40 protein-coding genes and 1 pseudogene are annotated in these 52,180 nt (G+C 43.2%); 9 read left to right on the forward strand and 32 right to left on the reverse strand.

What is annotated here, in order from left to right:
• Window positions 1-231 precede the first annotated feature (231 nt).
• Window positions 232-2,190: a DNA topoisomerase (ATP-hydrolyzing) subunit B gene (gene gyrB, locus LPH68_RS14805; protein WP_004315406.1), complete on the forward strand. Its 1,959-nt coding sequence runs from the start codon at window positions 232-234 to the stop codon at window positions 2,188-2,190.
• A 418-nt stretch (window positions 2,191-2,608) separates the two neighbouring features.
• Here gyrB and LPH68_RS14810 read toward each other — a convergent pair whose 3' ends face one another.
• Both LPH68_RS14810 and gpmI read right to left on the reverse strand, forming a co-directional pair.
• Window positions 2,609-3,190, reverse strand: coding sequence for a DUF3109 family protein (locus LPH68_RS14810; protein ID WP_074706947.1), 582 nt, complete (start codon window positions 3,188-3,190; stop codon window positions 2,609-2,611).
• A 66-nt stretch (window positions 3,191-3,256) separates the two neighbouring features.
• On the reverse strand, window positions 3,257-4,771 hold the full coding sequence (gene gpmI / locus LPH68_RS14815; RefSeq protein WP_151921094.1) for a 2,3-bisphosphoglycerate-independent phosphoglycerate mutase: 1,515 nt from the start codon (window positions 4,769-4,771) through the stop codon (window positions 3,257-3,259).
• A 347-nt stretch (window positions 4,772-5,118) separates the two neighbouring features.
• Here gpmI and LPH68_RS14820 point away from each other — a divergent pair, with 347 nt between their 5' ends.
• Window positions 5,119-6,048 carry a magnesium transporter CorA family protein gene (locus tag LPH68_RS14820; protein WP_008770430.1) on the forward strand — a complete coding sequence of 310 codons (930 nt, stop codon included), beginning with the start codon at window positions 5,119-5,121 and terminating at the stop codon, window positions 6,046-6,048.
• Window positions 6,049-6,187: 139 nt separating this feature from the next.
• Here LPH68_RS14820 and LPH68_RS14825 read toward each other — a convergent pair whose 3' ends face one another.
• The 4 genes from LPH68_RS14825 to LPH68_RS14840 form a co-directional block, all read right to left on the reverse strand.
• Window positions 6,188-7,753 carry a DUF5723 family protein gene (locus LPH68_RS14825; protein ID WP_117809336.1) on the reverse strand — a complete coding sequence of 522 codons (1,566 nt, stop codon included), beginning with the start codon at window positions 7,751-7,753 and terminating at the stop codon, window positions 6,188-6,190.
• Between the two features lie 180 nt (window positions 7,754-7,933).
• The gene (locus LPH68_RS14830) at window positions 7,934-8,536 is read right to left on the reverse strand and encodes a ribonuclease HII (protein WP_151923432.1); all 603 of its coding nucleotides are present in this window, start codon (window positions 8,534-8,536) and stop codon (window positions 7,934-7,936) included.
• Between the two features lie 90 nt (window positions 8,537-8,626).
• A complete protein-coding gene (locus LPH68_RS14835) occupies window positions 8,627-10,831 on the reverse strand; it encodes a sodium-translocating pyrophosphatase (RefSeq protein ID WP_128858812.1) in 2,205 nt (734 codons plus the stop codon).
• 616 nt (window positions 10,832-11,447) lie between these two features.
• Window positions 11,448-11,648 carry a helix-turn-helix domain-containing protein gene (locus LPH68_RS14840; protein ID WP_004309462.1) on the reverse strand — a complete coding sequence of 67 codons (201 nt, stop codon included), beginning with the start codon at window positions 11,646-11,648 and terminating at the stop codon, window positions 11,448-11,450.
• Between LPH68_RS14840 and LPH68_RS14845 the strand changes: the two are divergent.
• Window positions 11,635-12,012: pseudogene (locus LPH68_RS14845) on the forward strand (TonB-dependent receptor); the annotation flags it as partial. The gene LPH68_RS14840 and the pseudogene LPH68_RS14845 overlap by 14 nt on opposite strands.
• A gap of 82 nt (window positions 12,013-12,094) precedes the next feature.
• Window positions 12,095-14,284, forward strand: coding sequence for an alpha-galactosidase (locus LPH68_RS14850; protein ID WP_151923433.1), 2,190 nt, complete (start codon window positions 12,095-12,097; stop codon window positions 14,282-14,284).
• Between the two features lie 107 nt (window positions 14,285-14,391).
• On the opposite strand, the gene LPH68_RS14855 is transcribed toward LPH68_RS14850, so the two are convergent.
• From LPH68_RS14855 to rimP, 9 genes are all read right to left on the reverse strand, one after another.
• On the reverse strand, window positions 14,392-14,718 hold the full coding sequence (locus LPH68_RS14855; RefSeq protein ID WP_004315412.1) for a heavy metal-binding domain-containing protein: 327 nt from the start codon (window positions 14,716-14,718) through the stop codon (window positions 14,392-14,394).
• Window positions 14,719-15,009: 291 nt separating this feature from the next.
• On the reverse strand, window positions 15,010-16,221 hold the full coding sequence (locus LPH68_RS14860) for an aminotransferase class V-fold PLP-dependent enzyme (protein WP_004309460.1): 1,212 nt from the start codon (window positions 16,219-16,221) through the stop codon (window positions 15,010-15,012).
• A 19-nt stretch (window positions 16,222-16,240) separates the two neighbouring features.
• A complete protein-coding gene (gene sufD / locus LPH68_RS14865) occupies window positions 16,241-17,584 on the reverse strand; it encodes a Fe-S cluster assembly protein SufD (protein WP_004309459.1) in 1,344 nt (447 codons plus the stop codon).
• Between the two features lie 13 nt (window positions 17,585-17,597).
• A complete protein-coding gene (gene sufC / locus LPH68_RS14870; protein WP_004307398.1) occupies window positions 17,598-18,350 on the reverse strand; it encodes a Fe-S cluster assembly ATPase SufC in 753 nt (250 codons plus the stop codon).
• Window positions 18,351-18,465: 115 nt separating this feature from the next.
• Window positions 18,466-19,968, reverse strand: a complete 1,503-nt coding sequence (sufB, locus tag LPH68_RS14875; RefSeq protein ID WP_370638802.1) for a Fe-S cluster assembly protein SufB — start codon at window positions 19,966-19,968, stop codon at window positions 18,466-18,468.
• Window positions 19,946-20,476 carry a CvpA family protein gene (locus LPH68_RS14880; protein WP_004315413.1) on the reverse strand — a complete coding sequence of 177 codons (531 nt, stop codon included), beginning with the start codon at window positions 20,474-20,476 and terminating at the stop codon, window positions 19,946-19,948. Before LPH68_RS14880 ends, sufB begins: the two co-directional genes overlap by 23 nt.
• A 203-nt stretch (window positions 20,477-20,679) precedes the next feature.
• Entirely contained in the window at window positions 20,680-23,775 is a 3,096-nt protein-coding gene (gene infB, locus LPH68_RS14885) for a translation initiation factor IF-2 (RefSeq protein WP_008642742.1), read from the reverse strand.
• Between the two features lie 98 nt (window positions 23,776-23,873).
• Window positions 23,874-25,148: a transcription termination factor NusA gene (nusA, locus tag LPH68_RS14890; RefSeq protein WP_118195439.1), complete on the reverse strand. Its 1,275-nt coding sequence runs from the start codon at window positions 25,146-25,148 to the stop codon at window positions 23,874-23,876.
• A gap of 2 nt (window positions 25,149-25,150) precedes the next feature.
• Window positions 25,151-25,618: a ribosome assembly cofactor RimP gene (gene rimP, locus LPH68_RS14895; protein WP_008642741.1), complete on the reverse strand. Its 468-nt coding sequence runs from the start codon at window positions 25,616-25,618 to the stop codon at window positions 25,151-25,153.
• A gap of 172 nt (window positions 25,619-25,790) precedes the next feature.
• On the opposite strand from rimP, the gene LPH68_RS14900 reads away from it, so the two are divergent.
• A complete protein-coding gene (locus LPH68_RS14900) occupies window positions 25,791-26,186 on the forward strand; it encodes a hypothetical protein (RefSeq protein ID WP_008024082.1) in 396 nt (131 codons plus the stop codon).
• Window positions 26,187-26,344: 158 nt separating this feature from the next.
• On the opposite strand, the gene LPH68_RS14905 is transcribed toward LPH68_RS14900, so the two are convergent.
• Window positions 26,345-27,043: a SprT family zinc-dependent metalloprotease gene (locus LPH68_RS14905; RefSeq protein ID WP_008024081.1), complete on the reverse strand. Its 699-nt coding sequence runs from the start codon at window positions 27,041-27,043 to the stop codon at window positions 26,345-26,347.
• A 129-nt stretch (window positions 27,044-27,172) separates the two neighbouring features.
• Here LPH68_RS14905 and LPH68_RS14910 point away from each other — a divergent pair, with 129 nt between their 5' ends.
• Window positions 27,173-27,955, forward strand: coding sequence for a head GIN domain-containing protein (locus LPH68_RS14910; RefSeq protein ID WP_151923434.1), 783 nt, complete (start codon window positions 27,173-27,175; stop codon window positions 27,953-27,955).
• Between the two features lie 182 nt (window positions 27,956-28,137).
• On the opposite strand, the gene LPH68_RS14915 is transcribed toward LPH68_RS14910, so the two are convergent.
• The 9 genes from LPH68_RS14915 to LPH68_RS14955 form a co-directional block, all read right to left on the reverse strand.
• Window positions 28,138-28,617 (reverse strand): hypothetical protein, encoded by a 480-nt coding sequence (locus LPH68_RS14915; protein ID WP_004315419.1) that lies wholly within the window; start codon window positions 28,615-28,617, stop codon window positions 28,138-28,140.
• Entirely contained in the window at window positions 28,607-29,116 is a 510-nt protein-coding gene (locus tag LPH68_RS14920; protein WP_121960365.1) for an RNA polymerase sigma factor, read from the reverse strand. The genes LPH68_RS14915 and LPH68_RS14920 overlap by 11 nt, the downstream gene beginning before the upstream one ends.
• Window positions 29,117-29,177: 61 nt before the next feature.
• Window positions 29,178-29,951: an acetylglutamate kinase gene (gene argB / locus LPH68_RS14925; RefSeq protein ID WP_044129844.1), complete on the reverse strand. Its 774-nt coding sequence runs from the start codon at window positions 29,949-29,951 to the stop codon at window positions 29,178-29,180.
• A gap of 56 nt (window positions 29,952-30,007) precedes the next feature.
• The gene (gene speA / locus LPH68_RS14930) at window positions 30,008-31,900 is read right to left on the reverse strand and encodes a biosynthetic arginine decarboxylase (RefSeq protein ID WP_008024078.1); all 1,893 of its coding nucleotides are present in this window, start codon (window positions 31,898-31,900) and stop codon (window positions 30,008-30,010) included.
• A gap of 69 nt (window positions 31,901-31,969) precedes the next feature.
• Window positions 31,970-33,040, reverse strand: a complete 1,071-nt coding sequence (locus tag LPH68_RS14935; RefSeq protein WP_009039149.1) for a hypothetical protein — start codon at window positions 33,038-33,040, stop codon at window positions 31,970-31,972.
• A gap of 9 nt (window positions 33,041-33,049) precedes the next feature.
• Entirely contained in the window at window positions 33,050-34,816 is a 1,767-nt protein-coding gene (locus LPH68_RS14940) for an HSP90 family protein (RefSeq protein ID WP_004314500.1), read from the reverse strand.
• Window positions 34,817-34,825: 9 nt separating this feature from the next.
• Window positions 34,826-37,324, reverse strand: a complete 2,499-nt coding sequence (locus LPH68_RS14945) for a tetratricopeptide repeat protein (protein ID WP_151923435.1) — start codon at window positions 37,322-37,324, stop codon at window positions 34,826-34,828.
• Between the two features lie 136 nt (window positions 37,325-37,460).
• Window positions 37,461-37,988: a shikimate kinase gene (locus tag LPH68_RS14950; RefSeq protein WP_008642722.1), complete on the reverse strand. Its 528-nt coding sequence runs from the start codon at window positions 37,986-37,988 to the stop codon at window positions 37,461-37,463.
• 115 nt (window positions 37,989-38,103) lie between these two features.
• On the reverse strand, window positions 38,104-38,706 hold the full coding sequence (locus LPH68_RS14955; RefSeq protein ID WP_230296968.1) for a nitroreductase family protein: 603 nt from the start codon (window positions 38,704-38,706) through the stop codon (window positions 38,104-38,106).
• A 139-nt stretch (window positions 38,707-38,845) separates the two neighbouring features.
• Between LPH68_RS14955 and LPH68_RS14960 the strand changes: the two genes are divergently transcribed.
• Together LPH68_RS14960 and LPH68_RS14965 are read left to right on the forward strand one after the other, a co-directional pair.
• A complete protein-coding gene (locus tag LPH68_RS14960) occupies window positions 38,846-39,481 on the forward strand; it encodes a viroplasmin family protein (protein WP_008024073.1) in 636 nt (211 codons plus the stop codon).
• Window positions 39,482-39,510: 29 nt separating this feature from the next.
• The gene (locus LPH68_RS14965; protein WP_009039144.1) at window positions 39,511-41,283 is read left to right on the forward strand and encodes a glycosyltransferase family 39 protein; all 1,773 of its coding nucleotides are present in this window, start codon (window positions 39,511-39,513) and stop codon (window positions 41,281-41,283) included.
• Here LPH68_RS14965 and LPH68_RS14970 read toward each other — a convergent pair.
• From LPH68_RS14970 to LPH68_RS15000, 7 genes are all read right to left on the reverse strand, one after another.
• A complete protein-coding gene (locus LPH68_RS14970) occupies window positions 41,270-43,249 on the reverse strand; it encodes an LTA synthase family protein (RefSeq protein WP_151923436.1) in 1,980 nt (659 codons plus the stop codon). The genes LPH68_RS14965 and LPH68_RS14970 overlap by 14 nt on opposite strands.
• A 46-nt stretch (window positions 43,250-43,295) precedes the next feature.
• On the reverse strand, window positions 43,296-43,715 hold the full coding sequence (locus LPH68_RS14975) for a GtrA family protein (protein ID WP_004314482.1): 420 nt from the start codon (window positions 43,713-43,715) through the stop codon (window positions 43,296-43,298).
• On the reverse strand, window positions 43,699-44,655 hold the full coding sequence (locus tag LPH68_RS14980) for a glycosyltransferase family 2 protein (RefSeq protein ID WP_004314479.1): 957 nt from the start codon (window positions 44,653-44,655) through the stop codon (window positions 43,699-43,701). The genes LPH68_RS14975 and LPH68_RS14980 overlap by 17 nt, the downstream gene beginning before the upstream one ends.
• The gene (locus LPH68_RS14985; protein ID WP_004314478.1) at window positions 44,652-45,455 is read right to left on the reverse strand and encodes a polysaccharide deacetylase family protein; all 804 of its coding nucleotides are present in this window, start codon (window positions 45,453-45,455) and stop codon (window positions 44,652-44,654) included. Before LPH68_RS14985 ends, LPH68_RS14980 begins: the two co-directional genes overlap by 4 nt.
• A 29-nt stretch (window positions 45,456-45,484) precedes the next feature.
• Entirely contained in the window at window positions 45,485-47,320 is a 1,836-nt protein-coding gene (locus LPH68_RS14990) for an ABC transporter ATP-binding protein (protein WP_008770437.1), read from the reverse strand.
• 120 nt (window positions 47,321-47,440) lie between these two features.
• Complete coding sequence (locus LPH68_RS14995; protein ID WP_008770438.1) at window positions 47,441-48,565, reverse strand: ATP-binding protein; 1,125 nt, start codon at window positions 48,563-48,565, stop codon at window positions 47,441-47,443.
• Window positions 48,566-48,646: 81 nt separating this feature from the next.
• Window positions 48,647-50,731, reverse strand: coding sequence for a BT4734/BF3469 family protein (locus LPH68_RS15000; RefSeq protein WP_004314475.1), 2,085 nt, complete (start codon window positions 50,729-50,731; stop codon window positions 48,647-48,649).
• Between the two features lie 603 nt (window positions 50,732-51,334).
• On the opposite strand from LPH68_RS15000, the gene LPH68_RS15005 reads away from it, so the two are divergent.
• Entirely contained in the window at window positions 51,335-51,946 is a 612-nt protein-coding gene (locus tag LPH68_RS15005; RefSeq protein ID WP_004314474.1) for an HU family DNA-binding protein, read from the forward strand.
• Window positions 51,947-52,180: the final 234 nt, after the last annotated feature.

Genomic DNA, 52,180 nt, shown 5'->3' on the forward strand with positions numbered 1-52,180 from the left:
ATTCCTGAAGGCAAGAACAAGCTTAAAGAAGCAACAGGATCAATCGTTTGGGAAGAGGATGTTTTCATGATGCAAAAATAAGAATTTTAACGCAATCCCCCAAGGTTTCAGACTGAGCCCTATCAAGAATACAGAGAAACCGCCCGCATTCTTTATTTTTCACTGATTATTCTTCGTCAAGTCGACAATTTTCACTATATTTGCTCTGTTATTAAAGTTAGAAAGGCAATTATGAGCGAAGAACAAATCACTCCCAATAACGGGTCTTATTCTGCGGATAGTATCCAAGTATTGGAAGGTCTTGAAGCAGTAAGAAAACGCCCTGCGATGTACATTGGTGACATCAGCGTCAAGGGACTTCACCACTTGGTATACGAAATCGTTGACAACTCTATCGACGAAGCATTGGCCGGCTATTGCGACCATATCGAAGTAACAATCAACGAAGACAATTCAATCACAGTACAGGACAACGGACGCGGTATTCCGGTTGACTATCATGAGAAAGAAAAGAAGTCGGCACTGGAAGTAGCCATGACCGTATTGCACGCCGGAGGTAAATTCGACAAGGGTTCTTACAAAGTATCCGGAGGTTTGCACGGTGTAGGTATGTCTTGCGTAAACGCGCTGTCTACCCACATGACTACACAAGTATTCCGTAATGGTAAAATCTATCAGCAGGAATACGAGATCGGTAAACCGCTTTATTCTGTAAAGGAAGTCGGTACAGCCGACATTACGGGAACCCGCCAGCAATTCTGGCCGGATGGTACCATCTTTACTGAAACGGTATACGACTACAAGATTCTGGCTTCACGTCTGCGCGAATTGGCTTATCTGAACGCCGGTCTTCGCATCTCTCTGACTGACCGTCGGGTGGTGAACGAAGATGGAAGTTTCAAGAGCGAGCAGTTCTATTCAGAAGAAGGTTTGAGAGAGTTCGTACGTTTTATCGAGTCTTCACGCGAGCACTTGATTAACGATGTGATCTATCTGAACTCCGAAAAGCAGGGAATTCCTATTGAAGTGGCTATCATGTACAATACCGGATTCTCCGAAAACGTTCACTCATACGTCAACAATATCAACACCATTGAAGGTGGTACACACTTGGCAGGTTTCCGCCGTGCGCTGACTCGTACGTTGAAAAAATACGCCGAAGACAGCAAAATGCTGGAAAAGGTAAAAGTTGAAATTTCGGGAGATGACTTCCGCGAAGGTTTGACTGCCGTTATTTCTGTAAAAGTAGCTGAACCACAGTTTGAAGGACAGACTAAAACGAAGTTGGGTAACAACGAAGTGATGGGTGCTGTTGACCAGGCAGTGGGCGAAGTATTAGCATATTATCTGGAAGAACATCCGAAGGAAGCCAAAACAATTGTCGACAAAGTGATTCTTGCCGCTACTGCACGTCACGCTGCAAGAAAAGCCCGTGAAATGGTACAACGCAAGTCACCGATGTCGGGTGGCGGTCTGCCGGGTAAATTGGCCGACTGTTCGGATAAGGATCCTTCTAAATGTGAATTGTTCCTTGTCGAGGGAGACTCGGCAGGTGGTACTGCCAAGCAGGGACGTAACCGTATGTTCCAGGCGATCCTCCCATTACGCGGTAAGATTCTGAACGTAGAAAAAGCCATGTATCACAAGGCTTTGGAAAGTGATGAAATCCGCAATATCTACACAGCTCTCGGTGTGACTATCGGAACTGACGAAGACAGCAAGGAAGCAAACATACAGAAGCTGCGCTATCACAAGATTATCATCATGACCGATGCCGACGTCGATGGTTCTCACATCGACACACTTATCATGACGTTCTTCTTCCGTTATATGCCGCAAGTTATCCAGAACGGTTATCTGTACATCGCTACTCCCCCGCTCTACCTCTGCAAAAAGGGTAAAGTAGAAGAGTATTGCTGGACAGATGCACAACGCCAAAAGTTTATTGACACTTACGGCGGTGGTTCAGAAAATGCGATTCATACACAACGCTACAAAGGTTTGGGTGAGATGAACGCCCAGCAGTTGTGGGAAACAACTATGGACCCTGAAAACCGTATGCTGAAACAAGTAAATATTGACAACGCCGCAGAAGCTGATTATATCTTCTCTATGTTGATGGGTGAAGATGTAGGGCCACGCCGCGAGTTTATTGAAGAGAATGCAACGTATGCAAATATCGATGCATAATTTTAATATTACGTTTTTATAAACCAACCTCACATCTTACAACGAGGAAACGCCGATGGCGAAGGAACATCCTTCGATCGGCGTTTTTCTTTTATCTGAAGGGGCTTTCATGTTCGAATCGTTCAACCGCCCATCTCTTAATAAAACCTAACAGCAGAAACGTTTTCCATACAAAATCACTATCTTGCATAAAAAGCAAAGAAAACATAACTATGAAAATGAAAACTACTGCGCCCAATCCGTTATTTGCAAAGATCAGGTTGTTTCTTATTGTACTGACTTCCTGCGTGATCGCGACTTGTATCTTCTTGATTATTATCCATCCGGAAGCATGGGTTATGCCGGCATGCGGAATCATAATCGCATTGTGCATTTTGCTCTATCAGCTATATTGCATACGCAAGAATCGGAAGAGAATTTAAATATATTGTTGCTTTTTCAGCTCTTCAGCAACAGTAACCAGCTCTTTGTACCATTCTTCACCGAACTTACGGATTAAAGGCTCTTTCAAAAACTGATATACGGGAAGATTCTCTTTTTTCCCCAGCAAAACTGCTGCTTTGCATACGTCCCAACGATTATAATTCACCGCTTTATAGGGCCCGTAATCGCCGATCCGGATAGGATAAAGATGACAGGACACCGGTTTATAGAAGTCTGTTTTCCCCTCCCGATAAGCCTTCTCAATAGCACAGTAGCAACAGCCTTTCTCATCGTAGCAGGTAAACACACAGTCTTTATTATTAACAATAGAAGTCACTAGATCACCTTCCTCATCCGTATATACTACTCCTTGCTTTTCAATCACCGCACGTGCTTCCGGAGCCAGTTCATCCCAAATAATCGGCAAAACTTCTTCCAACTCCATCACCTCGTCCAGCTCTACCGGAGCACCGGCATCACCTTCAATACAACAAGCCCCCTTGCAGGCGCCCAAATCGCAAAGGAACTTCTCCTGAAATACATCAAGAGACACTACTACATCACCTATTTGTATCATTTTAAACCTTATGTGAGACAAAAAGGGCGGAGTAGAACTCCGCCCTCCCAATTATAGAAATCTAAATTACTTAATCAAAACGTTTCCGTCCATTTCAGCCGGAGCAGCCAGCCCCATAATCTTCAGAATTGTTGGAGCAACATCTGCCAAACGACCATCTTCTACTTTCGCAGCCTTGTTCTCTGTCACGTAAACACAAGGAACAGGGTTCAAAGAGTGAGCAGTGTTCGGAGTACCGTCTTCGTTCAAAGCATGGTCAGCATTACCATGATCGGCAATGATAATTGCTTCGTAATCTTGTGCTTTAGCGGCTTCGATTACATCTTTCACACAAGCATCTACAGCAACAACCGCTTTCTCGATTGCTTCGTAAATACCGGTATGGCCAACCATGTCACCATTAGCGAAGTTCACTACGATGAAATCATATTTGTTCTCGTTGATGGCAGCTACCAGTTTATCTTTTACTTCAAAAGCGCTCATTTCCGGCTTCAAGTCATAAGTAGCAACTTTTGGAGAAGGAACAAGGATACGTTCTTCTTTATCGAATGGAGTTTCACGTCCACCGTTGAAGAAGAATGTTACGTGAGCATACTTTTCTGTTTCAGCGATATGAAGTTGGCTCAAGCCTTTGGAAGCAAGATATTCGCCCAATGTGTTGGACACGTTTTCTTTGTCGAACAAGATATGAACGCCCTTGAAAGATGCATCATACGGAGTCATACAGTAATATTGCAGCCCCGGGATAGTATGCATGCCAACTTCCGGCATATCTTGTTGAGTCAGTACGACAGTCAACTCTTTGGCACGGTCGTTACGGTAGTTGAAGAAGATCACTACATCACCCTCTTTGATTGTTCCGTCGCAGTTAGCGTTTACAATCGGTTTGATGAATTCGTCTGTCACGCCTTCGTCGTAAGATTCCTGCATTGCCTGAACCATATCAGTAGCTTTCTTGCCTACACCGTTTACGAGCAGGTCGTATGCTTCTTTTACACGTTCCCAACGCTTGTCACGGTCCATTGCATAATAACGGCCGATGATAGAAGCAATCTTTCCTGCTGATTTCTCGCAGTGTGCAGAAAGTTCTTCGATAAAGCCTTTACCACTCTTCGGGTCAGTATCACGGCCATCCATGAAGCAGTGGATAAATGCATTGTTGATGTTGTATTCTTTTGCGATATCGCAAAGTTTGAAGAGATGAACGAGTGAGCTGTGTACACCACCGTTAGAAGTCAGCCCCATAAAGTGAATATTCTTTCCATTTTCTTTTGCATAAGAGAAAGCAGAAACAATTTCAGGATTTTTCATGATGCTATTGTCCGCACATGCACGATTGATTTTCACCAAGTCCTGATAAACCACGCGTCCGGCACCGATATTCAAGTGACCTACTTCCGAGTTACCCATCTGTCCGTCGGGCAAACCTACGTTTTCACCGCTTGCCTGAAGTTGAGAGTGAGGATAAGTACTCATCAGATAATCCCAATAAGGAGTGGGAGTGTTGAAGATTACGTCGTCTTTCTTTTGGTCACCTAATCCCCAACCATCGAGGATCATTAAAAGGGCTTTCTTACTCATAATATTTTAATATTTAAATTATCACACTGATTTTCGGGCGCAAAGGTACAAAAAAGATGGTTACATAAACGTTTAATCTATGTTAAGTTACAGGGCAGAAGTATATCAGGCTATGGGTCTTTTTCTTACTTTGTAAAATTGCTTTCAATATGTTTATCGAAAAACAGGATACAAAAGGCGGAACTTACTTCATTTTTCCGTACCTTTGCATCGCTTTTAAATTAAAATCATAGAAATATGGACGATTCAAACCCGCGAACGTGCACAACTAGTATTAATTAAAGCGAACAGAGCCATTGAAGACTGATGCCTCTGCTCGTGTCAAACAAACGAAAGGAGGCAATAAGATGAGAACGTATCTTTATTGTGAGGCTGGCTTTGTGGAAAAAGCACAATGGCTTCCCAACAGCTGGGTAAATGTAGTATGCCCAAACAATGATGACTTTGAATTTCTAACTCAAACTCTCAACGTACCCGAATCATTTCTGAATGATATAGCCGACACGGACGAACGTCCGCGTACGGATACGGAAGGCAACTGGTTGTTGACGATTCTTCGTATCCCGGTAGTGAACAAACAGAATGGCAGTCTGCCTTTCGACACTGTACCGATTGGAATTATTACTAATAACGAGATTATTGTGTCCGTCTGTTATCACAACACGGATTTATTACCGGATTTCATAGAGCATACCCGTCGAAAAGGGATCGTTGTACGCAACAAGCTGGATCTGATTTTCCGGTTAATCTATTCTTCTGCCGTGTGGTTCCTGAAATATCTAAAGCAGATAAACATAGACATCAGTGCCGCAGAAAAGGAACTGGAACGAAGCATCCGTAACGAAGACCTGCTTCGCTTGATGAGACTGCAGAAAACACTTGTCTACTTCAATACTTCCATCCGTGGAAATGAAGTGATGATCGGTAAGTTAAGGACTATTTTTCAGGATACGGATTATCTGGACACTGAATTAGTGGAAGATGTAATTATCGAGCTGAAACAGGCGCTCAATACGGTGAATATTTACAGTGATATCCTCACAGGGACAATGGATGCTTTTGCGTCTATTATCTCCAATAATGTGAATACGATCATGAAACGTATGACAAGTCTGTCCATCGTCCTGATGCTTCCGACATTGATTGCCAGTTTCTATGGCATGAATGTGGATATTCACCTGGAAGAAGTGCCCTTTGCTTTCTCTTTGATCGTGCTTTTTTCCATCGGATTGTCAACGCTTGCGTTTGTGATATTCCGGAAGATTAAGTGGTTCTAAAAGGAGGAACATAAAAAAACAGCTTACCATCTATGATCCTTTATAAGGATTCTTTATGACGGTAAGCTGTAATTATACGTTTTTTATTCTATAGAGAATTAATTAAAAGAGAATGTTTAGAGAGAGAAATTAAAATATTTTATCCTTCTTTATTTGCTTTTCTTCCACCCAACGGAATAGATACCCCAACGAATCCATTAACAGAGTTAGAGTTCTTTCCTAAGAACATATAGTCAGTTCCGACAAACAGAGGACCTAACTTCAGACCCAAACCGAAAGATTTACCAGCTGACTGGATAGCTGAATAGCTAAGCGCTACATTGAACCAGCTTTTCGGACGGTAGTTTGCGGAGAATGTTAATTCTGTAAGAGCATCAGGCTGTACAAAACGAGTTGTTGACAATACACCGACTGCTAATTTATTATTGAAGAATCCGTATTCTGCACCTAATACCAAGGTAGAAGCAAGACGAGATTTACGAGATTTATCAGCATCTTTCGCTTCCATTTGCAACATATCATAGTCAATAATATCCCCATTACTTCCTGCACGATTATAATACTTTTCAGCTTCAGTTTGCAATTTCGTCATCGCATCCGTAATCTTCCCTAAGTCATTTGATGTCAAGTCATCAACATTTATATCTTTTGTATAATCACTAACATTTATATTAATATCAGGAGAAGTAGCATTAGCTATTTTGGTAGCACCCTTTTTCCAAGAAATAAATCCCAAATCTAAAATAGATGCTGATACTGTCAAATTATCTAATATTTTATAAGAAGCACCTAAATCAATACCAAAACCATAGCCAGCAATTCCTATTTTTCCAGCATCAAAATCAATATCATCTATATATTTTTTATCAGGTTCTTCACCATTTACTAATTCTAAACCCTTAAAAGAACTTTCTAATGTAGCCGATATTCCCAAACTAGCATGGTACTTATTAATTTCGTTCAATAATTCCTGTGCTTTATTAGTTGTATTATAATTAGCTGCTAAATAAGCGGGGTCTTGTAATTGTGCAAGACGTGCATCACTTGGGATATCTGCAGACATCGTAACTTTATTAAACTTTAAATCCATGTTACCAATGCCTAATAAGACCTTCACCTTACCACCAACACTCAAGCGACTATTTATTTGACGCGAAAGTCCCAAGCCAACCTCGGTATAGGCTTGTATATTCATCTTTTGACCACTCAAATTATAATTACTCGTCCGCCAGTTTTCTTCAAAGCCTTCACCATCCATCTGATTCAAGAAAGTAAATAAATTCTTAGTAACATTCGCACCAATATCTGTACGAAGACCGATATTAAATGACCAAAAGTTCTTACCTTTATACCATCCTGCAGAAAGAATTTCTGTACTGAAGTTTACATTCAGCTTATTTTTATCTTTCAGACGATTCATAAAATCAGTGCTTTTATAAAAATCGTCACCATCATCAATAATATCGATGATATCCTGATAGCCTAATGAAGTAGAACCAACAGTTGCATTAACTGCACCAATTACCGGAAGGTTGAAATAACCTTTCGTCGGTGTTAAAGCCGGATTTAGTTGTTGACGATAATGAGTACCTTCCATGAAATAAGAAGTACGTAAAAACTGTGCATTTGCAGAAAGAGTGCAAACCAACATCATAAAAAATACCCCAATAATTTTAGAAGACCACAATAGTTTGTTCGTTGCCATGATTTTAAACTTTTTAATTCTTATTATTGTTTGCAAAGATATAGTATTTCAATAACAAATAAAAGCACTAGGCAACACTTTTTCAGCCTAAACAGAACAATTTTAGGGTTATCCGTAACAAAATCGTGCTTATTTTGCAAAAAAATGTAGAATGTTTGTGCAAAATGAAACAAAGTGACTTTAGAAGTTCAAAGTTAGCTGTCCATCTCCTAATAGATTGAACGTCATTCGATGGTAAGGAGTGGTTCCACGTTCGGCAATGGCGGCGCGATGTTTTTTAGTTGGGTAGCCTTTATTGTGATCCCAGTCATAATAAGGAAACTCTTCGTGGAGACGGTTCATATAATCATCTCTGTATGTCTTGGCTAAAATAGAAGCCGCAGCTATTGAAAGAAATTTCCCGTCGCCTTTCACTACCGTGGTATGGGGGATGCCGGGATATTTAGTGAAACGGTTTCCGTCGATTAGTAAATGCTGTGGGCGGGTAGTCAGTTGGTCCACTGCACGATGCATAGCTAAGAAAGAAGCCCGCAGGATATTTATTTCATCAATTTCTTCCGGTGACACGACGCCAACCGCCCAGGCTATCGCTTCCTTCTCTATTACCTCACGTAGTGCATAACGTTGCTTTTCCGACAGTTGCTTGGAATCATTCAACAGTTCATTCTTAAAATCTTTCGGAAGAATAACCGCAGCAGCGTATACTGCTCCCGCCAAACATCCACGACCGGCCTCATCACATCCGGCTTCAATCAGATTCTCGTTCAAATAAGGTAATAACATATTTATCGCTTCTATTTTGACACAAAGGTAATTCAAATTAAAAAAGGAGACTTGTTTTGCCTCCTTTTTCTTACTTCTTTCCTGCTTTTTTTAGAATAAACTCCAAGCAACAGTAAGCCCTGCCATTACAATGGCTACCATGCTCATTAGCTTTATTAAGATATTCAAGCTCGGCCCGGATGTATCTTTAAACGGATCGCCCACGGTATCTCCTACTACGGTTGCTTTATGAACTTCACCGCCTTTTCCTCCAAAGTTTCCTTCTTCTACATATTTCTTTGCATTATCCCATGCACCACCGGCATTAGCCATAAAGATTGCCAGTACGAAGCCACTGCTCAAGCCACCAATCAGCAAACCGAGCACACCGGGAACACCGAAAATAAGACCTGTAAGGATAGGGGCAATAATAGCGATTAAGGAAGGCACAACCATTTCACGTTGCGCACCTTTTGTTGATATTGCAACACAACGTTCGTAATCCGGCTCCGCTTCTCCTGTCAAAATACCCTTTATTTCACGGAATTGGCGACGTACTTCATCTACCATGTGCCCTGCTGCACGTCCTACGGCATTCATTGTCAATCCACAGAACAGGAAAGCCATCATGGAACCGAGGAACATACCCGAAAGAACTTTCGGATTCATCAGATGTACTTCATAATAATCCATGAAGTCGATAAAAGTAGCATTCGCCACACTGATGGAACTACCATCCGCAAAGGTCAAATCTACATTACCAAGCCGTGTCAGGCCGATTCGGATTTCTTCAATATAAGAAGCCAGCAAAGCCAACCCTGTCAATGCAGCGGAACCGATTGCAAAACCTTTTCCGGTGGCAGCAGTCGTATTCCCCAATGAATCGAGCGCATCGGTACGTTTGCGGACTTCGGCACCCAAGCCGGACATTTCTGCGTTACCTCCTGCATTATCCGCAATCGGGCCGTAAGCATCCGTTGCCAGAGTGATACCTAAAGTAGAAAGCATGCCGACAGCCGCAATACCGATTCCATACAGTCCCATACCGACATTGGCAAAATCGCCGGCGGAAGCCAACAGATAGGAAGCAATGATACCAATCACGACTGCAATTACCGGAATAGCCGTAGAAAGCATACCTAAACCGATACCGGAGATAATTACGGTGGCGGGTCCGGTCTTACCGCTTTCACTTAGTTTCTGGGTAGGGCGATAGGATTGGGAAGTATAATATTCCGTAGAACGTCCGATGATAATACCTACCACCAGTCCGACTACTACGGCACAAGAAATCCAAATCCAGTTATCAAGTTGCAGAAGCCACAGAATAAGGAATGTAGCAGCAACAATTAATACGGAACTAAGATTCGTGCCGAAAGCCAACGAACCGAGCAGGTCCTTCATAGTCGCATTCTCCTTGGTACGGACAGCAAATATACCTATAATAGAAAGGATAATACCAACAGCCGCGATCAGCATCGGGGCGATCACTGCCTTGAATTGCATCACTGTATCTGCCGAATGGATAAAAGCAGCAGCACCCAGTGCGGCTGTTGCCAGAATCGAGCCACAGTAAGATTCGTATAAATCGGCTCCCATACCGGCCACGTCGCCTACATTATCGCCCACATTATCGGCAATAGTGGCAGGATTACGAGGGTCATCTTCCGGGATTCCGGCTTCTACTTTGCCTACCAAGTCGGCTCCGACATCGGCTGCCTTTGTATAGATACCACCGCCTACACGAGCAAAGAGCGCCTGGGTAGAAGCTCCCATACCAAATGTCAGCATGGTGGTAGTGATTACACAGAGTTTATGAGTAGGTGTCAGTGCATCAGCAGGAATCACTGCATTCAGCAACAGATACCAAAAAGATATATCGAGCAGTCCCAGGCCAACGACCACCAGTCCCATCACGGCACCACTTCGGAAAGCAATTCTTAATCCTGCATTCAGAGAAGTACGGGCAGCATTAGCGGTACGAGCGGACGCGTATGTTGCCGTCTTCATCCCCAAAAATCCGGAAAGCCCGGAGAAGAATCCACCTGTAAGGAAAGCAATGGGAACCCAGGCATTCTGTACATGAAAGCCGTATGCCATAATTGAAAACAAAATAACCAGCCCCAAGAATACCCAACCTACTATTTTGTATTGTTGCTTTAGATAAGACATAGCTCCTTTGCGCACAGCAGCAGCTATTTTTATCATTTGGGGTGTACCTTCACCCTCTTTCATCATTTGCTTATGAAAGTAATAAGCAAAGCAGAGGGCTAACACGGAAGCGACTGGAACGAGCCAGAAAAGAATGTTGTCCATAGGGTCAATTTTTAAAGGATTACGGAGGCTAAAAGTATGGAAATCAATCGAAATAAGCAAGTAAAAAAGAAAGAATTTACAGAGTTGAATCATTCTATTTTTTATACGTCTCTTTGGACAAATGAGCAGATGGTAGTTCTTTTTAGACATAAGAACAAAAGAACATAAAAGCTGCGCTTTGAAAATTATTTCTGTTGCTTATTGAACTGCTATTTTATTTTTTTGTTCTTATGTTCTTCTGTCTGAATTAAATTCCCATTTAACCAGAAATTGCCTAGTTTGGGATCAATTGCCACTAATGATTTTATTAGTTATTTTTAAGCAAGCGTTTACCTATTAATAGTTATTTCATTGCCTAACAAATTTTCGTTTGACTATAGTCAAGCGATAGTTCAACATATGTCAAGCGTTCGTTCAACTATAGTCAAACGAAAACTCCTTAGGCAATTGAAAAAATAATATAAGCAAGAGAAAGAAATAAAAGCTGCATACTGACGAGTTATTGCCAGCAATAGTATTGGGAGTTATTTCCGTATAGAAATGAACTAATTTCAGTTCAAATTCAAACAAAGAGATAACGAACAATAGTCAATAACAACTAACTATATGCCATTCTCTACTTATTCTGCTGGGCAAACTCCGTAGAAGTAACTTTAAACTGTTTCTGAAATACTTTGGCGAAGTAAGAAGGTGACTGAAATTCTACCCTGTCACAAATTTCATTGGTGCGCAGTTCTCCCTCCTGCAACAATTCCGCAGCATGTTTTAGCCGGATGATACGGATAAAATCGAGTGAGGAAAGGTCGGTCAATGCCAACGGAATGATCGTAAAAGAGATCCCGCAGATACTTGTCGAACTCGACCCAAGCTACAACATCACGAAAGACTTACGCCTCTAGCTTAGTTTCCGCTATTTCGGCAAGACGTACGCCAATCTTCAGGAAGCGCTCTACTTCAACGGGCGCTGGGAAACGTTCGGAGGAATCAACTGAAACGTAAACAAGCACCTGTCTCTGGGGGCAACAGTCATCAACTTCCTGAATCAGAAAGGAGCCAGCGGAACCATCAACGGTTCGGAACTGATTACGAAAGAAGAAGCTGTCCAATACGCCGGAAATTATATGAGTGGAAACTATTTACGCCCATTCACCGTAGAATTTAGCGCAAGCATCAAATTCTAGTTCATACCAAACGAATTATAACTATCTTTGTGGCATTATATGCCCACAAACTAACTAATACCTAATTAATTATTAAAAAACCATGAAGAAACTTTTCGTATTACTTACGGCATTGTTTACCCTGGCACAAATGGACGCCCAGGAAAAGAACGTTATCCGCATCGCAACGGACAACACAGACTTAATTCTCCAAGTAGCTCCCAACGGACGACTTTATCAGGCTTATCTGGGCGATAAGTTACTGAACGAGAAAGACATCAACAACTTTTCTCCATACGTGAAAGGTGGAAGTGACGGAAGCGTATCTACCCGTGGATGGGAAGTATATCCGGGCTCCGGCGCCGAGGATTATTTTGAACCGGCTGTAGCAATCACGCACAATGATGGAAACCCGAGCACGATTCTCCGTTATGTATCTTCCGAACAAAAAGCAGTGGCAGGCGGCACGGAGACAGTCATCCAACTGAAAGACGATCAGTACCCGGTGGAAGTCACGCTGCATTACATCGCTTATCCGAAAGAAAACGTCATCAAGACGTGGAGTGAAATCAAACATGCTGAAAAGAAACCTGTCACCATCTGGCGTTATGCTTCGACGATGCTTTATTTCTCCGGAAACGAGTATTATCTGACTGAATTCAGCAGCGACTGGGCTAAAGAAGCACAAATGAGCACACAACCTCTATTGTTCGGCAAAAAGGTGATCGACACCAAACTGGGAAGCCGTGCCGCCATGCATACCCACCCGTTCTTCGAACTTGGTTTTGAGCAACCGGCACAGGAAACACAAGGACGTGCCATGCTAGGGACTATCGGATGGACAGGCAACTTCCAGTTTACCTTTGAAGTGGACAACGTAGGCAACCTCCGCGTCATCCCCGCCATCAACCCGTATGCATCTGATTATGAACTAAAACCGAACGAAGTATTTACCACTCCCGAATTCATCTTTACTTTCAGCAACAACGGTACGGGCGAAGCCAGCCGCAACCTCCACGCATGGGCACGCAACTACCAACTGAAAGACGGACAAGGCGACCGCATGACTTTATTGAATAACTGGGAAAATACGTACTTCAAATTCGATGAGAAACTGCTTGCCGAACTGATGAAAGAAGCCAAACATCTGGGTGTAGATATGTTCTTGTTGGATGATGGCTGGTTCGGCAACAAGCATCCTCGCAACAGCGACAATGCCGGACTGGGTGACTGGGAAGTGATGAAATCCAAACTGCCGGGCGGTATTCCCGCACTCGTGAAATCGGCCAAAGAAGCCGAAGTAAAATTCGGTATCTGGATCGAACCGGAGATGATAAACCCCAAAAGTGAATTGTTCGAGAAGCATCCTGACTGGGCAATCACTCTGCCCAATCGGGAAACATACTATTACCGTAACCAACTGGTGCTCGATCTTAGCAACCCGAAAGTACAGGATTTTGTGTTTGGCGTAGTGGATAACATCCTGACAGCGAACCCGGAAGTGGCTTTCTTTAAATGGGACTGCAACTCTCCCATCACAAATATTTATTCTCCCTATTTGAAGAATAAACAAGGACAACTTTATATCGACCATGTACGTGGTATATATAATGTATTGGAACGTATCAAAGACAAATATCCGAACGTACCGATGATGCTTTGCTCCGGCGGTGGCGCCCGTTGCGACTACGAAGCATTGAAATACTTCACAGAATTCTGGTGCAGTGACAATACAGACCCGATAGAGCGCCTGTTTATCCAATGGGGATTCTCACAAATCTTCCCTGCAAAAGCAATGGATGCACACGTAACCAGCTGGAACAAGAAGACAAGCGTGAAATTCCGTACCGATGTAGCAAGTATGTGCAAACTGGGCTTCGACCTCGGACTGAAAGAGCTGAATGCGGACGAACAGACTTTTTGCCAAAACGCAGTTGCCAACTGGACGCGTCTGAAGAAAGTGATTCTGGATGGTGACCAGTACAGACTGGTTTCTCCATACGATGGTAATCACATGTCTGTCATGTACGCCGCACCGGATAAGAACAAAGCAGTGCTTTATACCTACGATATCCACCCACGTTTCGGTGAGAAGCTGCTCCCGGTTAAACTTCAGGGATTGGATGCGAAGAAAATGTATAAGGTGAAAGAAATCAACCTGATGCCGAACTCTAAATCGAATCTTGCTGCCAATGAGAAGACTTATTCAGGAGATTATCTGATGAAAGTAGGAATCAATGCTTTCACTACCAATCAGGCTTTCAGCCGTGTGATTGAGCTGACTGCCGAATAATATTCACCACAGAAGTACGGAGGACACAGTGTTTTATACCATTGATACTAAACAAAGTATATGCGTTGCGTCTTCCGTGTTCTCTGTAGTAAAAAAACAATAATCAATTAATCCTCTTCAATCTTTACGGCTGTACCGTTAGCAGTCACCATCAGCATACTGCCACTACCTCCAACTGTCTCATAATCCAAATCAACACCTATCACGGCATTAGCTCCCATTTGAGCTGCTTGTGCCTCCATTTCCTTCAACGCTGTATCTTTTGCCATACGCAGCACTTCTTCATAAGAACCGGAACGACCACCCACAATATCCCGAATACTTGCAAACAAGTCGCGGAATACATTGGCACCTATGATTGTCTCTCCGGAAACTATTCCATAATATTTCACTATTCGTTTTCCCTCAATGATGGGAGTGGTTGTCATCAGCATAGTTTTTTCTTTATTAGTTATCTGTAAGTTATATGTATTTAGTTAGACGCAAGTCCCCCTAAAAAAGTTGCAGCTACACCGTAATTTCTTACGATATAGCTGCGATTAATGTTAAAGAGAGAGAATTTATATAATATGAGCATGGTCTCACGACCCTCCTAATATTCAATGAACATTTTGTTTCTTTACCTATTAGACGCACAAAAGCTCAAATCACTGCACTTGAAGGCATCTTTTTTTAGTTAAAGAATAAAAAAAGCCGCCATCCCACAGGAATAGCGGCTTATATTGTTAGAACATCTTGCTGACGCGTTCAATTCCCGCCACCAATGTATCTATTTCCGATTTCGTATTGTACATGGCAAACGAAGCCCGTACAGTTCCTTCTATACCAAGACGTTGCATGAGAGGTTGTGCACAATGATGTCCCGTCCTCACGGCAATACCCAAACGATCCAGCAACGTTCCGAGGTCGAAATGATGGATATCTCCTACCAGGAAGGAGATGACTGCTCCCCGTTCGGCTGCTTCACCGAATATACGCATCTGGGGAATCTCTTTCAGCCGTTGCAAAGCGTAAGTTGTCAGTTCATGCTCATGGGCGGCTATCTGCTCAAGTCCATGTCCATTCACGTAATCAAGAGCTTTTGCCAGTCCGGTAGTTCCGATGTAGTCGGGCGTACCGGCTTCAAACTTGAAAGGAAGTTCGTTGAAAGTAGTCTTCTCAAAAGAGACATGCTGAATCATCTCTCCTCCTCCCTGATAAGGCGGAAGGCGGTCTAACCACTCTTCTTTTCCATAAAGCACTCCGACACCTGTCGGACCGTATATTTTATGGGCAGAGAACACCAGAAAATCAGCATCCAACTCCTGTACGTCCACTTTCATGTGAGGGATAGACTGTGCAGCGTCTATCAGACAAGGTACGCCATGCGCATGAGCCGTTGCAATCATTTCTTTCACCGGATTCACCGTACCCAGCACATTTGAAACATGAACCACGCTGACTATTTTCGTTCGTTCGGAAAATAGTTTTTCGTATTCATCCAGCAAGAGTTCGCCTTTGTCATTCATTGGAATCACTTTGATGGCAATTCCCTTGCGGGCAGCCAACAGTTGCCAAGGAACGATGTTACTATGATGTTCCATCACGGAAAGAATCACTTCATCCCCCTCTTCCATAAATTCGTCACCAAAGCTGGAAACAAGCAGGTTGATGCTTTCCGTCGTTCCGCGGGTGAAGACAACTTCGTTCGTGCTACGGGCGTTGATAAACTGACGCACCGTTTCACGGGAAGCCTCATGCAATTCCGTAGCTTGTTGCGAAAGATAATGCACACCGCGATGCACATTGGCATTAACGGAATAATATTCATCCACCAACGCATCAACTACCAGACGGGGTTTCTGCGTCGTCGCACCGTTGTCGAAATAAACCAAAGGTTTACCGTAAACCGTACGGCTCAATATCGGAAAATCCTCACGTATCTTTTGAATATCCACGTTTATTAATTATTAGTGGTTACTTACAAATGGCACAGCCCTGACATCTATTCAGCTCGCCACGGAAACGTTTCTCTACCAATAGATGCAGGCGATCTTTCAGTGCCTCCAAACGAATGGTATCAATCACTTCATTGACAAATGCGAACATCAATAACAAACGGGCTTCTTTCTCTGCAATACCTCGTGAACGCATATAGAATAATGCACCCTCATCCAACTGGCCTACCGTTGCTCCATGCGAACATTTCACATCATCCGCGTAAATCTCCAATTGAGGTTGTGTGTACATTCTCGCATCACGCGTAGCACAAAGATTCCGGTTAGTCTGCTGGGAGTTCGTATGTTGCGCATCGGGACGCACCAGTACCAGTCCGGCAAACGCGCCTACCGACTGATCGTCGAGTACGTACTTGAACAGCTCATTGCTGGTGCAGTTCGGTACGGCATGGTCAATGCTTGTATGATTGTCTACGTGCTGGTTCTTATCGGCAATTGCCATGCCACAGAGGTTTATCTCGGCTCCTTCTCCTGCCAACAATACTTCAGTGGTGTTGCGGGTAGTACCATTATGCAAGGTCATTCCATTCAACAATACATTGCTGTTTGCCTCCTGCTTTACATACAGGTTACTGATACGAACGGTGCTTGTATGTGTTTCTTCCAGTTCATACATATCGAATACCGTGTTCTCACCTGCAAATACTTCAATCACTTGTGTTGCCAGGAAGTTCACGTTATCCATTGCATGGTCACAAATCAGCAGACGGGCTTGCGCGCCATCCTCCAGGATGATTAGTACGCGGCGGTTCACCATGAAGTTGACATCTGCACGCAGGATATTTACCAGCTGGATCGGTTTTTCTACTACTACATTCTTCGGCACATAAAATACAACACCATCTTGTGCAAAAGCTGTATTGAAAGCAGTCACCCCATCTTTGGAAGTATCTGCCAACTGACCGTAATACTTCTTCACCAATTCCGGATGCTGTCCGGCCACTTCTTTCAAGCTGCCGAAAATCACACCTTCCGGCAGATTGACTTTAGGAAGTGCTCTATTATAAAATGCGTCATTTACCACAAAATACAGGGCGGTACTCATATTCGGCACATCGCACTTAAACACTTCATACGGATTGACCGGAATAGCCAGACGATTCAAGTTTAAACCATAATCCGGTTCAAAATACTTGCTCACATCCGTATATTTGTACTTCTCCATCTTACGAGTCGGAAATCCGAGGCGTTCAAAATCGGCAAATGCAGCTGCACGAGGCGCATTCAGCACTTCGGCGCTATGCTTGCAGATCATTGCTTCCGTCTGTGAGAAGAGGTCTATATATTGTTGTTCAACTATCATAACTTATTATTTGTTATTCTCCTACTTCTTTCTTGATCCAATCATATCCTTTTTCTTCCAGTTCCAGCGCAAGTTCCGGTCCGGCAGTTTTTACGATACGACCTTTATAAAGGACATGTACAATATCAGGTTTGATATAATCAAGCAAACGTTGGTAGTGAGTAATAACGATCGTGCTTGTTTCAGGAGTTTTCAGTTTGTTCACTCCTTCCGCAACAATACGGAGCGCATCAATATCCAAACCGGAGTCCGTTTCATCAAGAATGCTCAACCGCGGTTCCAACATGGCCATCTGGAAAATCTCATTCCGTTTCTTTTCACCACCCGAAAAGCCTTCATTCACCGAACGGTTAGCCAACTTATTATCCAGCTCTACCACCGCACGTTTCTCACGCATCAGTTTCAGAAACTCACTGGCTGTCAGCGCAGGCAGACCTTTATATTTGCGTTGCTCATTCACAGCAGCACGCATAAAGTTGACCATGCTCACACCCGGAATCTCTACCGGATACTGGAAACTAAGAAAGATCCCTTCATGGCTACGATCTTCAGGACTCAACTCCAACAGGTTCTTTCCATAAAACGTGACCGAACCTTTTGTTACCTCAAAAGCCGGATTTCCCACCAATACGGAAGAAAGCGTACTTTTACCGGAGCCATTCGGCCCCATAATAGCGTGCACCTCACCGGGATTCACCGTCAGGTTAATACCCTTCAATATCTCTTTGCCATTAATGCTGGCATGCAGGTCTTTTATTTCTAACATGATTATATGTACTATTTTTCCATTTACTATTTACTATTAAAAACCTATACTACCGACAATTTACCTCCTACAAGCGCGCAGCCAAATAGTAAATCGTAAATTGCCAACTAGTAAATCACCCCACGCTTCCTTCCAATGAGATAGTAAGCAACTTCTGTGCTTCTACCGCAAATTCCATCGGAAGTTTATTCAATACTTCTTTTGCATATCCGTTCACAATAAGCCCGATAGCGTCTTCTGTCGGAATACCACGCTGGTTGCAATAGAATATTTGGTCTTCACTGATCTTGCTCGTTGTGGCTTCATGTTCCACCACTGCCGTTTCATTGTGAATATCCATATAAGGGAAAGTATGCGCACCACATTTATCTCCCAGCAACAGAGAGTCACACTGGCTATAATTGCGGGCATTATTCGCTTTCTCGGCCACACGTACCAACCCACGATAGGAGTTCTCACTATGTCCGGCGGAGATACCTTTACTTACAATCGTACTGCGGGTGTTCTTGCCCAGATGAATCATTTTCGTTCCGGTATCAGCCTGCTGATAGTTGTTCGTTACAGCTACGGAATAGAATTCAGCGGTCGAGTTATCGCCTGTCAGAATACAGGAAGGGTATTTCCAAGTGATGGCCGAACCGGTTTCCACTTGTGTCCAGGATAGTTTACTATCCACTCCCTTGCAGTTACCACGTTTAGTCACAAAGTTGTATACACCGCCCTTACCTTCCGCATCGCCCGGATACCAGTTCTGAACAGTACTATATTTTACCTCTGCGCGGTCGTGCACGATTATCTCAACGATAGCGGCATGCAACTGATTTTCATCCCGCATCGGCGCTGTACATCCTTCCAGATAAGAAACGTATGAATCGTCGTCCGCCACAATCAGCGTACGTTCAAACTGCCCCGTGTTACGGGCATTGATACGGAAATAGGTGGAAAGTTCCATCGGACAACGTACTCCTTTCGGAATATACACAAAAGAGCCGTCAGAAAAGACAGCGGAGTTCAACGCGGCAAAGAAATTATCCCGGTAACCTACCACCGAGCCCATATATTTCTTCACCAAATCAGGATGTTCCCGCACGGCTTCACTGAACGAGCAGAAGATAATTCCTTTCTCCATCAGCGTTTCCTTGAAGGTAGTCTTTACGGAAACAGAGTCCATAACGGCATCCACCGCCATTCCGCTAAGAGCCATCTGTTCCTCCAAAGGAATACCCAGTTTATTAAACGTCTTTATCAATTCAGGATCGACTTCCTCCATGCTCTTCGGTCCTTCTTTCTTCTTCGTCGGATCGGCATAATAAGAAATCGACTGATAGTCAATTTCAGGGATACGGAGATGTGCCCAAGTCGGCATCTCCAGCGTCAGCCAGTGGCGGTACGCTTTCAGGCGAAACTCCAGCAACCACTCCGGTTCGTCTTTTTTCGATGAAATCAGACGAATGACATCTTCATTAAGTCCACGCTCAATGATGTCTGTATGCACCTCTGTGGTGAAGCCGTATTTATATTTCTCCTCCGCAAATTTCCGGACAAACTCATTATCAGTCTTCTTTTCGAGTTCGTCTTTCTGATTGGGTTTCATTTTATTGGGTTCTTCTTGTTGCATCTTTATTCTCTAATATATATTGTTGCGTCATATTCTTCGCAGCAGGGAAAAAGATCCCCGCAAACGTTTCCATCGGATAATATAACAAAGATTCTTCCTTTTTTGTTGCACTAATTAACTTATTATCGCTGTCCACAAACTCTATCGCACCGATCACTACACTCGTTAACAACAGAAACTTAAGTGCTCCCAGCCCACTCCCTAACCAGCGGTTCAGCCAGTTCAGCGAAATTGCCTGCATTGCTTTTGTCAATAACGAAGCTATCAGTACAAAAATCAACGGCACGGCAATCCAAATCATGATAAAAGCCAACACCTGCGCAACTGTCATCGAATCCGTCACTGTCGGGCAAAGTTTCTCCGCCAAAGAGGCATATAAAGTTTTCGCCGCCAACAGCCCGACTATTAACCCCAAAATAGAAGCCAACTGGCGGATAAAGCCTTTTACAAAGCCTACCACCGCTCCGGCGCCTATTACAATAAGGATAATGATATCAATCGTTGCCACGTTGTGATTTATGATTTGTGATTTATGATTTATGTTTCTATGATTATGATCTGTGATTTATATTTCTGTCAGGTGATAAAACAATAAAGTGGTAAGGTGGTGTCCCATATAAAATAGTACCACATTACCACCCATCTATTGTTGCAACCATTACTTCGCGAATGGCCTTATACCCTTATAATTCATAAATCATAACTCATAAATCATAAAGTCTGTTTCACTTCTATTTCTTCGAATGTCTCGATCATATCGCCTACCTTCATGTCGTTGCAGTTCACCAGACTGATACCACACTCGAAGTTTGTACCTACTTCCTTCACATCGTCCTTGAAGCGCTTCAACGCGTTGATGTTTCCGGTAAAGATTACGATACCATCGCGGATCAAACGAGCCTTGTCGCTTCGTTTCACCTTTCCGGTCTTCACCATTGCACCGGCTACCAAACCCACCTTCGTAATGTTGAATACTTCGCGGATTTCGATAGTTGCCGTGATTTGTTCCTTCAGTTCCGGAGCCAACATACCTTCCATAGCAGCCTTCACCTCTTCGATTGCATCGTAGATGACAGAGTACTTACGGATGTCGACACCTTCCTGTTCAGCCATCTTAGCGGCAGCACCCGAAGGACGTACCTGGAATCCGACGATAATCGCATCCGAAGCGGCAGCCAGAGAAACATCCGACTCGGAAATTGCTCCCACACCCTTATGGATGACATTTACCTGGATTTGTTCCGTAGACAACTTGATTAACGAGTCGCTCAATGCCTCAACAGAACCGTCCACGTCACCCTTAACGATGATGTTCAATTCCTGGAAGTTACCCAAAGCAATACGACGGCCCAACTCATCCAACGTAAGGATCTTCTGCGTACGCAAGCCCTGTTCACGAGCCAACTGTTCACGTTTGTTGGTGATTTCACGAGCTTCCTGATCGCTTTCAACAACATGGAATGTATCACCTGCAGCAGGTGCACCGTTCAATCCCAATACCAAAGCCGGTTCGGAAGGTCCTGCTTCTTTGATGCGTTGGTTACGTTCGTTGAACATAGCCTTCACACGTCCGTAGCTGGTTCCTGCCAGTACGATGTCTCCCACTTTCAGAGTACCGTTAGATACCAATACAGTAGCTACATATCCACGTCCCTTATCCAGTGAAGATTCGATGATGGAACCCGTAGCATTACGGTCCGGATTTGCTTTCAGGTCGAGCATTTCTGCTTCGAGCAATACTTTTTCCAGCAAATCTTCCACACCCATACCTTTCTTGGCAGAGATATCTTGTGACTGATACTTACCACCCCATTCTTCAACAAGGTAATTCATTGCAGCCAGTTCTTCTTTAATCTTATCCGGATTCGCAGTCGGTTTATCTACCTTATTGATTGCAAATACAATAGGTACACCGGCAGCCATCGCGTGATTGATTGCTTCCTTCGTCTGCGGCATCACGTTATCATCGGCAGCCACAATAATGATAGCAATATCCGTTACTTTCGCACCACGTGCACGCATAGCGGTAAACGCTTCGTGACCCGGAGTATCGAGGAACGTAATACGGCGACCGTCTTCCAGTTGCACGTTATATGCACCGATATGCTGTGTAATACCTCCGGCTTCACCGGCAATTACGTTCGCCTTACGGATATAGTCGAGCAAAGAGGTCTTACCGTGGTCAACGTGTCCCATCACTGTAACAATCGGAGCGCGCGGTTGCAAATCTTCCGGTGCATCTTCTTCTTCAACGATAGCTTGTGCCACTTCCGCACTTACATATTCTGTCTTGAATCCGAACTCTTCTGCCACCAAATTGATTGTTTCCGCATCCAGACGCTGGTTGATGGAAACCATGATACCAATGCTCATACAAGTAGCGATAACCTGATTGACAGATACATCCATCATCGTTGCCAGTTCGTTAGCCGTAACAAACTCGGTCAACTTCAATACCTTGCTGTCTGCCATTTCCTGATCTTCCAATTCCTGCATACGGTTGGAAGCCATTTCACGCTTTTCTTTACGGTATTTGGACGTCTTGTTCTTACCTTTGGTTGTCAGACGTGCAAGAGTTTCTTTTACCTGTTTTGCTACGTCTTCCTCGCTCACTTCCTGTTTGATAACCGGCTTCTTGAAGCGATCCTTATTATTGTTGTTATTTCTTCTGTTATTATTTCCTTGTCCGCCCTGACCGTTGTTATTGCCATTACCATTGCCGCCTTTACCTTGTATATTAGGTCTCGGCGCAGCAAAGTTGGAAGTCGCAACGTTATTAACGTCTACCTTTTCTTTATTGATACGGTTGCGTTTTTTCTTAGCAGCATCTGCGCTTTCTTTCGGACCGTTCTTCACCACTTTAGAATCATCCTTACGGATTTCTTTGATGATGGCTTCCTTCATCAGTTTCTTCTGGTCCTGACGGATTTTCTCTTTCTCTTCACGTTCGCGACGCTTCTCCTCCTTCGATTTTTTCTTCGGACGAGTAGACTGGTTCAATGCAGCCAAGTCGATCTGACCGATCACATTGATCTTCGCGCCTAATTCCGGTTGACGGATTTTGAAAACACCATCATCCTCCGGAGCTTTTTCTGCTACCGGGGTTACTTCAGCCTGTGCAGTTTCCACCTTTTTTTCTTCTTTATGTTCTTCCGCCTTCACAGGTGCAGTTTCTACTACCTTCGGCTCTTCTTTTTTCACTTCTTCTACTACTTTTTCAACTTCTACCGGCTTCGTCTCCACTACAGGTTCCGGCACTACTACGGGCTCAACTACCACTGGAGTAGGCTCTACTACAGAAACAGGAGGTATCACCACCTCTTCTTTCTTCACCTCGGGTTCTCTCTTCTCGGGCTCCTTTTTTACTTCGGGTTTAACGACAGGCCGTTCTACAACAGGTTCTTCTTGTTTCTGTTCCGGTTCCTTCTCCACCTTTTCAGGTTTACGACCATTCAGTTTATCCAAATCAATTTTTCCGACAGGTTTAAACTTCGGACGTGCATCCTCAGGTACGACTGTCTTAATCACATCTTCCGACTTCTGTTTCTCCGGCTGCTTTTCGAAGCCTTCAATCGAAACAGACGCCTTATTACGTTCCTTATTCTGACGTTCCTGTATGAAACGCTCCGATTCAAGTCTAAGGTTCTTATCTGTACTAAACTCTTTTACGAGTATAGCGTATTGCTCCTCGCTAATTTTGGTATTAGGATTAGCCTCTACGGTATGCCCTTTCTTTTGCAGGAACTCAACTACCGTCGCGATTCCTACGTTCAAATCTCTTGTAACTTTGTTTAACCTTATCGTCATATTTTAAAATTAATGAATAAATGGAGCTTTAAGAAGTGGAGAGTGGAGAGTTGAGAGTGAAATGAGTATGGATTTCTTTCACTCCCAACTCTCAATTCTCAATTCTCTATTTCTTCACCTTCTTCAAACTCCGATTTCAAAATGCGTATTACCTCGTCCACTGTCTCTTCTTCCAAGTCCGTCTTTTCAATCAACATCTCACGAGGAGCATTCAACACAGCCTTCGCTGTATCAATGCCGATAGCCTTGATGGCGTCGATCACCCATCCGTCGATTTCGTCTCTGAATTCGTCGAGATAGATATCTTCATCCGCTACATTCTCATCCAACTCACGGAACACGTCGATAGTGTACTCAGTTAACATACTGGCCAGTTTGATGTTCAAACCGCCTTTACCGATAGCCAGCGAAACTTCTTCCGGTTTGAGGAAAACCTCTGCTTTCTTCTCTTCCTCATTCAAACGGATAGAAGAAATCTTAGCCGGGCTTAAAGCGCGCTGTATAAACAATGAGATGTTCGATGTGTAATTGATTACATCGATGTTCTCATTGCGAAGTTCACGAACAATGCCATGAATACGACTTCCCTTTACACCTACACAGGCTCCTACAGGGTCGATTCTGTCATCGTAAGATTCTACCGCGATCTTGGCACGTTCGCCAGGGATACGGGCAATCTTCTTGATGGTAATCAAACCATCATTAATTTCGGGTACTTCCATCTCGAACAAACGTTGCAGGAAAACGGGAGAAGTACGTGACAAGATAATCTTAGGATTATTATTCTTGTTATCCACGCGGGCAACTACTGCACGGGCCGTTTCACCTTTGCGATAGAAATCGCTCGGGATTTGTTCGGTCTTAGGCAACAGCAACTCGTTTCCTTCATCATCTAAGAGCAACATTTCTTTCTTCCAGATCTGATACACTTCTGCATTGATGATCGTACCTACCTTATCTATATATTTATTATAAATACTGTCTTTCTCAAGTTCCAGAATCTTGGAAGCCAATGTCTGGCGGAGATTCAGGATAGCACGACGTCCGAATTTGGCAAAGATCACTTCATCAGTCACCTCTTCACCTTCTTCGTAGGAAGCATCAATTTTCTGTGCTTCGCTCAACGAAATCTGCATATTCGGGTTAGTCAAATCTTCATCGGCCACAACTTCACGGTTACGCCAGATCTCGAAGTCACCCTTATCCGGGTTCACGATCACGTCGTAATTCTCATCGGTGCCAAACATTTTCGCGATTACGCTACGGAACGACTCTTCGAGTACGCTAACCATCGTCGTTCTATCGATATTCTTCAGTTCCTTAAATTCCGAAAATGTATCAATCAAGCTGATTGTTTCTTCTTTTTTGGCCATAACTATTTAAAGCTAATTAAGTATTTAGTATATTTTATTTGCTCATAAGTAAAGGTTTCGTCCTCTTCTTGCAGTTTCGGACGTTTTGCTCCTTCTAGTTTTACTTTCTTTTGTACCGCTACCGTAAACTTCTCTTCATCGGCATCTTTCAGTATGCCGGCCAGTTTGCGTCCGTCTTTAGTCAATACCTCCACTTCTTGTCCGATGTGGATATAATACTGTTGCAGTACTTTAAAGGGCTGTCCGATACCGGCCGACCCTACTTCCAGTTCATAATCTTCCTCTTCACGGTTCAGTTTTGACTCTATGTAGCGGCTAAGCTCCACACAATCTTCGATCCAAACACCTTCTGCATGGTCAATTTCGACCACAATTTTGTCATCCGGGCTCACAGTTACTTCTACTAAAAAGTAGTCTTTTCCTTCCAGCCACTCATCTACAATCTGACAAACAGTTTTCTTTTCTATCATTTATTAACTATATAAGAACAAAAAAAGGAGCTTAATTGCCCCTCCACCTTTCATCCGTTTCCGGTTGCAAAGATATAAATAATCTATTCGACTACAAAAGATTAAAGAAAAAAAGTATGAATTAACAGTGCTATATTCGTATCTTTACGCCACAATTCAAAAAATAACGACTATGGCACATCGTCTCAACACAAATAAACAGTTTATGGTAGGTAACGGAATTCTTGCTTTTGCCGTCATTTTTGTCGTGGTTATTTTCGTATACATGAGTATGCGGCTACAACGGGAAAAGCAGGAAGAACGTCATTTCATCGAAAGCTACACAATCAGTCTGGTAAAAGGTTTTGCCGGAGATTCTATCTCTTTGTTTGTCAACGACAGCCTCATTTCGAATAAAACCATATCGGAAGAGCCTTACACGGTAGAAGTGGGACGTTTTGCAGAACAAAGCGCTTTATTGATCGTAGATAATAACACAGAATTAGTCTCTACATTTGATCTTAGCGAAAAAGGAGGGGCTTATCAGTTTGAAAAAGAATCGGACGGGATTAAACAATTAGCCAAATAATAAAGACATATCCCCCTATTACGTATCATAACGAACCATCATCAGGAATGTATAAGATTTAGAAGACAGCCAGAAATAGGAGCTTACAAGGCTTTACCCAAGATAGAATAAACTAAGTTCGTGACAATGCGAGAATATTATCTTGGCTGTAAAGCATTTTATATTTCCGTACGGTACTTTCTCAATTCTCCCCGCAAGGTCAATGCTTTTCCTTCTGTAAATTGATTAAGTAACGCCCAGAATCGTTCGCTATGATTCATCTCGCGGGTATGGCATAATTCGTGCAACAACACGTAGTCTATCAAATGAGAAGGTAGCAAAACCAGGTAATAGGATAAATTAATAGCTTTTCGAGCCGAACAACTCCCCCATCTGCCCTGACTGGAGTTTATTTTCACACTCGAATAGGGCAATCCGCATTGCTTGGACAAGAAAGCCAAACGTGAAGGCAGAATACTTTTTGCATTTCGCCTCAACGATTCTTCAATAACCTTATGCAACCAGCTTTGCAGTTTCTCATCTGTAAAATCGGCATGAGGCGGACAAACAATCTCCATCACCCCCAGACGGGAATTAGCCAGAAACTGATCTTTCTCGCCCGACACTAAAGATAGTTTAAAATGCTCCGCATCAATCTTATAATTCAAATCAATCAACGGACGAGCGATTTTTTGCCGGGAGGCCAGAAGTTTTCCACGCAAATTCTCGATGGCCTGTTTCACTTCTTTCAGGGTGGTACCAGGAGGAACTGAAACATAAACAGCATCACTCTTGGTACGAAACACAAGACTTCTCGCACGTGAATTGACGCGTATCACCAGACGCCCTAACTCATCATCTTCTATAATCTTATCCATTATAATCCTCCTATCAACAGCCACAAAAGTAATAAAAAAGAAGACGCTAACGAAAAACTTTATGGAAGATGCAACTTTAGATCAAGTTCTTCCGTCTAACCATTATATCAATCATAGAAAAGCGTAATTATGAAAACAAGTTTATTGCTCGTATTAGTCACGGGAATGTTTCTAGTACTTACTGCCGGCTCTTGCTTGCAGGGAAAACACATCGTAGGCAGCAAGAATTACATCTCCAAAGAAGTGAAAGCCGACCACTTCAATGAAATCAAACTAGTGGGAAGTGCCAACATCAGTTATTGGCAAGACACATGCAGCCATGTCGAAATTCATGGTTCCGACAACATCATACCACTTATAGAAACGTATGTGGAGGGTAGTACATTCATTATAAAATTCAAGAAGAATGTCACTATCTGGAAAGGAAAACTGGAAATAAAAGTTTTTGCTCCGGAGCTGAATAAGCTGTCGGTCAACGGTTCAGGAAATATAAGATTAATCAATGGGATACAAACCTCTAAAGATATTGAATTCCACATCAACGGTTCGGGCGACATTCAGGGAGAAGGATTCAATTGCCAAAAAATGGCCGTTTCAATTAATGGTTCGGGAGATGTAAGACTACAACAAATAGAAAGTCAGGAATGTCAGGCAAGTATTTCCGGTTCGGGCAATATCAATCTGAACGGCAAAGCCATTCAAGCGAGCTATTCTATTGCCGGATCAGGAAATATTCAGGCTGCCGATTTGCAAGCAGAAAACACAGACGCAAGCATTAGCGGCTCCGGCAACATCAGCTGCTATGCCAGTCAGAAGCTGGTTGCCCGCGTCAAAGGAAGCGGTGATATTGCCTATAAAGGAGATCCTCAAGAAGTGGATGCGCCACGAAAAAATATACGGCAGATCAAATAAAGACAGTTTAAATAAAGACAGTTTAAAAACATAAAAGGGCTACTGCATCGCGCGGTAGCCCATTTATTTAGTTAGTTTCATTATAAAAATTTGAGAGAATTGAAAACTTCACAGTTTCGCCTTCGTTGTTGTTTTAATTAAGCACACTAACTATATTATATGTTTAAAGCAAATGAAAATGTCTATTCGTTTATAACTTGCACCTTGTGGTTGATCTTCGCCAGGCTATCCGCCAGGACCTGTTCCGCTTTCACATCATTTGAGATAGCGACCGACGGTGCAGTTACTTGTTTACCAATGGTATCCGTAGCCAATACACTTCCATCATCTCCGGAGAAAGAATGTTGTGCCACATTCCCCAAAGAAAGGATGATTGCAATTACGGCAGCGGCCTTGAACAGAGGAATAAAACGACCGGTCAGTGTCAAACGTTTCGCTTTTACTACCGTAGGCTCCACCTCTGCCAGAATACGTGCATCAAAGTCTTCGCCCAGTCCTACTTCCTGCTGAACCTGCTGATAAACAAACAGATTCTTATAGCGAAGCAAATGAGCCGGAACTTCTTCCTTTGCGAAGAAGTCGCGCAATGTTGCTTCCTCCTCAACGGAAGTTTCGCATTGCCAGTATCGCTCGAGGAGCTGTTCTATATCCTTATAATCCATATTCGTCAATTTCTAAATACCTTTGTTTTACTTTTTGCCTGGCTCTGAAGAGATTCACTTTGACTTGTTCCTCTGTCAGATTCAGCAAGGTTGCAATTTTTTTATAGCTTTCACCTTCAATGTCCCTCAGTTGCATGATAAGCCGCTGTTTTTCGGGAAGTTCGTTTACCAGTCTATTAATGATATTCATTCTTTCATCATGAATCATCTGGTCGTACGGACTGTTTGCATCAGGTTCTTCCTCCATTTCGGGGGTGAGTTCCACATTTTGAGCTTCTTTCTTTTGACTCCGGTCTATCGCCAGGTTCTTTGCCACTATCAGGCAATAGGCTTCGACCGATTCAAATTGAGACCACTCATCACGCTTGTTCCACACTCTTATCATGGTATCCTGAACGACATCCTCGGCTTCGGCCCTATCCAGGGTGATTCTGAGAGCCAATCGAAAGAGTTTATCCTTCAACGGCAAAATATCGTTTCGGAAGCTGATTTCTTGCATCTCTATAATAATGACGGGCTAGGATATGAAAAGTTACAGTCGCCCACTACTTTTTTTTGAATTATTTTTTTATTCTCGTTCCTCCAGAGTCGTTAATCGCTGACGCTAAAGTAATTACCACTTCAGAAACTCCTGCATTTATTGCTTCAAAAGAATTTTCCAACTTAGGAATCATACCTCCTTGAATAACGCCATCGGCTACATATTGTTCAAATTCGGCACGGGTGATTTGAGGAATCACACTGTCGTCATCATTCTCGTCACGCAACACACCTTTCTTCTCGAAACAATACACCAATGTCACATCAAACAGAGCCGACAACGCTTTCGCTGTTTCCCCGGCAATGGTATCTGCATTCGTATTCAACATATTGCCGTGACCGTCGTGTGTCAATGGAGCCATCACGGGAACAACGCCTTTATGTATCAAATCCGACAATAAAGTGGCATCCACCTGTTCCACATCCCCCACAAACCCGTAGTCTACTTCTTTCACCGGACGTTTCACCGAACGGATTACATTCATATCCGCTCCGGTCAATCCGAGTGCATTGACTCCGCGTGCTTGCAGACCTGCCACAATGTTTTTATTCACCAATCCGCCGTACACCATCGTTACGACTTTCAACGTTTCGGCATCGGTAATCCGACGACCATTTACCATTTTGCTTTCAATACCCAGTTGCGCGGCAATCTTTGTTGCCGAACGACCGCCACCATGAACCAACACTTTATGTCCGTCAATAGCGGCAAAGTCATTTAACAACTGACGAAGGGTGGCTTCCTCTTCTACGATTTTGCCACCCACCTTAATAACTGTTAGTTTTTCTCTCATTTCTTGATTTCTAATAAGTTCACCGAATGGAGAATCCGGCTCCGGCACCCTGCCGGTTATTCCAAATAAGTATATCCGTAAAGCCCCGAACGATAGTTGGAAAGGAATTCTTTTCCTTCTTCCAAGGAGATTTTTCCTTCTTTCACTGATTTCGTCACCCAAGTTTCGAGCGTACGTACCAGCTTCTTCGGATTGTACTGCACATAGTCCAACACCTCCGCTACCGTTTCTCCGTCGATAATCTGTTCGATATTATATCCTTTCTCGTTCACCGAAACATGCACGGCGTTCGTATCACCGAACAAATTATGCATATCTCCCAAAATCTCCTGATAAGCACCCACCAGGAATACAGCCACATAATAAGGTTCTGTTTTCTTCAGTGCATGTACAGGCAGATAATGAGCCACGTTACGGGTAGAGATAAAGTTGGCAATTTTGCCGTCCGAGTCGCAGGTTATATCTTGCAAGGTAGCCGAACGCTCCGGTTTTTCATCCAATCGCTGAATAGGCATGATCGGGAATATCTGGTCAATTGCCCAAGAGTCAGGAAGTGACTGAAACAGCGAGAAGTTACAGAAATATTTATCGGCAAGCAGTTTGGACAATCCACGGAATTCATCGGGCGCATGCTTCAAACCGGCGGCAATCTGATTAATCTCACGTGTAATAGACCAATACAGACGCTCGATTTGTGCGCGGGTTTTCAGATCCACGATTCCATGACTGAACAAGTCCAATGCTTCCTCCCTGATCTGCTGCGCATCGTGCCATGCTTCCAACATCTTGTTCTGATTCAGCGAATCCCAGATTCCATATAACTCCTGCACCAATTCGTGTGCATCCGGAGCAATTTCCTCCTCGTCATCCCATTCGGGCAAGGTAGCGGTTTCAAGAACTTCAAAGATGAGAACAGAATGGTGTGCCGTCAATGCACGTCCACTTTCCGTTATGATATTCGGGTGCGGGATACCATTTTTATCGCTCACGTCTACTAGCGTAGAGATAGAGTCGTTTACATATTCCTGAATGGAATAGTTTACACTACCTTCGCTATTGGACGAACGGGTTCCGTCATAATCCACTCCCAATCCACCGCCAATATCAACAAACTCCACCTTAAAGCCCATTGAATGGAGCTGCACGTAAAATTGTGAAGCCTCGCGCAAAGCCGTTTTTATACGACGGATCTTCGTCACCTGACTACCGATATGGAAATGAATCAGCTTCAGACAATCTTTCAAGCCTTTGCTCTCCAGAAAATCGAGCGCTTCGAGAAGCTCGCTGGAAGTCAAGCCGAACTTGCTGGCATCTCCTCCCGACTCTTCCCACTTTCCGCTACCGGAAGAAGCGAGTTTGATACGTATACCGATATTAGGCTGCACATTCAGCTGTTTTGCCATTTTTGCTATCAGCTTCAGTTCGTTCATCTTCTCCACAACGAGATAGATACGTTTACCCATCTTTTGGGCAAGCAGAGCCAGTTCAATATAACTTTCGTCTTTATATCCGTTGCAAACAATCAATGAGTCAGAGTCCGTATTGACCGCAATCACCGCATGGAGTTCCGGTTTAGAACCGGCTTCCAGTCCGAGATTGAACTTCTTTCCGTGGCTGATAATTTCTTCCACCACAGGGCGCATCTGGTTGACCTTAATCGGATAAATAATAAAGTTCTGGGCTTTATAACCATACTCCTCGGCTGCCTGTTTAAAGCAGGACGACATCTTTTCAATACGGTTGTCCAAAATATCCGGGAAACGCACCAGCATGGGAGATGCCACATCACGCAATTGTAACTCATCGACCAGTTCTTTCAAATCAACGGATACTCCATCTTTACGAGGTGTAACAACGACATGACCTTTGTCATTAATACCAAAGTACGAGGTACCCCAACCTGTGATGTTGTAGAGTTCCTCAGAATCTTCAATACGCCACTTTCTCATTTTCTGTTATTCAGTGTTTTTAGTAAATAATTGGACGGCAAAAATACGGATTAATCTACATGTTGGCAATTAATTGGACATTAATTGTTTCAAACGGTCCATATAACCACTATTTCCGTTGCGGGCGTCATAGCGAAGTGCCAGCTCTTCCGCCTGCTGATAGAAATAATTGCGAAGCTCGCTGACCTGATAAATTCCATCCGGACGATAAAGAGGGAATTCCTCCGGCAACGACAAAGAGACTTCCGGACGGGTCTCATACTTCAAGGCCTCTACCATATCGCAAGAGAAGCGATATTTCTTCAACGTATTCGTACGCAAACTCCAACCGATGCACCGCTCGGCATACTCCCAGCCTCTTTCCGGCTTCGTCATTATATTATAAGCAATAAACAATCCCAAGTAGAGCAAAAGATATTCATCCTTTTCTCTTCCCTGCAATGCTTCTTCGGCACGTGCACACATATCAGCGGCCACCTCCGGTTTGCCAGCTTTCTGTGCATAATAAGAGAGCTTCAAGTAAGCCCGCAAATTGGCTTCATAACAGGTGACCTGCTTATTAATCAATGGCTGCGCCCGGCTGTAAGCCTCATCAAACTGCCCTGTTTCCAAATAATAATCCAGCATAAAATTCAGTTCGCAAGCCTCACACGACTGACCGTCTATCTTTTCATTCAGCATCTTGTCAATGTATTCTTTTGCCTTGTCATACTGTCGCATCCAAACACATTCCACAGACCAGCGGTGATAATAACTCCGCAAAGAATATCCATTCCGGAGAATACGGGTTTTATAATCCTCACCGATCGCTTTCACCTGTTCCATCGGAATTTCCGGCAGATCGAACGTACAAGCCCAGATCCATTTATATTTCCACAACAAGTCATCTTCTTTGATTACATCCTTGTGATTCTCGTAATCATCCAGGATTTTAGAGAACACGGTAATCTCTTCCGCATCTGCCGAAAGAAGATTCAGTTCATAGATAAGATCCAGTCTCAACTCCGTAGCCCATTCCACATCTTCGTTCTCATCAGCGATGCGGATAGCTTCTTTCAATAGATTAGCTTTTTCACGGGGATGCAGGCTGTCATTCTGTGTCTGCAACAGCAGTTTTTGTATTTCAAGTGTGTATCTCATATTCTTTTTTTAATTCAGGAAATTTATAAAATCATTCATTTTCGAAGTCATCAGTTCGCTAAGCGAACGGTTGAAAAGCTCCATTTCTTCACTGTTCACCGGATATTTACCTTGCAAAAGCGACTGTACATACAATATATGCACCACATGCTGAAACAGTTTATTGTCTCCCTGTATTTGCAATAAAGTCTGCACCATTTCGTTATCCGCATTGAAAGTGAGTGTCGGTGGAATCTGCTTGGCAGTATTCACAGCCCCCAATACAGCCGCCAACGGATTATTGGCACTTTTAGCTACATTCTCCTTTTCCTCCGCCACAAAGATTACCGGAATATCCACCGGAGTAAAATGTTTCAGACGGCAGACACAGCCAAACCGCTTCAACAGCTCGTTTGCTTTCATTTCAAAAGCCTGAAACTCTTTATTCGCCTCCACTTCGCCAAACTGTTCCAGCAACCGTGAAGGAGATATTTCATCCAACGTAAGTTCCGGATTCAGACGGACATACTTTTTCAACAAAGTTTCATCAAAAGTGTAAGCAGCATTCACCACCAACCATCCTTGCGCTCCGGCTATACGGCGCACCTGACGGAAATCTTCCAAATTCTTGGTATAGCATATCACATTGCTTGCCGAACGAATACTTCCAAAACCACGCAGCCCCTTATTTGTTTCAAAAGGAAGATAATCCATAAACAAACGGAGCAATTCATTGTCTTCCGAAGCAATCGCCTTGATATGGAAGTGATGAACATCCAAGATCCGGTTGAACATGGCTCGGTCATTCTGCACCAATCCCCGCAGATAATCCTTGATAGCTACCCCGATCTCTTTCCGTGCATCCTTCAACTGGTCATTGCTCACCAAAGACTCGCGGGAAGCAGTAGACAGCAATCCGTCCGCATTCACCAGACAACGGATAAAGAAAGCCCACGGCGGCAGCAGGTTACAATCGTCCTCACTCAACAGCATACGTTTAAGGTAGACCTTATGAGAATTGCGTACTGAAAATTGTGTTCGGAAAGGCAAAACATAAAGCACCCCTTCTACCTTACCACTTTCAGTATAAATCCGGAAAGCATCAAGAGCAGACGACTGGAATACTTTTGCCCCATAATCCAGCAACTCCTTGCGAGTCGCCTTCGGGTCAAGCCATACAGGCGAAGGCGTATTTACCAACTCCTCTTCCCCCTGATAATGCAGATAGATAGGATATGGCAACACTTCCCCATAACTGACCAGTATCTTCTTAAACGTTTCATATTCAAAAAGATGCATCCAGTCTCCTTTCGGATGCAACACCACCTGCGACCCGATAGGCCGTTCTTCGTCCGATAAAGTCAGCTGATACGTCCCATCTACTTTGCCACACCAGCAAACAGGCTGTCCGCCCATTGCCGAACGACTCTCCACGGTGATTTCATTAGTCACCACAAAACAAGATAACAATCCGATACCGAACCTTCCGATAAAATCGTCCGCATCGGGAGTATCCCGTTTTGAACTCTCTCCGATAACCGTCAGAAAACGATAAACTTCCTCTTCTTTCAGTCCGACTCCATTATCCCTGAACACCACCGTTTTGTCTTCATTCAGAAAGACATCGATACGTCCTTTATAATTCTCGTCGATATTGCGTAGTGCCGTGATGGCATCTACGCAATTCTGCAACAGTTCGCGAACAAAAGTATTCGGGTTACTATAAATGTGCTCTGATAACAGGGCAATCATACCTTTAAGATTGACCTGAAACAGATTATTCCCTTCTTTTTCCATGTTCCTCTTTTACTTTCTCCTCCTTCCGGTAATTTTAAGAGCTTTCTCATTGCCATTCTCTGCGGCCTTTTCGAACCATTCCATTGCAATTTCATCGTTTTCTTCCACGCCTTTGCCCGTCAGATAGGCATTTCCAAGTTCAAATTGCGCTTTGTCGCTATTTTTTTCAGCAGCTTTCAGCAGCCATTGCACCGCAGCTTCCGGATCAGGAGTACAACCTTCGCCATACATCATCATCTTACCGAGATAATAAGTCGCAGCAATATTTTCATTCCCTGCCGCATCCGTAAACCAGCGGTAAGCTTCGGCATAGTTCTGTTTCACACCTACTCCGTTGTAATAGCAAAGTCCGGTACGATACATACTCATCGTATTTCCATTATCCGCAGCCAGCGTATAATATTTAAAAGCTTCCGTTTCATTATCTTCCACTCCGATACCCATTTCATAACAGATACCCAATCCTTCGCTATACCACTCGTATTCGGCAGCTTTCTTGAAATAGGCAAAAGCCTTTTCCGATTCGTTCAGACTGTCATAATCATACAGGTAATACTCACCCATACGCAACATTGCCATTGGAATTTCGTTGGCCACAGCCTTCTCATACCATTCCATAGCCTTTTTATTGTCTTCCAGACAGGGACCGCAACCAAAGAAATAATAGTCTCCCATCTTAAACTGGGCATAACCATAGTCCTGTTCAGCAGCTTTCATCATATATTCCACAGCCTTTTGCGGATTTTCTTCCACGCCATTGCCATTTTCATAAGCCAGGCCCAGCTCTGTCAGACAACGGGACTCTTCCTTCTCCGCTCCTTTGCCGAACCATTCGAGTGCCTTATCCCAGTCTTCTGCCGTTCCGATTCCTTCTTTATAACAGCGTCCCAGAGCAAAGATCGCATCATTATCATCCGCTTCTGCCGCCTTTGTATACCAAGCGAACGCCTCTTCCGGTTTTGCTTCACCAAGAACACCTTTTTCCATATAAAGACCAGAACGGAACATCGCATAAGGATAACCCTGTCCGGCAGCCCTACTAATCAGTTCAAATGCCTTTTCATAGTTCTTCTCCACCCCATCGCCATTCTCATACAAGAACGCCAGTTCTACAAGAGCAAAGCAGGAACCCAGTTCGGCTGCTTTTTCATAACATTCTCTCGACTTATCGGCATCTTTTACACCGCTGTATCCATTAGCCAGGTAAAGCGCCATCCGACAATATCCGTCGGCATTGTTCAGCGAAGCTGCCTTTTCATAATACTCTAACGCCTTCACATAATCCGGTTGTTCAGACAAGAAGCCACGCTCATACATCCAGCCTAGACGATAAGCTGCATTTCCCGAACCCAGTTCAATAGCCTTCTCCAACAATTCTTTCGCACGATTCATGTCCTCTTCCACCAATTCACCGTTGAAATAGATATTAGCCAGTCCTTCTATACCTTGTATATAGTTATCTTCCACGCAACGGTTCAGACACATCAGTCCGCGTTCCACGTTCTTATATTCATCATTATACAGGTAGATCAGCGCCAGTTCATACGCACTGTAAGATTCACAATAAAGCATCCCCTTTTCCAGCCATTCAATAGCTTTCGGCATATCCAGCCATTCTTCTTCCTGATAATTATATCCCAGGAAGTTAGCGGCAGACCACACACCTGCATGCCAGGCTTTTTCCCAAAGTTCAAAGCCCAGTTCTTTCGGTTTATTCAGTTCCGGATAACGGAAATAAAGGGTAGCCAGATTTTTAAGACTATAAAGATTGGGAACTATCTCCAGAGACTTTTCGTAGTAAGCAGCTTCCTCTGCCACACTGCCTTCCGCCCTGTCGAGCGCGTCTCCCAGTGCTGCATATACATGAGCACGCAAACGTTCTCCTTCAGGCAGTTCGGCAAGCAGGTCATTCCGTATCTGCAACGCCTTCGCTTTATCTCCTGTAAATTCTTCGACAAAAGCACGATAATGTTTTCCCCATAAAATAGCTTCGGGAGAAGTGAGAGCGGCAAAACGTCGTTCGCCCTCTTCTTTATTTTGCTCGCAATAGAATCCCATGTATCGCCAATAGGCAACAGTTGCTTCCGCTTCAGCCCAACCCATATCGGCAGCCTTTTCGTAATACGGAAACAAATAACTCATATCCCGCTTTCCATAACGGGCTTCAGAATATTGCGCACCCTTCTGTGCCCATCCCGCACCGCTAAACACAGCTACACGGTCGCATACCTGCATTACCTTCTCCCACCAGAATTCATATTCTTCTGCGTTGAGATCGACCTCTACGTTACAGTCAAAAGCACTGAATATCAGTTCAAAAAAATCTTCTGTTAATTTCTCGTCTTCTTTTGTGTCCAAAGCATATTCACATACAGCCAATGCTTCCCACCAATTTTCCGCATTTAATAATGAGGCCGGTGTATACTGTGGAAACCATGTCCTTGCAGGCTGTCCGGACGCTTTTATTCTAGCGGATAACTCTCCAAATTTCTCTTTTAAAATTTTCATGATATAGACTTTACCTTAATTTTGTGTTATTAGTCAATAAAAAAATCTCATAACGAGTGCAAGGTACTAATATTGACTGAATGAACAATAACAGAGTATCAAAAAAATAAAGTCTGATATACAATTTAGGCACAGATTATAATCCAAGAAGTTGTTGCAAACGTTGCACCGATGCTTCAATCTGCCAACGGTCTTCCAATTCGTCTGCATTAAAGATATATTGTGCCTGGTGATAAAAAGGTGCGCGTTTCTCAAGCGCCTGAACGATGAACGCTTTCAGTTCGTCATCCTCTTTCCCCTGAAGAATAGGGCGTTGCTGTTTAGCCACACGCAAGCGTCTGAACAGCACATCCGGATGCACATCGAGAAAAACCGTCTTTCCGGTCCGGTTCATAAAGTCCATATTATCAAAAAAACAAGGCGCTCCACCTCCCGTCGAAATTACCACATTCTCAAACTCGGCTACTTCATGAAGCATATTCCGCTCCAGTTCCCTGAATCCTGTTTCGCCTCGTTCAGTGAATAATTCTCCAACGGTTTTGTGAAAACGCTCTTCGATATACCAGTCCAGATCAACGAACGGTATATTCATTTGCCGGGCAAATGCTTTACCCAGCGTCGTTTTTCCGGCACCCATATAGCCGGTAAGGAAGATACGAACCATAAATGACTAATTTTGCTCACAAAATTAATCATTTAATGAAGAATGAAGAATGAAGAATGAAGAATTTTAGCCATTATGCCATCCAATTCTTCATTATTCATTCTTCATTCCCGATTTATTTAAAGATTCTCACCCGTTCTTCAAGCGGCTGAAATTCTTTTTCACCCGGTTTGCCAATAGGAAGTCCGAACGGCATTTCCGCAATCAGATGCCAATGTTCCGGCAAGTTCCATGCACGGCGCACTTCTTCATCAATCAACGGGTTATAGTGTTGCAGCGATGCTCCGAAACCTACATCCTCAAGCATCACCCAGATAGCCAGCTGGTGCATGGCAGAAGTCTGCAATGACCATCCCGGGAAATTCTCCTGATAAGACGGGAAAGCCTCCTGAAGTCCTTTCACTACTTTTTGATCCTCAAAGAACAGTACAGTTCCGTAGCCACAGGCAAAGGAATGATCTATCTTCTCTTCTGTCTTTACAAAAGCTTCAGCCGGTACAATCTTCTTCAATGCATCTTTCACGATCTGCCACAGTTTCTTATGAGATTCTCCCAACAGGAGCACCACACGTGTAGTCTGCGAATTGAATGCTGACGGTACGTGACACACGGTCATATTAACGATACATTCGATCTCCTGATCGGATATAGGTGACTGATTAGTAATTGAATAGTAAGTCCGACGTTGTTTCAAAGCTTCACTAAAAGATCTTTCCATCATAGTTCCTTTCTTATTTTATATTCTTAAAACTCTCTTTTTTTTATAACAAGTATCCCCCCTAACTTGTTCAGTTAGAGAATATATTTGTACCTTCGCAGCGTCAATTCATTGACTATCTAAATTTATCGTCAGAAAAATGGCAAAACAAAAATTTTATGTCGTATGGGAAGGCGTCACACCCGGGATTTACACTTCCTGGACAGACTGCCAGCTTCAAATCAAAGGATACGAAGCTGCCAAATACAAATCATTCGATACGCGCGAAGAAGCGGAACGCGCGCTGACAATGTCTCCATACGCTTATATCGGCAAAAACGCAAAGTCTAAATCAGGAGGTTCCAAACCTTCGTCAGATACTTTACCCTCTTGCGTGATCGACAATAGCCTGGCAGTCGATGCAGCCTGTAGCGGCAATCCGGGACCGATGGAGTATCGTGGAGTACACATTGCCAGCCGGCAGGAAATTTTTCATTTCGGCCCGATGAAAGGCACGAATAATATCGGTGAGTTTCTAGCCATCGTACACGGGTTGGCGTTGTTGAAGAACAAAGGTTTCGACATGCCTATTTACAGTGATAGCGCCAATGCGATCAGCTGGGTACGACAGAAGAAGTGCAAAACCAAGCTCCCCCGCACTCCGGAAACGGAAGAACTGTTTTTATTGATCGAACGGGCAGAAAAATGGTTGCGGGAAAATACATATACCACTCGTATCCTGAAATGGGAAACGAAAGAATGGGGAGAAATTCCGGCCGACTTCGGCAGAAAATAAAAGAACATAAATTTCAATCATAAGAAAAGATGAAAACATTGACTTCAAACAAAGCTTTCTGGCTGTTATTAGTCATTTGCGTAGTTACTATCCTGCCTTTCCTCGGCTTGTCGGAATACCACACGAAAGGTGAGCCTCGCGAAGCTATTGTTTCCTATTCCATGCTGGATAGCGGAAACTGGATCTTACCCAGAAACAACGGAGGAGAAATGGCTTACAAACCGCCTTTCTTCCATTGGAGCATCGCTGCTGTATCAGCAGTAGTGAACGGAGGGCAAGTCACAGAAATGACCTCCCGCCTGCCGTCCGCCATCGCCTTGATTGCCATGACTCTCTGCGGCTTTCTGTTCTTTGCCAAAAGAAAAGGAGTGCAACTGGCGTTATTGGCCGCCTTTATTACCCTGACTAATTTCGAATTACACCGGGCCGGAGCCAACTGCCGGGTGGACATGGTATTGACAGCGCTCACCGTTGGCGCTCTATATTGTCTCTACAGATGGTATGAGAAGGGGCTTAAAGGTATTCCCTGGCTGGCCATTCTCCTGATGAGTTGCGGAACACTGACTAAAGGACCGGTAGGTACTATCATTCCATGCTTAGTTGTAGGCATATTCTTGTTACTCCGGGGTGTCAACTTCTTCAAGGCATTCCTGCTACTTTCCGCCTGGGCTATCCTTTCTCTCATCCTGCCTATCTGCTGGTACGTAGCTGCTTACCAACAAGGTGGAGAAGAATTCATCGCATTAGTGATGGAGGAAAACCTCGGTCGCATGACCAATACCATGAGCTATAATTCATGCGTGAACCCCTGGCACTATAATTTCGTGACCTTGTTTGCCGGATATGTTCCCTGGACACTGTTAGTCGTACTTTCCCTGTTCAGCCTGACTTACCATAAATTCAATATCCAGCCTGCCGCTTGGTGGAAACGTTTCACTGCTTGGATAAAGAATATGGATCCGGTGGATTTATTCTCTTTCACCAGTATTGTCGTCATCTTCGTTTTCTACTGCATTCCGCAGAGCAAACGCAGCGTCTATCTGATGCCTATCTATCCTTTCATTGCTTATTTCCTTGCCAAATATCTATTTTATCTGGTCAAGAAGCAATCCAAAGTCATCAAAGTATATGGAAGTATTCTTGCGGTAATCAGCCTGTTGCTGTTCACTTGCTTCATTGTATTAAAATGCGGGCTCATCCCTGAAACAATCTTCCACGGCCGTCACGCACAGGACAACATTAATTTCATGCGCGCCATACAAAATATCAGCGGTGCAGGAGCCTTGTTGCTGATTGCCGTTCCTACCGTCCTCGGTATCTACTGGTGGTTCTATCAACGGAAACATGCATTGAGCAACCGCTTCCTGTATGCCCTCGTCGTGCTTACCATGGGATTATACCTTGCATTGGACGGTGCTTATCAGCCGGCAGCATTAAATTCGAAATCCGTCAAATTCGTCGCTGCAGAGATCGAAAAGATTGCGCCGGAAAGCGAAGGGACTATGTACGAATTCATTGAAGAAAGTCTGCATGCAGCAGGTGACCCTGTACATTACTTCGAGATTAATTTCTACCTGCATAACCGTCTCGACAACTTCTACCAAAAACGTCCTGCCAAAGGTTTCTTGTTGATCGGCACCAATGACGCAGAGAAATATCTTCCTGAATTTGAGAAAGAGGGGTATCAGTTCGAACAGGTTTACGAATCTCCTAAACGAGTGCTCCGGCAAATAGCCAAAGTATACAAGTTCGTTAAAAACGAACAGCCTGAAAAAACCGAAACTACTCCTATTGTTGAGTAAAAGGGACAGAATTTACCGTTTTTCCATGCTTCACAAGGAACTCTGCCGATTGGAGCATGGAAAAACTATATTCTTTTAAAGGCAAAAAGCGATCATCCATCGGAACGGCTTTCAATTTGCCATTGTCTATATGATAAGTAAACTCCTGCTGCGTCTCGTAATTAAAAAGATACAATAACGTATCATTGCGTCCCACAATCATATTGTCGGCAGTATAAAACATACAGGGACGTTCTTCTTTCAGCAAATCTACTCCAAAATTATTCTGTAGATAATCAATATTCAACAGCCCCAATATCGTAGGCTGTATATCTACCTGACCTCCAAAAGTGTTTTTCTCTTCCGGATGAATACGGCTGGAGTAAATCATCAGCGGGATATGGTTATAAGATTCCGGCAGCTCACATTCGGCGTCTCCCACCAATTTGCCATGATCTCCTTCCAACACAAATATCGTATTATCAAACCAGGACTGTTTACGTGCCTCTTCAAAAAACTTACGCAAAGCCCAATCCGCGTACTCAACAATCTGCGTCTCGGGTTCACTCGTTTTCGGATGGAAGAAAGGAGGTATCACATACGGCGGATGATTGCTGATGGACAGCAAAGTAGCAAAGAAAGGCTCTCCGGTGGCAGCCCGCTGATTCAATACCGGAATTGCATAATCATACAGGAAATCATCCTGTACTCCGAAGCTATTCACAACCTTATCAGCCGGATAATTTTCTTGTGAGAACACTTCATCATAGCCGTTTGTCCGGAAAAAAGCGTTCATATTATCATACTGCCCTTCGTGCGTCATAAAGAAAAGGTTATAATAACCGTTTTCTTTCAGGACAGTAGGCAGTCCCGAATAGCGGGGAATGACAGAGCCTTTCATGAGGTTTCGTTTCATCATCGCCGGGAAAGAATATAAGGTGGCATACAAACCATGATTCGTATGGATTCCTGCCGAATAGAAATTACGGAAGCTAATAGAACGGGTATACAGACTATCCAGGAAAGGAGTCAGCGTTTCTGATTGCCCGAAATGCTTCATCAGTTTACTGGACATGGATTCCATCATAATCAGTACAACATTGGGGCGACCTTGCTGCACACTATCTGCTTTTGAAGCATGTCTGTACACAGCCAACGGTGAGACAGCTACCTCTCCCTGACGATTGAGCAGAGCTTGCGCCTTAGTTATGGCTTCCTGCTCATCCATCAGATGCAAGTATTTATTTTCAGGACGCATATCATCCATCACACTCGTCAACAGATTAAAAGTCGGACTTACTCCCAATTGATTCAGAAAAGCATCCTGACAGAAATATGCCGCACTCACTTTGATCGGATTATAACCTGTACGCCCCCGAATTCCAAAGATGCAAAGGCCGATCAGACAAGCTCCGACCAGAAGCACAACTCCTCTCTTCCAAAATGGGAACGAAGCGGAAATGGTAAGGCTACGACGATGGAAATAACGCGACAGACAGACAAGCCATACTATGAACCCGGCCAAGAAGAGCAGGAATAATCCGATGGACAAGTAATAGGCACTTTCTCCCAATATCATTCCGGCAGTAGTTCCTGCATAACCGAACCATTCGAATATAGAAGAATTGATATGCTTAAAGAAATAGGCAAAGTAGGGTATGTCCGACGCACTGATTAAATAGACCAGTCCATAAAACACACTGAAAAAGATTGTGAAGAAACGGAACAATGCTTTCCCATAGTAGTTGCAGACTCCACACACCACCGCAATTGCCAGCGGCAACAGAAGTATGTAACAACCGATCACATTATCAAACCAGACACCATGCACAAAAGCAAGCATTGAAAGGCTCTTATCCGACAAGGCTTCAGAAGTCAATTGATGATAGGATGAGATAAAAAGTACCAGGCGAAACAGTCCTGCGATCAGCAAAGCCGAAACATGTATCGTAAGTATATATACAATAAGATTTAGAAAACGTTTCATAATAGCCTTTTCTTTTTATGAATTAAATGAAAGAGATTTAATAAAATTATTTTCTCCCTTTGTAGATATAAACGAAATGAAGAATTAGGAAATTGATAGGTACTACAATTATCATCACCAGTATCGGCGCCAGAAGTTCGCCTGCCCCTATCCAAAGGAAGAGATTCAACAAACCAATCTCAAGCAGATAATTAATCAGATGACTAAAGCCAAACCCAACCGCATTGCGAGACGAGGGCTTGGAACGAAAAGTAAAAAAGGTAGTCAGGAAATAATTGCAAATAAATCCGACGGCATAACCTGCCGTAAAAGAGATATTGGCGTTTGCAACCAGTAAAACCAGACAATACACTCCGTAATGAATAGCCGAGGATACAGTGCCGACAACTCCGAAACGAACGAATTGCCAGAACTTATCCCGCCAGTCCGGATGCCTGTCAAATATAGCTTTACTTATCTTGGTCATCGTATAGTACTTCTTCCACATTATAGAGCGGACGACGTTTTACTTCTTTATAGATTTTCCCAATATACAACCCGACAGCTCCTATTGACATTAGAACAATTCCACCGACAAACCAGACAGACAACATCAAAGATGCCCAGCCATGCTCTGCCGTACCCGAAATTAAAGAATACAATACATAAATTCCTATCAGTATACTGATAAAAACAAATATAATTCCCAGATAAACAATACCGTAAATAGGCTTCACCGAGAAAGAGGTTATTCCGTCCAAGGCCAGGCTGAACATCTTTCTTACTGTATATTTGGAGGTTCCGGCTGTCCGTTCCCGGATTACGTCATCTACCGTAGTAGAAGGAAAACCCAGCAATGGGATAATACCACGCAAATAGACATTACGTTCTTGATAATGAGACAGCTGTTCCAGTACTCTCCTACTCAAAAAACGGAAATCCGCATGATTGTAGATTGTCTCTACTCCCATCCGGTGCTGTAATTTATAAAAAGCGGTTGCGGAAAGACGTTTCAGCATCGGATCTGCCTGGCGGGATACTTTCACCCCGTATACGACATCATATCCTTGTGTATAAGCATCGATCATCTCCTCAATCGCATTCAGATCATCCTGCAAATCGGCATCAATGGTAATAACGGCATCGCTCCAGTCTTTAGCGGTCATCATACCGGCCATGATGGCATACTGATGTCCTACGTTGCGAGCCAGGTTCATTCCTTTTATATATGGATTCGTCCGGTGCAGTTGTTTAATAATGCTCCATGTACGATCTTTACTGCCATCATTCACAAAGAGCACAAAACTGTCGGCACTGATCTTTTTTTTCGCCACCAAGTCATCAAACAAAGCTGTCAAACGGGTGGTTGACTCTTCCAACACTTCCTCCTCATTATAGCAGGGGGATACAATAGCCAATTTAATCATTTTTCGTCCGGTTTATTTAGTTCAGCCAGTTTTATCTGCGCAAACTCCGAGTAAGTCATAAAAGGATAGCCTTTTTCTTTCAGGTTGCGGATAAGCATATCCAAACGTTCCTCCATTCCTTTGCCGGAATGGTTGCGGATGATAAAAGGCATTTTAAATTCAGGATGTTCACCCAACGGATAGAACTCCCATGGGTGGAAATAGGTCACAAAATATCCGTCATGTTTCAATACCCGGTTTACCAGGCTTTGATAAAGCCACATCGGCAGATTATGACAAGACAGCCAAAATAGCGGGAAACGAATCCATGGAGTTACAGAAGCCGGGATTTGAAGTAGTTTGCCTGTCATAAAGCAGGTACGCGGCTCTGATAAATGCATATATCTTCCGGGGATAAATGCGGGATTCAGTGAGGAGTTGTACACATACCCCATTCGTTCAAGTTCTGTATCTGATACGGGAAACATACGCGGTTGGCGATAGCCTTCTATCGTTCTGCCGGTAAGACGTTCCAAGATTTCTTTTGAACGGCTGACATCGGAAGCCTGCGGCTGCCAATGGTCACATCCATGCGCAGCCACTTCATGTCCTTCGTCCATAATGCGCCGCATCACCTCCGGCGCATTTTCTGCAAAATTGCTTGTACAGAAGAAGGTAGCTTTCACCCCGTTTTTTTTCAGGCAGTCCAGTATCCGGTTCGTACCATAGACTGATACTTTCATCGCTTCATCCAGCGGAAAGTCTACGCCATGTTCACGAGGTACATCAAATTCTTCTGTATCAAAACTTAATAATATCATTGCATTATCAAAAAATTACAATTGCTGCATTACAGTTGTTGCATATCATGCAGGCGTTTGTAATAGCCGTTTAATTCTATAAGTTCCTCATGCTTACCACGTTCTACAATTTCTCCTTCATATAACACGCAGATTTCATCTGCATTCTTAATAGTAGAAAGACGGTGGGCAATAGCAATCGTTGTACGTGTTTTCATCAAACGTTCCAACGCTTCCTGCACGAGACGTTCTGATTCGGTATCCAATGCAGAAGTAGCCTCATCGAGAATCAGAATCGGAGGGTTCTTCAGGATGGCACGGGCGATACTGATACGCTGGCGCTGACCACCGGACAATTTACCACCACGGTCACCGATATTCATGTTATATCCTTCCGGTTTCTCCATGATGAAATCATGTGCATTGGCAATCTTTGCTGCCTCTACCACTTGTTCCATTGTCGCATTCTCCACACCAAAAGCAATGTTATTGAAGAATGTATCATTAAACAAAATAGCTTCCTGGTTTACATTACCAATCAGACTACGCAAATCAGCAATACGCACGTCGCGGATGCTCGTTCCGTCAATGGTAATATCACCTTCCTGTACATCATGGTAACGTGGCAACAAATCGACTAAGGTAGATTTACCGGAACCAGACTGTCCAACCAGTGCAATCGTTTTTCCTTTGGGAACTGTCAAATTTACATGTTTCAGTACCTCTCTTTTACCATCATAGCTGAAAGAAATATCTTTAAATTCAATCTTGTCATTCAAACCTTTCAACGGTTTCGGATTCGGAATCTCTTTAATCTTATTCTCTGCTTTCAGGATTTTATCAACACGTTCCATAGAAGCCAAACCTTTCGGAATGTTGTATCCTGCTTTAGCAAAGTCTTTCAACGGATTGATTACACTATACAAGATAACCATATAGAAGATAAATGTAGGAGCATCAATCGTGGCATTCTTGCCTAAAATCAATGTACCACCAAACCACAGTACGGCTACAATCAGAATGGTTCCCAAAAACTCACTCATCGGATGTGCCATAGCCTGACGTATAGCAACCTTGTTTGTTGCATCCCGAAGTTCGTTACTACATTTGGTGAAGCGGTTAATCATTTTATCTTCCGCAATAAAAGCCTTGATGATGCGCAAACCTCCCAGTGTTTCTTCCAATTGCGACATCGTATCACTCCACTTTGCCTGTGCTTCCAGTGACTGGCGTTTCAGTTTTCTTCCGACCACTCCCATCAACCAGCCCATTCCCGGCAATACAATAATAGTAAAAAGAGTCAACTGCCAACTAACAGCAACCAATGTCACGAAATATATAATAATCAGGATTGGACTCTTCATCAACATATCCAACGAACTAGTAATGGAGTTTTCCACCTCTCCCACGTCACCACTCATACGGGCTATGATATCCCCCTTTCTTTCTTCAGAGAAAAAAGACATTGGCAGACGCATAACCTTAGCATATACCATAATACGAATATCACGTACCACTCCTGTACGCAATGGAATCATCACAGCTGAAGAAGCAAAGTAACAACCGGTTTTAAACAATGTCATCACCATCAGGAACAATCCCAAGAAAATAAGAGCCACAGTGGGACCATTATCCACTATCATTTGAGATATGTAATAATAGAAGTTATTCTTGGCAACATCTGCTAAATCACCACTACCCCATTCCATAAAATGGTATACTTTATCCGCTCCTTCTGTTTTAAACAGAATACTCAAAATAGGAATCAAAAAAGTAAATGAGAACACGTTGAATACAGCAGACAAAATATTCAGCAAAATAGCCCAGCCGATATACTTCTTATAAGGCGACACGAAACGTCGCATTAGTTGTAGAAATTCCTTCATTATTTACCATTAAAAAAGTTAAGACCGCAAAGATACAATAAAACTGATTAACAGGCAGTAGTTTCAGCTAATTATTAACGCGATTTATCGAAAAGCACGTTTCAACAAACAAAAAACGACTCAATAATTCTCTTTCAACCAAATACCCAAGAAACGATCATATATTTGATACACTCCCTTTTCCTGGGTCACAAAATCCTTTTCTAATAATCCTTTCAATGCTGCCTGCACAGAACTGGCTGAAGCCAGTCTGTATTTCTTTATGAAAGCACCGGAAGTGATAGCTTTCGCTTTTCCCTCTTTAGTGATAGCAATCAGTAACTCCTTTTGCTTTTCCGGCAAACGAAAAAGGATTTCCGAATAAGTATATCTGAATGAATCAATAATCTGCCGAATAGCCTCTGACACCATTTCCACTTTACAGACTCCGTGCTCCGGGGTCATATCATAAAGTGTATTCAATACTTTTTGTATATACCATGTGACTCCTTCAAACTGTTGATAAACTGTGGTAACAGCACTTTCTTCCATTTCTTTGCCTGCACGTTTGAAATGCATACATGCAAAACGAATGTATTCTTCTAAAGGAATACTTTCCAAATGCATCATTGACACACTTTGATAAAAAGGTCTGGAAGGCGTCAAAAACATATTCCCCATCACATGCCGCTGGCTCCCGGCAAAAATGAAACGCGCATTATTACAATGCTGCACATAAGTCCGGAGAGTAGCCTCTACATTTTTCTCTGCATATCCGGTAATCTGCTGAAATTCATCAATGGCAATCAAACAAGGCTTATCCGCTTGCTCTAAATACCGGAAGATTTCATCGAGCGTAGTAGCCGGAGCTTGTATATCTCCTAATCCCAAATTCAAAGAAGGCATACCATTCACATCAAAAGAGATACTGGCCTGCAAAGATTTCACACATTCCCAAAAACCATGCAAAGCTTTCTTCCCTATAGGTTTCAGTACTTCCAAAATCTCTTTACTAAGTGCAAATACCAAGTCGCGCAATGACCGGCTGTCATATATATCAATGAAGAAGGTGTAATAGTCCTGCTTAATTTCAGGAAACTGAAAGCAATGACGGATCAGGCCCGTCTTTCCCATTCGTCGGGTAGAGACAAGAGCCAGGTTATTCCCATTCATCACTTCGCGTACCAACTGTTCGCTTTCCTGCTGACGGTCACAAAAATAATCAGCAGACACATATCCACTTGTTATAAAAGGATTTCTTATCATAGTCTTCGTATATCTCACGTTATTACGCAAAGATAATTATTATAAAATAATAAAATGCACATCTCGTGCATTATTTCATCATCACCCTTGCCCAACAGCCACCACATGATAATAAACTCCGCGTGTTTTCCTGAATGACTTTACTCCCAGCTTCTGCAAAATACGCCCGAAATAATTAACCTGCCCGGAAGAAATCTTCATTTTACTTGCCTTTTGTATCCGCTGAAGTATATCTGCAGCAAGTAACCATTCTCCCTCTTCTTCCTCTTCCGCTACCCGGTAATACACCTGGAATAACTGCTCGATTGCTGGCGACTGCTCAAACTCCCGGTTCGCCTCCGTCATAATCGCTTCTTCCTTCTCATCAAACCAGTAGCGTTCATTACTACGCAGCAGTGCCATTGCCTGCGCATACAATTGCTCATAATCAATAGGACGGACCACATCAATCACTCCTGTCACCTCAACACCGATAAAACGGCGACTACCGGAAGTATCCGTCAGCAAATCTTTATGGTTGCTCGTTCCTATAAAAGAGGCATACCGACGAAGTTCCTCCACAGCCGAAGCATTCGGTCGTCGTGTGTTGACAACGGGCTTTTGCAGAATATGCTTGAGGAAAGACTGCTGATTGATGCCAATCTGATCGAACTCATCCATATTAATCAATAAAAAGCGATTCAAGTATAACTCGGCATCCCGCTTCCGGCTGAAATCAATGCTATCCGTATAATAAGCCTGCAAGCATGGAGGCAAAATCAACCGGCAAAATGTAGACTTACGATAAGCCTGTGGACCTATCAATATAGGAGAAGTGCTATTTGCATGATTCTTTCCCATTCCACGCCAATGCGCTATCATACTAAGAAACCAACGACGAAACAATTGCGCCCAATGAGGATGATCGCAAGGAACTCGCTTGGCAAGATCGCCGATATGGTCCTTACCATCCCAATGAGGAAGGTCATAAAGAAATTCCTCGATAGGCTGATAAACCGGCACATGATCCGAATTCAGGTAACGTACCACGTCTTTATCCCACAGCTTAAGCCCTTCATAATGTGCATTCATTGCAATACTTGCCATCAACCGTTTATCCACCGGATGAAAATAAAAATTAAAACTGTTCCGTTCGCGACATTCCACTTGTGATGTCAACTGGTTGAAACGAAAATCATAACGCCGTTTCATAAACTCATCCATCTGCATGACAAATAATTGTTCCGGCAACAGACTACTTTTACTCGCAAATCCCTCACAAGTGCGGTATACATTCCGCACGGTTCCCCGAACCAATGTATCGTCCTTCGGCAAGCGATAATGAGCACGAGACCATCGCACTGTATCTTCCTCTGGAATACCGGCACGGAAACAATGTCCTGCGAGGTTGATCAACAGCGATTGTTTGTCTCCTTCCGGTTGATAATCAGTCTCTTCATCCAACGCACGTGCAAAAGCAGCTTCGAAAAGGACAGAAAGTGCATTACACTTTTCATATCCCGGCGCAAGCCGTTGCAATGGCGAAGTTTCCGTTTGTACCCGTTCGCGATAAGTCACCTCACCCGGCATAGCGGCAGGCTGCTTCATATAAATAGGCATTGCTTCGGGATTAAAATACAAGTGCGGGTCAAAAGTTAAACGACAATATTGCTCCAACGAAGGTACTTTCAGTTCAATATCATAAGGAAGTTGTGGCTGATAAAATTTCACTGCCAACCGATAGGCATGCGCATGAAAAAGCTCCGCTTCTTCACTAGTTGTCGGCAAACGATCATTGGGATAAGTAAAGCGTACCCATACTTTCACAGACTTTCCGGAAGAACCGGTGAAAGCTAAGTAAGTCTGCGGAAGCTCCTTTACCCGTTCTTTCACCTCATCCGCCTCCATACGTCCGGACAAGTTGTTGACCTGAATCATCACAATTCCGTTGTATTCACTCATCGTCGTTATGCCGCCTTTGCGAAAAAAGGCGGCTGCAGGTATCAGCTTCGGCACTTTCTGTACATAGTCATTTTTATCACCCGGAAGCATAAAAGGCAGGACTTCTCTCATTTTTGAGACAGGCTGTGTTTTAGTTTCCACTTTCATTTGCTCCACGAGCTGTTCAATTCTCAACGTACGCATAGTGTTCACCTTGCCATCGTCTCTTACCAGTGTTATTCTCATTACTTTATTTATTTGTCCTGCATGTGTTTTGTAGGGCGATTATTACGATACAAATATACTGTAAATATTCCACACAAACAACTTTTCAGAGAATACTTATTTCATCTTTCTACTAGAAAAGATTTTTCAATTCTATTTCTCATGTTCTCATAGATTTCAGATAAAGCACATATAATCAAAGAAGTACATTATGAGAAACGTTTTTAAAACAGGTGTTTCTCATACTATCCTCATCGATTTTCTTCAAAAAACCGCTATTTCTCATACTCTTTCAGGGTATTTCTCATAGTCAGACACAACTATTCTCCTGTTTATCCGCCAAGCTTATCTTAGAAAACAGCTAGCTATTTCTTTCATGCAAACAACTAGTTAATTACTTGTTTTTCACCTAATAATGTCGTATCTTTGAAAGAGCATCCCAATCGTTCCACTGGAGTGCACAGACCTGTTCACTACAGTAAAAAGTTCTGTCTACTAGAGTGAAAAGAACCGTTCACTGTAGTGGAACAATCAGGATGGCGGTTGAATAATAAAAGAATAAAAGCAAGATACACTAAGAGCATCAGTACATAACATATAAATAACCATTAAATTAAAACAAAGATGGCAATACAATTCGAGTTTTATAAGAATCCCCAACCGGAAAAAGAAGGGGAAGAACCTAGTTATCACCCACGGGTGGTTAATTTTCAACATGTGACCACTCAAAAGCTGGCAAGAGAAATCCACATGGCAACTACTTTCGGGAAAGCAGAAGTAGAAGCCATGTTAATGGAATTGAGTAGATGCATGGGCAACCATCTGTGCGAGGGAGAACGAGTACATCTGGATGGAATCGGCTATTTCCAGATTACATTGCAAGCTACCGAACCCGTGCACTCGCTTACCACTCGTGCTGACAAAGTGAAACTTAAGTCCATTAATTTCCAGGCTGACAGAGATTTAAAGAGTTTGTGCATGACTAGTCACTTACGACGTTCGAAATACAAGCCACATTCGGCTTCTCTTTCAGAAGAAGAGATCGACAAGAAACTTACTGCCTATTTTGCAACTCATCCTGTATTAACCCGTAGTAATATGCAGTCGCTCTGCAGTTTCACTCAAAGTATGGCCAGTAGACAAATCCGTCGCCTAAAAGCACAAGGCAACTTACAGAATATAGGTAAGCCCACACAGCCTATTTATATACCAACACCGGGCCATTATGAGAAATGAGTTCAACAGGTATGAGAAATAAGCCAAATCAAGGTCTATTTGCGAATAAAACTATGAGAAATACCAATTTTAAAAGTATTTCTCATAGCTTACTTTATTAATTATCTGCTATTTAAATCAAATCTATGAGAATATGAGAAATGAATATCTTATTTCCGGTTCTTCGTCAAATTTGGTGGTAAATTCTTTATCTCTTTATTTCCAAGTTAATAATTATCCCTTTTTACTCACTTT

The sequence above is a fragment of the Bacteroides sp. 1_1_30 genome (assembly GCF_020982715.1).
GTDB lineage: Bacteria > Bacteroidota > Bacteroidia > Bacteroidales > Bacteroidaceae > Bacteroides > Bacteroides xylanisolvens.

Coding starts and splice junctions, on each gene's coding strand:
- LPH68_RS14905 (WP_008024081.1), bottom strand. CDS start 27,043: ATGGATAAGATTATAGAAGATGATGAGTTAGGGCGTCTGGTGATACGC.
- LPH68_RS14945 (WP_151923435.1), bottom strand. CDS start 37,324: ATGAAAATTTTAAAAGAGAAATTTGGAGAGTTATCCGCTAGAATAAAA.
- speA (WP_008024078.1), bottom strand. CDS start 31,900: ATGAGAAAGTGGCGTATTGAAGATTCTGAGGAACTCTACAACATCACA.
- LPH68_RS15005 (WP_004314474.1), top strand. CDS start 51,335: ATGGCAATACAATTCGAGTTTTATAAGAATCCCCAACCGGAAAAAGAA.
- LPH68_RS14960 (WP_008024073.1), top strand. CDS start 38,846: ATGGCAAAACAAAAATTTTATGTCGTATGGGAAGGCGTCACACCCGGG.
- LPH68_RS14850 (WP_151923433.1), top strand. CDS start 12,095: ATGAAGAAACTTTTCGTATTACTTACGGCATTGTTTACCCTGGCACAA.
- rimP (WP_008642741.1), bottom strand. CDS start 25,618: ATGATAGAAAAGAAAACTGTTTGTCAGATTGTAGATGAGTGGCTGGAA.
- LPH68_RS15000 (WP_004314475.1), bottom strand. CDS start 50,731: ATGAGAATAACACTGGTAAGAGACGATGGCAAGGTGAACACTATGCGT.
- LPH68_RS14935 (WP_009039149.1), bottom strand. CDS start 33,040: ATGAGATACACACTTGAAATACAAAAACTGCTGTTGCAGACACAGAAT.
- LPH68_RS14950 (WP_008642722.1), bottom strand. CDS start 37,988: ATGGTTCGTATCTTCCTTACCGGCTATATGGGTGCCGGAAAAACGACG.
- LPH68_RS14965 (WP_009039144.1), top strand. CDS start 39,511: ATGAAAACATTGACTTCAAACAAAGCTTTCTGGCTGTTATTAGTCATT.
- nusA (WP_118195439.1), bottom strand. CDS start 25,148: ATGGCCAAAAAAGAAGAAACAATCAGCTTGATTGATACATTTTCGGAA.
- LPH68_RS14990 (WP_008770437.1), bottom strand. CDS start 47,320: ATGAAGGAATTTCTACAACTAATGCGACGTTTCGTGTCGCCTTATAAG.
- LPH68_RS14855 (WP_004315412.1), bottom strand. CDS start 14,718: ATGCTGATGACAACCACTCCCATCATTGAGGGAAAACGAATAGTGAAA.
- argB (WP_044129844.1), bottom strand. CDS start 29,951: ATGAGAGAAAAACTAACAGTTATTAAGGTGGGTGGCAAAATCGTAGAA.
- sufD (WP_004309459.1), bottom strand. CDS start 17,584: ATGATAGTTGAACAACAATATATAGACCTCTTCTCACAGACGGAAGCA.
- LPH68_RS14810 (WP_074706947.1), bottom strand. CDS start 3,190: ATGATACAAATAGGTGATGTAGTAGTGTCTCTTGATGTATTTCAGGAG.
- LPH68_RS14835 (WP_128858812.1), bottom strand. CDS start 10,831: ATGGACAACATTCTTTTCTGGCTCGTTCCAGTCGCTTCCGTGTTAGCC.
- LPH68_RS14910 (WP_151923434.1), top strand. CDS start 27,173: ATGAAAACAAGTTTATTGCTCGTATTAGTCACGGGAATGTTTCTAGTA.
- LPH68_RS14915 (WP_004315419.1), bottom strand. CDS start 28,617: ATGGATTATAAGGATATAGAACAGCTCCTCGAGCGATACTGGCAATGC.
- LPH68_RS14820 (WP_008770430.1), top strand. CDS start 5,119: ATGAGAACGTATCTTTATTGTGAGGCTGGCTTTGTGGAAAAAGCACAA.
- LPH68_RS14980 (WP_004314479.1), bottom strand. CDS start 44,655: ATGATTAAATTGGCTATTGTATCCCCCTGCTATAATGAGGAGGAAGTG.
- LPH68_RS14970 (WP_151923436.1), bottom strand. CDS start 43,249: ATGAAACGTTTTCTAAATCTTATTGTATATATACTTACGATACATGTT.
- LPH68_RS14825 (WP_117809336.1), bottom strand. CDS start 7,753: ATGGCAACGAACAAACTATTGTGGTCTTCTAAAATTATTGGGGTATTT.
- LPH68_RS14900 (WP_008024082.1), top strand. CDS start 25,791: ATGGCACATCGTCTCAACACAAATAAACAGTTTATGGTAGGTAACGGA.
- LPH68_RS14985 (WP_004314478.1), bottom strand. CDS start 45,455: ATGATATTATTAAGTTTTGATACAGAAGAATTTGATGTACCTCGTGAA.
- LPH68_RS14995 (WP_008770438.1), bottom strand. CDS start 48,565: ATGATAAGAAATCCTTTTATAACAAGTGGATATGTGTCTGCTGATTAT.
- LPH68_RS14940 (WP_004314500.1), bottom strand. CDS start 34,816: ATGGAAAAAGAAGGGAATAATCTGTTTCAGGTCAATCTTAAAGGTATG.
- infB (WP_008642742.1), bottom strand. CDS start 23,775: ATGACGATAAGGTTAAACAAAGTTACAAGAGATTTGAACGTAGGAATC.
- gpmI (WP_151921094.1), bottom strand. CDS start 4,771: ATGAGTAAGAAAGCCCTTTTAATGATCCTCGATGGTTGGGGATTAGGT.
- sufC (WP_004307398.1), bottom strand. CDS start 18,350: ATGTTAGAAATAAAAGACCTGCATGCCAGCATTAATGGCAAAGAGATA.
- sufB (WP_370638802.1), bottom strand. CDS start 19,968: ATGCAACAAGAAGAACCCAATAAAATGAAACCCAATCAGAAAGACGAA.
- LPH68_RS14830 (WP_151923432.1), bottom strand. CDS start 8,536: ATGTTATTACCTTATTTGAACGAGAATCTGATTGAAGCCGGATGTGAT.
- gyrB (WP_004315406.1), top strand. CDS start 232: ATGAGCGAAGAACAAATCACTCCCAATAACGGGTCTTATTCTGCGGAT.
- LPH68_RS14920 (WP_121960365.1), bottom strand. CDS start 29,116: ATGCAAGAAATCAGCTTCCGAAACGATATTTTGCCGTTGAAGGATAAA.
- LPH68_RS14955 (WP_230296968.1), bottom strand. CDS start 38,706: ATGGAAAGATCTTTTAGTGAAGCTTTGAAACAACGTCGGACTTACTAT.
- LPH68_RS14975 (WP_004314482.1), bottom strand. CDS start 43,715: ATGACCAAGATAAGTAAAGCTATATTTGACAGGCATCCGGACTGGCGG.